30 protein-coding genes are annotated in these 57,671 nt (G+C 62.1%); 12 read left to right on the top strand and 18 right to left on the bottom strand.

The features are described from left to right. Positions 1-117: 117 nt before the first annotated feature. From K8U03_00150 to K8U03_00140, 3 genes are all read right to left on the bottom strand, one after another. On the bottom strand, positions 118-5,421 hold the full coding sequence (locus tag K8U03_00150) for a hypothetical protein (GenBank protein ID MCE9603294.1): 5,304 nt from the start codon (positions 5,419-5,421) through the stop codon (positions 118-120). A gap of 175 nt (positions 5,422-5,596) precedes the next feature. Next, positions 5,597-6,682: a dehydrogenase gene (locus tag K8U03_00145; GenBank protein MCE9603293.1), complete on the bottom strand. Its 1,086-nt coding sequence runs from the start codon at positions 6,680-6,682 to the stop codon at positions 5,597-5,599. A gap of 5 nt (positions 6,683-6,687) precedes the next feature. Further along, the gene (locus K8U03_00140) at positions 6,688-7,530 is read right to left on the bottom strand and encodes a hypothetical protein (protein ID MCE9603292.1); all 843 of its coding nucleotides are present in this window, start codon (positions 7,528-7,530) and stop codon (positions 6,688-6,690) included. A 44-nt stretch (positions 7,531-7,574) separates the two neighbouring features. Here K8U03_00140 and K8U03_00135 point away from each other — a divergent pair, with 44 nt between their 5' ends. From K8U03_00135 to K8U03_00125, 3 genes are read left to right on the top strand one after another with little or no spacing between them, the layout of a single operon-like run. Continuing rightward, positions 7,575-8,354, top strand: coding sequence for an FCD domain-containing protein (locus K8U03_00135; protein MCE9603291.1), 780 nt, complete (start codon positions 7,575-7,577; stop codon positions 8,352-8,354). Positions 8,355-8,365: 11 nt separating this feature from the next. Then, on the top strand, positions 8,366-11,740 hold the full coding sequence (locus K8U03_00130; protein ID MCE9603290.1) for a PSD1 and planctomycete cytochrome C domain-containing protein: 3,375 nt from the start codon (positions 8,366-8,368) through the stop codon (positions 11,738-11,740). 39 nt (positions 11,741-11,779) lie between these two features. Continuing rightward, positions 11,780-13,222, top strand: a complete 1,443-nt coding sequence (locus K8U03_00125) for a DUF1501 domain-containing protein (GenBank protein ID MCE9603289.1) — start codon at positions 11,780-11,782, stop codon at positions 13,220-13,222. A 35-nt stretch (positions 13,223-13,257) separates the two neighbouring features. Here K8U03_00125 and K8U03_00120 read toward each other — a convergent pair whose 3' ends face one another. From K8U03_00120 to K8U03_00085, 8 genes are all read right to left on the bottom strand, one after another. Continuing rightward, entirely contained in the window at positions 13,258-13,686 is a 429-nt protein-coding gene (locus K8U03_00120; protein ID MCE9603288.1) for a hypothetical protein, read from the bottom strand. 162 nt (positions 13,687-13,848) lie between these two features. Next, the gene (locus K8U03_00115) at positions 13,849-16,062 is read right to left on the bottom strand and encodes a DUF1549 and DUF1553 domain-containing protein (protein ID MCE9603287.1); all 2,214 of its coding nucleotides are present in this window, start codon (positions 16,060-16,062) and stop codon (positions 13,849-13,851) included. An 88-nt stretch (positions 16,063-16,150) separates the two neighbouring features. Then, entirely contained in the window at positions 16,151-18,685 is a 2,535-nt protein-coding gene (locus tag K8U03_00110) for a PPC domain-containing protein (GenBank protein ID MCE9603286.1), read from the bottom strand. 60 nt (positions 18,686-18,745) lie between these two features. After that, positions 18,746-20,026, bottom strand: a complete 1,281-nt coding sequence (locus tag K8U03_00105; GenBank protein ID MCE9603285.1) for a DUF1501 domain-containing protein — start codon at positions 20,024-20,026, stop codon at positions 18,746-18,748. Between the two features lie 101 nt (positions 20,027-20,127). Then, the gene (locus K8U03_00100; protein ID MCE9603284.1) at positions 20,128-21,516 is read right to left on the bottom strand and encodes a hypothetical protein; all 1,389 of its coding nucleotides are present in this window, start codon (positions 21,514-21,516) and stop codon (positions 20,128-20,130) included. A gap of 173 nt (positions 21,517-21,689) precedes the next feature. Next, the gene (locus K8U03_00095) at positions 21,690-24,179 is read right to left on the bottom strand and encodes a G8 domain-containing protein (GenBank protein MCE9603283.1); all 2,490 of its coding nucleotides are present in this window, start codon (positions 24,177-24,179) and stop codon (positions 21,690-21,692) included. 288 nt (positions 24,180-24,467) lie between these two features. After that, positions 24,468-25,418, bottom strand: coding sequence for an amidohydrolase (locus tag K8U03_00090; GenBank protein ID MCE9603282.1), 951 nt, complete (start codon positions 25,416-25,418; stop codon positions 24,468-24,470). A 32-nt stretch (positions 25,419-25,450) separates the two neighbouring features. Beyond that, positions 25,451-26,569, bottom strand: a complete 1,119-nt coding sequence (locus K8U03_00085) for a mandelate racemase/muconate lactonizing enzyme family protein (protein ID MCE9603281.1) — start codon at positions 26,567-26,569, stop codon at positions 25,451-25,453. Positions 26,570-26,833: 264 nt separating this feature from the next. Between K8U03_00085 and K8U03_00080 the strand changes: the two genes are divergently transcribed. The 4 genes from K8U03_00080 (at position 26,834) to K8U03_00065 (ending at position 34,878) form a co-directional block, all read left to right on the top strand. Next, positions 26,834-29,332, top strand: a complete 2,499-nt coding sequence (locus tag K8U03_00080) for a PSD1 and planctomycete cytochrome C domain-containing protein (protein MCE9603280.1) — start codon at positions 26,834-26,836, stop codon at positions 29,330-29,332. A gap of 63 nt (positions 29,333-29,395) precedes the next feature. Then, the gene (locus K8U03_00075; GenBank protein ID MCE9603279.1) at positions 29,396-30,826 is read left to right on the top strand and encodes a DUF1501 domain-containing protein; all 1,431 of its coding nucleotides are present in this window, start codon (positions 29,396-29,398) and stop codon (positions 30,824-30,826) included. Positions 30,827-30,929: 103 nt separating this feature from the next. Then, positions 30,930-33,941: a DUF2341 domain-containing protein gene (locus K8U03_00070; GenBank protein ID MCE9603278.1), complete on the top strand. Its 3,012-nt coding sequence runs from the start codon at positions 30,930-30,932 to the stop codon at positions 33,939-33,941. A gap of 34 nt (positions 33,942-33,975) precedes the next feature. After that, positions 33,976-34,878, top strand: coding sequence for a metallophosphoesterase (locus K8U03_00065; GenBank protein MCE9603277.1), 903 nt, complete (start codon positions 33,976-33,978; stop codon positions 34,876-34,878). Positions 34,879-34,896: 18 nt separating this feature from the next. Here the strand turns inward: K8U03_00065 and K8U03_00060 are convergent, their stop codons facing one another. Beyond that, entirely contained in the window at positions 34,897-36,168 is a 1,272-nt protein-coding gene (locus K8U03_00060; protein ID MCE9603276.1) for a DUF1552 domain-containing protein, read from the bottom strand. A gap of 76 nt (positions 36,169-36,244) precedes the next feature. Next, positions 36,245-38,743 carry a DUF1592 domain-containing protein gene (locus K8U03_00055; protein MCE9603275.1) on the bottom strand — a complete coding sequence of 833 codons (2,499 nt, stop codon included), beginning with the start codon at positions 38,741-38,743 and terminating at the stop codon, positions 36,245-36,247. 171 nt (positions 38,744-38,914) lie between these two features. On the opposite strand from K8U03_00055, the gene K8U03_00050 reads away from it, so the two are divergent. After that, on the top strand, positions 38,915-39,727 hold the full coding sequence (locus tag K8U03_00050) for a DUF1028 domain-containing protein (GenBank protein MCE9603274.1): 813 nt from the start codon (positions 38,915-38,917) through the stop codon (positions 39,725-39,727). Between the two features lie 48 nt (positions 39,728-39,775). Here the strand turns inward: K8U03_00050 and K8U03_00045 are convergent, their stop codons facing one another. The 3 genes from K8U03_00045 to K8U03_00035 all read right to left on the bottom strand — a co-directional run bounded on the left by K8U03_00045 (position 39,776) and on the right by K8U03_00035 (position 46,049). Next, positions 39,776-42,217: a PPC domain-containing protein gene (locus K8U03_00045; protein ID MCE9603273.1), complete on the bottom strand. Its 2,442-nt coding sequence runs from the start codon at positions 42,215-42,217 to the stop codon at positions 39,776-39,778. A 67-nt stretch (positions 42,218-42,284) separates the two neighbouring features. Next, on the bottom strand, positions 42,285-43,610 hold the full coding sequence (locus tag K8U03_00040; protein MCE9603272.1) for a DUF1501 domain-containing protein: 1,326 nt from the start codon (positions 43,608-43,610) through the stop codon (positions 42,285-42,287). Positions 43,611-43,619: 9 nt separating this feature from the next. Beyond that, positions 43,620-46,049: a DUF1549 domain-containing protein gene (locus K8U03_00035; protein ID MCE9603271.1), complete on the bottom strand. Its 2,430-nt coding sequence runs from the start codon at positions 46,047-46,049 to the stop codon at positions 43,620-43,622. 276 nt (positions 46,050-46,325) lie between these two features. Here K8U03_00035 and K8U03_00030 point away from each other — a divergent pair, with 276 nt between their 5' ends. After that, complete coding sequence (locus K8U03_00030) at positions 46,326-48,332, top strand: hypothetical protein (protein ID MCE9603270.1); 2,007 nt, start codon at positions 46,326-46,328, stop codon at positions 48,330-48,332. 161 nt (positions 48,333-48,493) lie between these two features. On the opposite strand, the gene K8U03_00025 is transcribed toward K8U03_00030, so the two are convergent. Beyond that, on the bottom strand, positions 48,494-49,141 hold the full coding sequence (locus K8U03_00025) for a DUF1080 domain-containing protein (GenBank protein MCE9603269.1): 648 nt from the start codon (positions 49,139-49,141) through the stop codon (positions 48,494-48,496). Positions 49,142-49,201: 60 nt separating this feature from the next. Next, positions 49,202-50,638, bottom strand: a complete 1,437-nt coding sequence (locus K8U03_00020; protein ID MCE9603268.1) for a hypothetical protein — start codon at positions 50,636-50,638, stop codon at positions 49,202-49,204. A gap of 337 nt (positions 50,639-50,975) precedes the next feature. Here K8U03_00020 and K8U03_00015 point away from each other — a divergent pair, with 337 nt between their 5' ends. The 3 genes from K8U03_00015 to K8U03_00005 all read left to right on the top strand — a co-directional run. Then, positions 50,976-51,740: a lysophospholipid acyltransferase family protein gene (locus K8U03_00015; protein ID MCE9603267.1), complete on the top strand. Its 765-nt coding sequence runs from the start codon at positions 50,976-50,978 to the stop codon at positions 51,738-51,740. 144 nt (positions 51,741-51,884) lie between these two features. Further along, positions 51,885-53,150: a hypothetical protein gene (locus tag K8U03_00010; protein ID MCE9603266.1), complete on the top strand. Its 1,266-nt coding sequence runs from the start codon at positions 51,885-51,887 to the stop codon at positions 53,148-53,150. Between the two features lie 530 nt (positions 53,151-53,680). Next, on the top strand, positions 53,681-57,671 hold a 3,991-nt coding region (locus K8U03_00005; GenBank protein ID MCE9603265.1), incomplete at its 3' end, for a HAMP domain-containing protein.

The following is a 57,671-nucleotide window of genomic DNA, read 5'->3' as shown; positions in this document are numbered from 1 at the left end:
CTTTACGATCGCTGAAGACTCGCGGTTGATGGAAAGCCTAAATCGAACAGGCAGGTTTTCCGCTTTCGTTTAAGCGATGACGATCGGAGCTCGGATCGCTTCCATCTCCGCCGGAAATTACTTCTTTCCCGGCTTGATGTCGTTGAGCAAGTCATCGACGGAGTTCTTTTTTGCCTTCTTGTCGCCGGCGAGAGTTTCTAGTTGCTCTTCCGCCGTGGGGCGTAAGTCTTGGAAGCGAACGTGCCCCCAAAGGTGCGGCTGCAAGCGTGCTTCGCTAGGTGCGTCGGCGACGATCTGCGTCGCCTTGTTCGACCAATAGATTCGCCGCATCACTTCATTGCCGTCGGGCCCGCTGACGAGCACCCCCCAATCCAGCTTCAATCGCAAGCCGGGCTCCGGCTTGATCCCCAACGCGCTCAGCGGCACCGCCGCTTCGAGCGTGTACTGCTTGTCATCGCCCGAGCGCACGAGTCGCACGTCGTTCAGTTGTTTGATCTCGTCGAACGTCGTTTCGCCGGTCGGCGACGTCACGCGCACGACGTTCTCCGGCTTCGTGCCCGGCACGACCGGACGATAAAGCACCGCCTTCGGCTTATCGCCGACGAAGGTCAACAACAGCCGCAGATCGCCGACTTCCGGAGCCTGTCGATCTGCTGTGGCTTCCAAGCTCGTCGCCAGTTGCAGGTCGACCGAGGCTCCCGTCTTGAACAGCCGTTCCCATTGCTCTCCCGTGTTTTTAAGCGGCCCTAAGCCACGGACGCGCCACGCCAAGTAGAGCGATTCCTTGTCGTAGCCGATGCGGAACTCGGCTCCGGTCGTCGAGCGGTAATCGTCGTCGAGGCCCGAGATCGCGGCATCGGCCGCTCCCCAACCGGTGAGGCGACCGTCGATCGCCGGCGGCTTGCGCAGCCGATAGGCATCGACGACCGCGGCCCGTTGATAGACCTCGACTTGCTCACGGTTCAAGTCCCACTTCTGCGCGCGCTCGAGATCGGCCGGTGTAATATCGAGAGTTCCGCCGATCCGCTGGGCTTGCTCCAACCCGGCGACTTCGAGGACCGAGATGTGGTTGTGCCCGGCGATGGCGTAATACTTCCCGTCTTGCTCGTTGCGACTGAAGTGGCCGCGGAAATGTTCTTGGCCGCTGGTAATGTCTTCGAGCCAACTACCGCGGGCATGCTCCTTCATACTCCAGGGCTTCGCTTGCGGATCACGCAAGTCTCGGAACAGCGGACCGATGAGCAACCCATCATGAGTCCAAATGTTCCAAGCACCGGTGTTGGCGTGAATGATCACGAACTCACCGGGTCCTTGCGCTCCGGTCGATTCATGGCCGACGATGCCGAACTGCGACGTAATCTGATCGCGCCGCCAGGGCTTCGTGGTATTAAACGGCTGCACGCCCATCCCGTCGACCGGATACGTCCAGCGCGTCATGCCGTCGGCGGCCAGTCCGACTTCGTGGATCTGATTGCCTACCTTGTGATAGCCGCCGCCGTCGAGTCGATAAATGATTCCTGCGAGCTTCGGATTCGTCGTGATCTCGTAAATAGGCACTCCCGACGGCAAGAACTGCTTCACCGTATATCGCGTGGGACCCCCTTGAATACCCAAGTCGCGATTGAAGAGCGTGAGTCCTTGGCGAGATTTCGCATCGAACAGCTTCACCTCGATCGCTTGCACTTCGGCGTCGTCGTTCAGGTCGCTCCACAAGAACGAGCTTTGAGCCAAAGGTTTGTTTCCGAGTTCGTTCCAGAGCTTCGTCTCTTTAAGCGGCTCGAACATATCGGCTTGTCCCATCGCCGCGGCGAGTCGAGCCTTCCCTTGTTCATAGCGATAGACGACGCCGACCTGTTGCTCGGCGAAGCCCGCCCGCGTGACGAGATAACTTCTGCCGTCGATTTCGTGTAGCACTTCGCCCGGAGGCGTCTTGCCGAGCCAATTCAGATACTTGATCCGCGACAGTCCGGTTTTCCAATCGAGTTCGAATTCCATCGGGCCGTAGAATAGCCGGCTCTTGTCCTTGCGATCGAGCACGCCGCCGCCGCCGTACGATGTGTTGCCGAGATGCTCGCGAATCAGTTCGCCGTTCGTACTCCAAACGGTGATGCGCTTCGGGTGGTATTGATTCTCGACGACCCACAGCTGATTTTGCGCATCGACCGCCAAAGCCGTGACGTCGCCGAGTCGCTCGGCATCCCAAGCTCCGGCGACGAATCCGCCCGGCTTGCCGATCGAACGCAAGAGAGTGCCCGACGGATCGTAAATGCGCACTTGCTTGTGAGCCGATCCGTTTTCATAGACGTAGATATTTCCCTGCCGGTCCAAGGCGAGTGCCGTGGGCTGCTCCAATCCGTCGATCAGCTTCGCGTGCTTCCCTTGTTTGAGATCGACGCGCACGATCGACGTGCCGGAGACCGCAAGCAATTCCCCTTTCGCGTCGACCGCGATCTGCCCCGGCAGTGCGAGCGGCACTTCGCCGACGGGGGCTCCCGAACGGGCATCGTAAATTTCGATCCGTTGGAACGCCGCGGCATCGATCGCGGGCTCGCCGCCGAGATACTTGAGTGCCGCTACGCCGAAGATGCGGCAACGGGTAGCATCGAGCTTCACCCCGCCTAAGTCGGCGCGGATGCCGCGCGAGTCGGGCAGGTTATCGGTCCATTGCTTGACCACTCGCAGCCTCACGGCGCGGGTCGACACATCGCGCCCGAAATCGACATAGCCGTCGACATAGCGCGCCGTGCCGTTGGCGCTAGGGAAACCGGTATGATGGTCGCGTCGTTCCTGACGATACTCGGCGATCGTCTCCCAGCCTTCGTCGCCGCGCAACTCGACGGCTTGCGTGCCGGTATCTTTTAGGACGTCGATCTTGGTGAGCTCACCGTCGATCTCTTTGATCGCCAAACCGCGCAGGGATTGCGGTTGCGACCATTGCATCAGATAGATGCCGGGATCTTTTTCCGTCAGCGGGCTCGTCCGCTCGGCATCCCACACACCATCGGTTCCGACCTTGCCGGAGCTCACGCTAATTTTCGCGTCTCCGGCCACGTTCGCCAAGCGACGTCGCAACAGCTTCATCCCTTCGAGCCCGTATTCCGGATTTCCTTCGGAACTGCCGCCGAAGTTCAGCATGTCGTCGCGCTTTGCGGTCTTCGGTTTGTCGAGGCCGTCGAAACCTTCTTTCTTTGCTTTCGGTTTCTCGAGCAGGCCGGCCAACGGATCCCCTTCGCCCGCGGCGCCGCGCAAGAAGCTGATCCGCACAGCGCGCGTCTCCGTATTCGGCGGCAACGGAACGACGTCCCACGCTTGCTTCGCTTGATCGGGCAAGCGTGTCCAAGAGTCTTCCCGCTCGGCGTCGGGCGGGTACGAAGCAGTCCCCTTCAGCACGCTGACGACGACGCGCGCCCCCTTCAACTGCGGCAGGGGAAACGCAAGGCTGCCGATCGCGACCGGTCGCTGAAATGCCACGACGACATGCTGCTGATCGGCTTCAATGCCGAGCGGTCGTAGGCGTTCGAGTGTGTACTGCGTCGCTCCTCCCGGCGGCGTTCCTTGGAGACGAAACAGCCGGAGAAAGTCGTTGCGCCGGTCGGGCACGATCTCGTACTGCACGCGAGGCGGTCGGGCCGGAGGATAAAACGGCACGCACTTCGCCACGTCGACATCGTCGGCCGAAGCGGCATTCGTCAGATAACTTTCCACCCCTTGGCAGGCGATGTAGATTTTGCCGTCGTGAACGGCCAAGCCGCGCATGCCGCGCGGGCGCGTCGACGTCGGCACCAACGACAACGGGCGGCGAACTTCCTTCGTGGTCATATCGACCGCCCAAACCGATTCGTTACTCGTATCCAAGATATTCGCGCCGACGAACACTTCCTTGCCATCGGAGGCGAGAAATTGCGGGCCAGTCCAAGCGGCGAACGAATGATGCCCCCAGAGCTTCTGCCCCTTGAGATCGCATTCGATGAGCGATACTCCGCTTTCGGCGACATACGAACCGAGATACACACGGTCGCCCGCCGCACAACCACTGACCGGCGGCGAATGGTCGGCCATCCAGCCGCCGCTGCCGTTCAAGGCGTTGAGCCAAGGAGAATTCTCCGGCGCGTAGCGCGAGACGTTCGGATACACCGTCATCTCGTAGCGCGTGCGCAAATCGGGATAGGTGATCGCCGTCCAAGGATATTTGCCCGGCGCGACGAAATTGCCGTCGCCGTCTTTAAGATCCCAACCGATCGCTTGCTCTCCCGCCGCGCGCGGTTCGCGCACGACAAGATTTTTAATACGCCGACCATCGGGCGTGTTCACTCCGAGCGTAACGTTCATTGCTTCGGCCAGCGGTAGCTTGATCGTGATCGGCGCCGACGACTCGCGGACCGAGCGCGTCGGCACCGGACGAGTCCCGAGATCGATCAGCGTGTGGAGCGCCGAGATTTCCGCGAGCGGCCCTTCGGCGGTCTTGGCGGCGGTTAATCGCAGGCCCCGCGTCGCGACCGGCGGGAAGCTCAAATAGCGCCACGTTTGTTTTGCTTCGCTCGGAATCGCCGGGCCGCCGGTCACATCGAGCGCGCGCCATTCCGCCGCAGTTCCCGCCTTCGGATGGACATCGGCCGGACCGTCGAAAACTTCGACGCTGAACTTCTCGAAATTGGAATTCAAGACCAAGCCGGCAAGTTGTTGCGGCTCATTCCAACTCACCAAAAACACGCACGGAAAGAGATCGTTGATCGGCGCTCGCGGCACACGGCCCGATTGATCTTTACCGGCGTTCTTCCAGGCCCCTTGTCCGGTGATCAGGTTCGAGGCGGGATGCGTAGGATGGTCCGTATTCGGCGGCGTATATTCTTCGGCGGCATAAGGCTGCGAGTCGGGCGTCACGTTATGCAGCCGCGGCGTATAAAGTCGCACGCCTTGCAGGTGCGAGCGTCCGTTGCCGATCGTTTCGCGGAACAACAGAGCGCGGCACTCCGTTTCACTCGCCAAAGCGAACGTCGAGCCGCCGGCTTGAGCCGGCGCATGAAGTTGCACCCAGTGCGTCTCATTCTTCGGATCGCCGGGATACGGCGCGTCGGCCTTCAAAAGCCGAGCTTCATAGTTCCGCGGAATGTAAAGCGCGCCAAGCTTAATAGGACGCGTGAGAGCGATTCGATAAAGAAACGTCTCCGCTTCTCCCGGTTTCGCTACGATGCCTGCGGCCCAGCCGGGATACTTCGGAACCATCAACCCCAACGCTCCCGACACGTCGTCGAGCGAGGCTGCTTTCGTCGCCGCGCCGGTCCACGACTGGCAAGCGGCGAGATCGAGGTCCCGCTCCTGAACTGCCGACGGAAGCGATTCGCCCGGAGCGGCGTTCGCGACGGAAGCGATGCTCATCAGCAGCGGAAGCAAACGATATCGCAACTGAGCTTGAAATTTCATCGGCAGACTTCCATTACGTTAGGGACAAGCATTCGCTCACGCCGACCTTAGCGCAGCGAATCTTGCAGCGACGACGATTGTAACTCGGAACCCTCGCCATGCGACAGTTTCGCTCGCGGGTACCGACTTATCTCGGCCCCGGTCACATGGGCCGGCGTCGATATTAACGTCGGTATTAACGCTGCGCTTCCACCCGGCCGGCGTCTGCCCGTTGCAACTTGTGCCACTTGGCTTGAAAGGTCGGGCGCTCGAAGACTTCCGGATTCACGACCCCGCGCGGCCGTCGTCCTTCGATAAGCTCGACGACACCGCCGAAAGCCGTTCGGCCGATATCGCGGAACAGCTCATCGGTCCAGGCGATCGCATGCGGTGCGAGCAGCACGTTTTCGAATTCCGCGAACCTCGGCGGCATCGTAAGAGGCTCGCCGTCGAAACAATCAAGAGCCGCGCCGGCAATTCGCTTGGCAACCAACGCCTGATAAAGAGCCTCTTCGTCGACGATCCCGCCGCGCGCCGTGTTGATGAGGTAAGCGTTCGGCTTCATTAGCGCCAGTTCGGCCGAGCCGATGAGCCCGCGCGTCGATTCCGTCAGCGGGCAATGCAACGAAACGAAGTCGGCTTCGGTCAGCATTTGCCGCAAACTCGCAGGTCGCGCACCGAACTCCGAGATCGCTCGCTCGTCGACATGCGGATCGAACACCAGCGGCGGACGCATGCCGAAACCGCGCAATAGCTCAAGCACCTTCCTACCGATTCCGCCGAAGCCGACTATGCCCAACGTCCGATCGCGCAGCTCGGAGCCCATATAGTGCGAGCGCTCGTTCCAACGAGCCTCGCGCACCAGCCGATCTTTGGCTTTGACGTGATGCGTGAGCGCCAACATCCAGGCGATCGTCGCTTCGGCGACCGGCCTATCGACCGCTCCCGTCGTAATCGTCAGAGCGACATCGCGATTCGTGCAGGCGGCGACATCGACCGAGTCGTATCCCACGCCGAACCGCGCCACGACGAGCAACTCATCAGCGAGCATCAAGCTTCGGGCCGTAATACGGGGCGTGAGCACGACGACACCGTGCAGACCTCGCAGCTGCTCCGCTTGCACTTCCGGTTCGTGTCGTTCGAGCCGAGATAACTCGATCCCCGCATAGTGCTCGGCAACGCCGCTCCCCATGTCCCGATAGCGAGGCTCGCCGGAGTCGGTAAAGAAATCCGCGGTTTGCCCGAGCCGAAACCTGGACGTTGCTTGATGACTAGCGGTCATTCGGCTTACTCTCTCGACGGGGACGAAATGTCGGCGCGAATCGAGGCCTCGCGCCCAACCTCGCTGAGCCCTTGGCGAATGCTGCGGATCAACAGCGCGGCATCGGTGCCGAGTCCGATCATGCGGAACCCTTCGTCGCGACGACGATGCAAATCGGCCGTGTCTTTCGCCAGCACACCGCACTGCTTACCGCTTTTGAGAAGCACTTCTTTCGCAGCAGCGATCAGCTTCGCCACGCCGGGCCCTTCCCATTCGCCTCGATAGCCGGCCGAGGCCGAAAGATCCGCAGGCCCGAAGAAAAAGAGCTCGACTTCGGCGAGCGTTGCCAATGCGGACACTTGCTCCACGCCGCGAACCGTTTCCAAGATCGGCACGACCAATACCTGCTCGTTGGCTTCGCTCGTGTGTTCGACGAACGCTTGCCCCCAGGCCGTGGCCCGCTCTGCGCCGATGCCTCGCTTCCCTTCCGGCGGATACTGCGAGAACGCCACCGCTTGTCGAAGTTGCTCGGTCGACTCGACCCATGGGATCACGACGCCGTCGGCTCCGAGATCGAGCGCGCGCTTGATGGCGCCGCCGTTCAACTCAGCCAAGCGCACGAGGGCGACGGTGTCGCTCCGCACCACGGCGCGCAAATGCGCCACGATCTCACTCCAATCGAGATGCCCATGCTCGGCATCGATCACGATCCAATCGAGCCCCAAGCCGACGGCGATCTCCGCGATGCTCGGCGACTCTAACGTAACCCACATTCCATAGACCGGCTCCGAAGCGGCAAGCTTCTTCCGGAATCGACGCAGGGCTTGGAAATTCATCGGGTTGACAGCCGCCGAAGGCGTGATAATCATGTTGATTATCAGATCGTCACTCTTCGCGCCGGGCCTGTCAAGATATGCCGTCCAAACTTTCACGACTCCCCGAAGCGGCGCTCGACGCGACCGGCGTCTGGGAAAGGGTTTTACGAGTCGCTGAGCAAGAAAAGCTCCGCGCCGGAGATCAGTTGCCGAGCGTTCGATCGCTGGCCGAACGATTGCAAGTGAAGGCGACTCAGGTGCGCGATGCCCTCCTGCAAGCGCAAGCGAAGGGGGCGGTAAAGATCGTGCCGCGCATCGGTGCGTTTTTAGAAACGACTTCGCCCGCGGCGCGCACGCTCACCAGTTCGCTGAACGATGCGGCGCATGCGGCGCTCGCACGAACCGTGGTCCGAGAGTCGCACGATTTGCTTCAACTACTGGACGCTCGACGACTGATCGAAGTGGAGCTCGTCGGACGCGCGGCCGAACGCCGTCGCCTGGAGGAAATGCTGCCGGCCCGTCGTGCGCTGGAAACGCTGATGCTGCTTCCGCTCGACGCGCCGCGGGCCGACTATGTCGCATCCGACATCGAATTCCATACGGCCTTGGCTCGGCTCTCGGGCAACGCGATTCTTGCCGGGGTTCAAGAGACCTTGATGCAGCTATTACGTCCGTACTTGCTCGACGTTCCGCCGACGGCCCAACATCGGACTAGCGCCGATCGCTCGCATGCGGCGATCTACGCGGCGGTCGTCGACAGCGATGCCGAACGTGCGCGGCGCGAGATGCGCGACCATCTGAGCATGGCCTACGACAGCCTGCTGCGCGACCTACGGCAACCGCCGCAACATCCGATTCATACCCCTCCGACGACATAAACGAGAATCGGATGTTACGTCGGCAAGTATTCCTATCGATGACGATCGTCGCAGTCTCGGTTGCCGCGCGCCCTGCGTCGGCCGCCGACGACCACGACTTCTTCGAGAAGCGCATTCGTCCGGTGCTGGTCGAGCATTGCTACGAATGCCACTCGGCAAGTGCTCGCAAAATCGGAGGAAACCTACGCTTGGATACGCGCGACGGCACGCGGCGCGGCGGCGATTCCGGCCCGGCGATCGTGCCCGGCGATCCAAGCAAGAGCTTGCTGCTGCAAGCCGTGCGCTACGGCGACGACTCGCTGCAAATGCCTCCTAAGGGAAAATTGTCGAGCGAAGCGATCGCCAATTTGGAGCGCTGGATTAAGACGGGGGCCGCGGATCCACGCATCGCCGACGCCGCGTCACCGGTGAAACCCGAGAACTCCGCCTGGAGCGAAACGCTCCGCGCACGGCGCGCTTGGTGGAGCTTGCAACCGGTGAAGAAGCCGCCGGTGCCCGAAACTTCCGACACGAACGCCGGCACCCATCCGGTCGATCGCTTCCTCGCCGCCCATTTGAAATCGCAATCGCTCGCGCTCGCTCCCCATGCCGAACTCGGCACGCTCGCCCGCAGGCTCAGCTTCGTGTTGACCGGCCTCCCACCGAAGCAGGACGTGATCGATGCCCTCGTAGCCGGCAAAGATCAGCAATCGGCATATGCGGCGATGGTCGATCGCATGCTCGCGTCGCCGCATTTCGGCGAGCGTTGGGCTCGGCATTGGATGGATATCGTCCGCTTCAGCGAGACGCACGGCAACGAATGGAATTACGAAGTGCATTATGCGTGGCGCTATCGCGATTATCTGATTCGCGCCTTCAACGCCGATGTTGCCTACGACCAGCTCGTGCGCGAACATATCGCCGGCGATCTGCTCCCTCGCCCGCGTCTCAACACGGCCGAGCACTTCAACGAGTCGGTGATCGGCACGGGCTTTTATCGCTTCGGCGAAGTGAACCACGACGATTGCATCGGACTGCGGCAAATCGGCTACGACCTCGTCGACAATCAGCTCGACACGTTGACGAAGACGTTTCAAGCAACCACGGTCGCCTGCGCACGCTGCCACGATCACAAGATCGACGCGATCTCGGCCCGCGACTACCATGCACTACTCGGCATCTTGCGCAGCTCGCGGCTCGTCAGTCATACGATCGATACGCCTGAGGTGAATCGGGCTCCCCTCGAGCGATTGAAAGAGGTGAAAGCCGAGATTCGCCCTCTCATCGCAGCCGCTTGGGCTCGCGATGCCGAGGAAGTCGCGAAGTATATGCAGGCCGCCGCGGCGCGCCATCGGAAACAAACGGACGCGGCCCGCTTAGCCGCAGGTTTAGAAGCCGAGCGGCTCGATCTTTGGCAAAAGATACTGACTGCGGAAACATCGACAGTCGACGAGCCGTTCGACGTTTGGAGAACGCTCGTTCGCGAGCCGGCCGACGACGCCGCCATGCTCGCCGCAAAATGGCAATCGCTCGTCGCCGCGCGTCGAAAACTCCAACAAGAAAGACTCGCAGCCGAAAAATCTCATCTTGTTTGGGCCGATTTTCGGCGCGACGGCGATCATGGCTGGGAAGTCGGCGGGCAAGGGTTTCGCGAGCGGCCCACCAAGAGCGGCGAGTTCGTCGTCGCCAGAGCGGGCGAAGCGTTAGTCGGATCCGTCGTGCCGGCCGGATATTACACTCACGCACTGAGCGACAAACTCAACGGCACCTTACGATCGCCGCAGCTTCCCGAGACCGGGAAGCATGTGAGCTTTCAAGTCGTCGGACGGCATAGCAGCGCCGTGCGCCTGGTCTCCAACCATTGCCAATTGAACTACAAGAATTATCGAGCCCTCACTTCCGACGAGCCGACTTGGATCACGTTTCCGATTCCCGACGAGCGCGCGACGCTGCGGAACTACGTCGAGCTGATGACGATGCTCGACAATCCGAAGTTTCCCGATCAACTCTCGTCGCTCGGCGGCGACAAGCAGAACTACCGCCTTCCTTGGGATCAAGCGGCCGGAGACCGCCGCTCTTATTTCGGCGTCACGCAGGTCGTCTTGCACGACGATCCGAAACCGCCAGAAGCATCGCTCGGCCACCTTTCCCGATTGCTCGACGGACCTGTTCCGCAAACGCTCGACGACGTGGCCCGTAACTACGCCGGCGCCGTACGCAGTGCCTTGCGCGCGTGGACGAGCGACGCTTGCACCGATGACGACGTTCGTTGGCTGAGTGCCTTATTGAAGCATGGCTTGTTACGGAACTCGACGCAGGCGCTTCCCGAAGTCGCGCAGCTCTTCGCCGACTATCGACGCATCGAGAACGAGATTCAGTCGCCGCGCGTCGTGCCGGGCATGGGAGACTTCGGCTCGGGCATCGAGCAGCCGATCTTCATTCGCGGCGATTGGCAACGCCCCGGCCCGCCGGCGCCGCGAGGGTATTTAGAAGTCTTCGGCGACGATGCATTTGCTTCGATCCAAGGAAGCGGGCGATTAGAATTGGCCGCGCGAATCTCCTCGGCCGACAACCCACTCACGGCTCGGGTCATGGTGAATCGGATCTGGCATCATTTGTTCGGCGCAGGGCTCGTCCGCACGGTCGACGACTTCGGCCGCATCGGAGACTTGCCGAGCCATCCGGAGCTACTCGATTATCTCGCCGCACGCTTCGTCGAAGAAGGCTGGTCGACGAAGCAGTTGATTCGTCTGATCGTTACGTCGCAAACGTTTCAAGCTGCGGCAACGCCGTCGGCGGCGGCCTTGCAAAGCGATCCGGAAAATCGCCTGCTTTCGCATTTCCCTGCGCGTCGATTGGAAGCGGAAGCGATTCGCGACACGATCCTAACCGCTTCCGGAAGGCTTGATCCGACCCTCTACGGCTCGAGCGTGCAGCCGTTTCGCGAACAAGCAAATGCCGATCGAAGATTATTTCCGGGTCCGCTCGATGGAGCCGGGCGACGGAGCGTTTACATTAAGTTCAATCTGATGGAGTCGCCGAAGTTTCTCGGCGCGTTTAACCTACCCGGAGGAAAAGTCGCGCAGGGTCGTCGCGATGCGACGCAAGTGCCGGCGCAGGCCTTGGCATTGCTGAACGATCCCTTCGTCTTGCAGCAAGCCGAAGTGTGGGCCGAGCGGCTCTGCAAGAGTTCGCACCGTTCGACCGGCGAGCGCATCGACGCGATGTTCCGCACCGCTTACGGACGCCTGCCGGCAAACGAGGAGCGTTCGCAATTCGAAGCGATGGTCGAGACGTTGGCTAAGCTGCACGGCGTCGCCGACGAGCGTGTCTTAACGGCGGTTCCGGTCTGGCGCGATGCGGCCCATGCGTTGTTCATCACCGAAGAATTCATTTACATTCCCTAAGCGACGTCCGACGTCGAGCGACTTTTCAGCGATACCTCCATGTCTTTTACGCGTCGAACGCCTCACGTTTGCCCCGGCCGCCTCGAAGCGCCGACGTCGCGACGTCGGGTCTTGCAAGACTTCGCCGGCGGTTTCGGACTCGTTGCGCTCGCCGGCTTGCTGGACGACGAGCGGCGCGGCGCTCGGGCCGACGAAGCAGCCGCAGTGCGAACGCATTTTCCGGCGAAGGCGAAGAACGTCATTTTCTGTTTCATGGACGGCGGCGTTTCGCACGTCGATTCGTTCGACCCGAAGCCGAAGCTCGACGAACTCGACGGCAAAGCCTACGCCGACTCCAAGAATCCCACGGCCCGCGGCGATCGGCTCTGGTTGAAATCGCCGTGGAAGTTCGCGAAGCACGGCGCGTCGGGCCTGCCGGTAAGCTCGCTGTTTCCGTACCTGGCGACTTGCGCCGACGACCTGGCCGTGATCCGCTCGATGAAAGCGGACTTGCCGCTCCATTCGACCGGCGTGCTGCATCTGCATACCGGTGCGAATTTCGCCGGCCGGCCCAGCCTCGGCTCCTGGGTGTCGTACGGCTTGGGAAGCGAGAATCGAAACCTGCCGAACTTCGTGGTGCTGAGCTTCGGCGTGGTGCCGTGCGGCGGCTTAGAAACGTTTTCGAGTGCGTTTTTGCCGATCACGAATCAAGCTTCGCAGTTTCGCATCGAAGGGGCGCCGGTCGACAACATCCGGCCCGGCAACGACGACCGACGCATCCAAGAAGCCAAGCTGGCGTGGGCCCAGCGGCAGAACAAAGCGTTCGCCGATCGCTCGGGCGACGAACGGGCCATCGAGGCGGCGATCGGCAACTACGAATTGGCGTATCGCATGCAATCGCTAGTGCCGGACATCGTCGACTTGTCGCGCGAGACCCGCGAGACGCAAGCGCTGTACGGGATCGATTCCAAAATCGCTTCACAACGGCAATACGGCATTCAATGCCTCCGAGCGCGGCGCTTGATCGAGTCGGGCGTGCGCTTCGTCGAGATCACCTGCCCGCCCGGCGCCTCGAACGGCACCTGGGACCAACACGGCGGCCTCAAGAAAGGGCACGAAAAGAACGCGCTCGATACCGATCAAGCGATCGCCGCGCTATTGAAAGACCTCAAGCGCCGCGGCCTGCTCGAGGAGACGCTCGTCGTTTGGGCCGGCGAATTCGGACGGACGCCCCACTCCGCCGGGCGAGACGGACGCGATCACCATCCCGAAGGATTCTCGATTTGGATGGCAGGCGGAGGGGTGAAGCCGGGGACCGTCTACGGAGCGACCGACGAGCTTGGCATGCAGGCGGTCGAAAACGTCACGACGATCCACGACCTTCACGCGACCATCTTGCACCTTCTCGGGCTCGATCATTGGAAGCTGACGTTCCGCTTCGGCGGACGCGACATGCGCCTCACCGACGTCCACGGACATGTCGTCACCGAGATTCTCGCTTAGAGACGCTTTCGTTCTCCTGTTCGACCTCGGGCTCCCTAACCTCGCTTCTTCGCGGCGCGCTTGGCGGATTTCGCACCCTTCGCGGCGGCCTTGGGTGCCGAAGCCTTCGCCTTCGTGGCCGGTTTCGCGGCTTTCTTCGTGGCCGACTTCTTGGTCGTCGACTTCTTGGTTGCCGACCCGCTCAGGAGCTTCGTCGGCATCGCCTTCGCCGCCAGCTTTTTGACGGTTTCGGCGGCGGGCAACTCGGCCCGTACTTTCTCGACGGCCTTCTTGATCGGTTTCTTACCTGCGGCCGACGAGTTTCCGACCAGCGCCCCGGCCACGCCGCCGACGATCGCACCGATCGGTCCGGCAACCATTCCACCTAGGACGGCGCCCCCGATGCCGCCGGCCGTTTGTTTCGAGACCTCGGGCAGATTCTTTTCGCTCTTCTCACTCTTCTTGTTCGTCGATTTCGCGGCCATGATGTCGTACTCGCTTGGTTAGAACTAGGTTGCTCGACTTCGCCGTGACCGGTCGCAAACGATCGATCGTTGCGCACGCCTGGCTGCGTCAGCCATCGTGTTTCACGAACCGATCGCGCCGGCCGACTTGCCATCTGCAATCGACGTACCAAGCGATGAAACTTAATGGTTGAACATGAACTCGCTGGAGTTCAGCAAGCTGCTGAAAAGATCTTTGTAGAACTGCGCGTCGGGCTTTTCCGACGGCGCAAGGAGCGCGAGCAAGGCTTTAAGCTCTTCCGGCTTCGGCTTCCGCGTCAGAGCTCGGATGTAAAGCTCTTCGATGATCTCTTCCGGAGTCTTCTTCGTCTTCATCAGGTCCGGAACGACGGTTCCCTTGTCGACGTTCTTCTGCATCGTATCACCGACCAAGAGATGCAGCGTTTGCGAGATCGTCACTTCGTTGCGCGTTTCGCAGGCGCAGATGCTCCCCCGTTTCGAACGACCGAACGTCGAGAGAAACGGGTCGCCGGCGGTCGGCGCGCTGGCGCGAGGATGATATTCCATCGCCATCGTTCCCTGCGGCCAAGAGCGGAACGAGTGCGTGCCGTCGGTCGCCGTGATGATCGAATCGAGCAAGATATCGGCACGAGCACGGCGCAAGCTACGCCGCGAGAATTGCCGCCGATCTTCCTTGTTCGTCTCGTTCGGATGGATCGACAATTGATACACGCGCGACATGCAAATATCGCGGATCAGAGAGCGGAGATTGAAGCCCGAAGCGGCGAACTTCTCGGCCAGCGCGTCGAGCAGCGGCCCGTTCGTCGGAGGATTGCTGATCCGCATATCGTCGATCGGTTCGACGAGCCCGCGAACGAAAAAGTGGGCCCAGATGCGGTTGGCGAAGTTGCGGGAGAAGTGCGGGTTGTCGGGTGCGGTCAGCCATGCGGCTAAGGCCTCGAGTTGGTCGACATCGGGCGGAACCGGAGCTTCGCCGCCGAGCACGGTCGCAGGGACGGGCCGTTGGTCGACGATGTGCTTCGCCGGCGGGGCGGTCGGGTCGTTGTAGATGATGAAGTCGCGGTATTGGACCCCCTGCTTGCGGCGAATTCCGTTGAAGAAGCTGACGTTTCCGTAGTAATCGGTCATCGTCCAACGATCGAACGGATGATTGTGGCACTCGGCGCATTGCATCTGAATGCCGGTCATGAGCTGCGCAAAATTCGCCGCGAAATCCTTCGGGCGGAAGGCGCGATCTTGCACCAGCATCGTGTAGAGGTTCGACGGAGCATCGGTTAGGTTGCTGCCGCGGCCTTTGATCTGATCGGCGACGAACTCGTTGAACGGACGGTTCGTCTTGAACTGCTTGAGAATCCATTGCGCGTAGGTGTTCGCGGCTTTGGCGTCGGTGGCATCGGGAATGTAGCCGCTCGCGATCAAGCGCACCCATTCGCCCCAGATCCCGGCCCAGACGCGCGAGAAAGCCTCGCTTGCCAGCAACTCATCGATGAGCGCTTCGCGCTTGCGTGGGCTCGCATCGGCCATGAACTTGCGATACTCGGCCACGGTCGGCGGGATGCCGCAGAGATCGAGATAGATGCGACGGAGGAACGTCTCGTCGTCGCACAACTCCGACGGCAAGATATAGAGCTTCTGCAAGCGATCGTATACGAGCTGGTCGATGTAGTTGTTCGCCGGCGGATTCGACCACTTGAAGTCCGTCTTTTCCGGCAACACGATAATCTCCGAGCCGATCGTAAAACGATCGAACCGGGCAAAGACATGCGAGTCGCCGCGGCTTACCGGCTTCACCAAGCCATCGGCTTCGATCGCGACCGTCGCCGGATTGTTCGTGAGAAACAGCGACAACTTCGTAACGTCGCGCTGCGAGCCGTCGGAGTAACGGGCCGTCACTTTGCTTTGCACCGGCGTACCGAGCCCTTGAAACACGATCCGCTCCGGCGTGAGCGTGATCTCGACGGGCACGGCCACCGACTCGGCATCGTCGGGAGCGCCGGCTTGAATCCACGCCAGCAACGTACGGTAGTAATCGCTATCAACGGCGAAGCGCTTGCCGCCGGTATGCGTGACGCTCCCCGTCGCCTTGAGCAGCAATAAGCTCGTTTCAGGAGCCGCCACATTCACGCGCCGCCCGACCATCTCCTGCGTGATGCGGAAGTAGTCGCCTTTCGGGTCGTAGCCGAAAAGCGAGAGCATGAAGCCGTCTTTACCGCGCGACGCTCCGTGGCATCCCCCGGCATTGCAACCGGCGCGGAAGAAGACCGGCATCACATCTTGCCGAAAGCTCGGCACGTCGGCCGCGGCTTCGACGAAGGTAGGACAGAGCGCACCCCAAGCGAGCGCGAGCGCCGAGACGACCCTGTGAACCAGCGTCATGCTCAAGCGGCGAATATGCGTAGTCATTTCGTTCTTCATGTTCGACTAACCTGACGTATTTCGTAGTACGGCCGACTTTCGCCGGCGGTTACTTCTGAAGTGCGGGATCGATTCTTAAAACGCCGACGCCCGTGCGCTGGCGAATTTCCTGGCCTTCTTCGCGAAACGTGAGCTCGACGCCGATCTCCTTGTATTGCCCGAGCAACGCTTCGTTATCGGCTCGCAGCTCGAACACCAATTCGTCGGCATTCGGCTTCAACACCGGCAGCGGCTCGGCGACTTGAATTCCTTTCGGCAAGCCGGAAAGCTTCGCCGACGCCACCGCTTTGAACGGATGTTGCGGGCTCACCTTCCAAACGAACTTCGCATTCGCACCACGGCGAATTCCCACAGGCTCGCTCACGAGCCGCACATAGGGCTGCGCAACCGTGAGATTGAAAAACGGCGACGACACCTGCAGCTGTCCGGTTCCGGCGACGTCTTTAGGTTCTCGCGGCAGCGTGCGCGCTTGAATCGCGACTTGCCATGTCGCCGGCGTCGCGTTCGTCGTGGCGGTGAAGCGATAGATCGCTTCCGACACGCCGGCGGGAATTTCCATCGTCGGCTCGGAGCCTACGCCGGCGGGGTTCCAGGCCGATACGATTTGAATCGGCTCGTCGAAGCCCGGCTTTCGATGCAACTTGACCTTCACCGACAACTCGCCGTCTTGAATCAGCGGAATCTTCGGCACTTCGACATCGACGGAGAATGGTGCCGGGTTCGTCACCGCTAGCGCGTATTGATCGACGATCAGCGAATTGGAGCTTTGCCCGAAGTGGTCGCCGACGTAAAGAATGGCCTGTCCGGCGCGGGAATGAAATTCAACTCCCGGCTTCGCGGGCCGAGCCAACACGCGAATCAACGCCGCTTGCGGCTTGGCATCCGGTTTCGCGACGAACTGAATCGGCACGGTCGCCGGATACGAGCCGGCTTCCGTGCGAATCGGCGGCGCAATCATTTCTACGCCCGGCGGCAAACCTTCGGCGACTAGTTGGAGTTCGTCGCGATACGGATTGCCCTGACCTTGGCTCAGGCCCAACTGTAAGGTCCAGCGGTTCCCTTGCGGGATCGCGAGGCCGGAATCGCGCGGCGATTCGCGCGAATAGTTTCGCGTTACCAAGTAAGTGTTGACGCGATTTTCCAGCGGCTCGATTTCGACTCGATAGACGCAGGTCGGCGCTCCTTGATTGCGGATGTCCTTGATGCGGAAGATGTGCGGGCCGTCCCCTTTCGGCTTCCAAACGATCGAGGGATCCATGATGCTGAGGCGGCGAAACGCATTCGGCACGCCCGGCAAGCCGCGCTCTTCGTAGTTGGCGACGTCGTCCGCCGTGACTTCCGCGTCTTCCGCCCCTTCGGGCCGGATGTCGATTTGCGGATCGAGCGGCGTGCCGAGCGAACGGGCATACACGCGAACGAGATATCCCTGATCTTTCTTCGGCCGCAGCCGGAATTCGTCGACTTCGTTGGGTCGACTGATAATGCCGTTCAACGCCACTGGAAGCTCGCCGGCCTCGTTGACTACGGGTGGCGTTTTCTTCTCGGCAGACTCCAGCACGTTCCGATACTTCGAGACGCGCATCGACAGCGGATATGCCGCGCCGAAGTCGTGCTCGAAGTCGCCCGTCTCGGCGGGAAGCGATATTTTCTTAGCACGGTTCCCGAGCGGATCGCCGATCAACGTCACGTCGAGAGGCTGACCCGCCATGCCTCCGGCAGGATAAATCGCTTGCGGCGTCTCGAAGGTTCCGATGTGAGCCAGATAGTGCGTGTAGAACGAGTTGCTCGTATCGGAATACAAGCTCTGCGCAATCTCGATGAAGTAATCGCCGTCGTGCGGCGCCAAGATCGAGACGAGCGGATCTTGCACGAGCATCGCGGTATCATCCGACAAGGCCAGCTCTTTGCCCGATGCGTCGAGGATTTTGACGAGTAGGTCCAGTTCTCCGCGGGCCCACCAGATGTTGGAAAGACGGACCGAATTCACTTCGACCGAGATCCGCTCCCCCTTCTTGCGCGTCACACGATAGATGTCGTGATCCATGATCGGCCCCGGCAGGATGTAGCCGAGGACGGTCACGTTCGGTGCAGACAACACTTCGGCCCGAGCGATCACGCTGTTCGGAGCCAATTCACCGAACGGCTCGGCTTCGGCCTGCACGGGAAACGGCGTGACCCAAAACGTCGACAGCGTCGTGATGTCTTTACCGGTTCGCACGCGCAGCGGGTGCAAGCCGATCGGGCAGTCGGCGTCGATCGTGACCTTCGCTCGGATCCGCTGCTTTACGGTCGCGCCGAAAGCTCGACCGCCGATCCGTTTATCGACCGGATTGAGCTTCCCCTGGGCATCGAGTTGCGAAAGATCCGGCAAGGTTTCGATCGCTACGGCGCGAATGCCGGGCCGATAAAACAGAACCTCTTGCGGGTCTTCGAGAAACAGCCCGTGAATCTCCAGATCAATCGTCGTCCCTCGTTGACCGGCGCGCGGAAATACGGCTTCGATATGCCGCTGATACTGCGCATCGGCGGTCGATGCCGAGATAGAAATCGCGAGTAGAAACAAAACCGACGAACGAAAGCGCATGAATCAACTCTTCACAAGGAACATGTAATCAAGCCGGCGAGACAGGAGCAGGCTGCGATGTTAGCGGAGCAACCCCTTCACAAGCTTTCCGCCTTTCACGATCTCGATCGGCCGCGTGCCGAACGCCAGCAACTCGTCGTCGGCGTCGATGCCGATCTGGTTGTAAACCGTGTATAAGAAGTCGGCCAACACGAGCGGGTTCTGAGCCGGCTCGCTTGCCGTCGCGTCGGAAGCACCGTAGATTTGGCCGCGCGTAATGCCCGCGCCTGCGAGCACCATCGAGTAGGAGCGGGCCCAATGGTCGCGCCCGCTGTCTTTATTGATCTTCGGCGTGCGGCCGAACTCCGTCGTGATCATCACCAGCGTGCTGTCGAGCAGCCCACGTTGATCGAGATCGGTGATCATGCCGGCGATCGCTTGATCGAGTTCCGGGGCTTTCGACTCGAACGACCTTTGAATGCCGATATGGTCGTCCCAGTTGGCGCCGTTGTCCACCGAGATGAAGCGTACGCCGGCTTCGACCAACCTTCGCGCCAACAACAACTTCCCGCCGACCATCGAAGCCGTGGGCCCGACGTATTCGCCGACGCCGTATAGCTTCTTCGTCTCGGCGGATTCCGTGTCCAACGTGAATGCGGCCCGCGCTTCCGGCGACGAGATCAGCGTGTAGGCCTGCTTGTAGAAATCGTCCATCGCGTCGAGCGTCACGAGGTCGCTGTCGTACGCTCGCAATTGTTGCTCGACGATGTTGCGCATCGATTGACGACGGCGAAAGTTCGCTTCCGTCAACGTCCCCGGCAACACCATATCTTGCACCTGGAACTTCCCGGCGCGGTCGGGACTGCCGCCGAGACCGAACGCTCCGTACTTGCCGCTCAGGTAGCCGGTACCCCCGATATCGGCTGCCACGTCGGGAACCGCCACATAGGGAGGCAGGCCGGCGCGCGGGCCGAGTTTGTGCGACACGATCGCTCCCATTTGCGGGTAGTCGATCACCGTCGTCGGCAAATAGCCGGTGTTGAGGTGATAACGAGCCTGGGCGTGATCAGGGATGCTGCAATAGCAAGAGCGGGCGACCGTGATCTTGTCGGCCACTTGAGCGGTTCGCGGAAAGCGATCGCTGAACAAGTCCCCCGTGTTCGTCTTCACGACTCCGAACGCTCCGCGATACTCGACCGACGCTTCGGGCTTCGGATCCCACGACTCTTGCGAGGCGAATCCGCCCGGCAACTGTAAATGGATCACGCTCTTGGCCGGCGCGGCCTTCGCGCCGGCTTTTTCTTCGGCTCGCAACAGGTCTTTCACCGAGAGACCGAGCGCGCTGCAAAACCCGATCTGCATCGCGCTGCGGCGGTTGAATCGGAACGAAGCAGGTTCTTGAAAGGCCATATTCATTCTCACATCGTTTAAGAAATGTGGTGTGGTTTCGAAGCGAGCGCGAACTAGGGTGCCGGCCAAAAATGGATCGCCCCGGCGACATCGCCGGCGATCAAGGTCTTGCCGTCGGACGTGATGCGAGCCGTCAGCGGGATCGCCGGCTCCAACGGAAACGACTTCAATTGATTCCCCGCGGGATCCCAATAGCGGACGAACCGATCGCGGCCGGCGGTGAGCAAATGTCCGTTGGGCCCGAACCCAGCGGAAAGAATTCCGTTTTTCAATTCGCCGTAGGTTCCCTCCGGACGCTTCGGAGGATGCGCGTTCGGCTTCGATACGGCAGGCCAGCCGTCTTTCGTATCCCACCAAATGAGCAAGCCGTCTTCGCCGGCGGTCGCGAGCAGCTTACTATCGCTGCGCCATTGGATCGCGCGAATCGCTCCCTTATGTTCGGCAAGCGTCAAGACGATCCCGCCGCCGGCGGCCTCCCAAAGATGCAAGCCGCCGGTTCGATCGGCCGTCGCGAGTTTCGTACCGTCGGGGCTAAAGCTGACGGAGGTGATCCAATCGGTGTGCTTCGTGAGCTTGTATTTCAATTGACCATCGGCCGTCGAATAGACCTTCACGACCTTGCCCGAACCGCCGAGCGCTACCAACTTTTGGTCGGGGCTCAAGTCGGCGGCGAGGACGGCATCGAGCTCGTCGCCGAAGGCCGCTAGTCGCTTACCGCTATGCACGTCGAACAGCACGACCTTGCCCGACTGCACCGGCTTGCCGCCGGCGACGAGCAGCACTGCGCCGTCGCGGTGGAAACGGATCACATGTGGCACCCCTTCGGGAAACGGCAGTCGACCGATCTCTTTTTGCGTTTCGGTGTTGATGAGTCGCACATACTCCTGCCCGGCGACGGCCACGAGCGGCGCGCGAGGGCTGACGTCCATCGCTAAGGCCGGCAACGGCCGCACGGCAGGCGGCAGCGAAACGGCCGGCAAATCGCTCGGCATCAACATCGCCACGTCGATCTTCTCGCCGGCCGGAGCCGCGGGCTTAAAGGCCAGATCGCGCGTCGCGGTCTTCACCTCGCTCCCTTCCGTCTCGCGCAGCCCTTCGGTGATCCAGGCCCGAATCAACTCGATCTCCTTCTCCGGCAGCGGCGGCGCGTTCGGCGGCATGCGCGCCGATTCGTCGGAGTTGGTGATCGCTTCGAAGAGCAGGCTCGTGCTGGTCCGGCCGGCGACCAACACTTTCCCACCGCTCCCCCCTTTGATGGCCGAGGCGTAGCTTTGCAGATTGAGATCGGCCTTCTGCATATCGTCGCCATGACACTTCAAACAATGGCGGCGGAAGATCGGCTTGATGTCGGTTTCATAATTGATCGGCGCAGCCGTCGTGTCGGCGACTCCGGCAAACAGCGACAACATGCACAACGACATCAAAAGAGCGGAACATTTCATGACCGATAGCGCAATCGTTCGAGGAGTGGAGCAAGGGCCGGCGAGGGTACTATTCTAGCAACGCCACCCCCTGGGCAGCTACCAAGAAGCCCGTGGAAGCCCACTCTGCGCCGGAAATAGAAACATCTACGCATCGCCATGCGTAAGCGAAATCGTCCGAAAGATCGTCGGGGTTAAGGTCGCGCGTCGGTTTGGCGCATGTGCCCCGTCTGCTCGATGTTTCCCGCGCGATCGGTCGCGAGCGCCATGATCTTTCCGTCTGCCGGCAGAGGGAGTTCGAGCGACCAATCGGCCACGCCGATCCGGTTCGATTGGATCACGGCCGCTTGGCCGTTCACCGTGACCGAAGTGATCTCGCCGTTGTCGTGCGAGATTCCCGCGACGCGCAATTTAGCGCCGCTACGAACCGCTTGCGTGATGATCGTCGCCGGGGGCAAATCGTCGACCGGGTCCAACAGCTTCGGCCACTGGACATCGCTCACTTCGGCCACGACCGATTCGTCGCCGGTCAATGGAGGCTCGGCCTTGTACTTGTTGCCGTCCTTCATCAAATCCGCGGCCTTCGTGCTCACGATCTTCGCATGCCGGCCCGGCCCGTAATGATCGTAAACGTAATACGGCACGCCGACCGGCACGAATGGATCGACGCGCGTACTCCCTCCTCGATTGAACACGGGCCGCTTGCCGTCGGAGTTCGCCCAGGTGACGTTACGAAAATAGCTCGCGGCGGTGCCCGAGAGATTGTTGTCGCTCATGTGGACGACCGGATGCATTTGATTGCCGCCGACGAAATTGCCGATCTTCAAGCCGTCGACCGTGATCCGACCGGCTTGCGCGCTGGCGTCGTCCATGCCGCGGTTGAACGGCTCGCCGCCGGCATTCGTCAGATGCAAGTTGCGGAAGACTTGGTTGTCGAACGTCGGCCGATAGATGCCGTACGCCACGCGATCGATCCGAATGTCTTCGATCAGCATCGACGGGCTATGCGGACGAAACGCATAGTGCGCTTCCCAAATCTTGAGCCCGCGAATCACGTGCGGGTGCTTCACATCGGGCCCGGTCCAATCGATCTTGTTGATTTGGTCGAGCATGTTTTGATCGCGGATCGCGGTGTCGGGCTGGCTATCGCCGTTGCAAGCCACGACTAAGCCGTAGACCCCTTCGCTATGCGCTTCGTTTTCTTCGAAGCGCCAAATCGGAATCGTGCGCACATCGATCCGTTTGCTGGTGCCGTCGGGCATCGTAATCGGCAGCGTGCTGCTGAACGAGCTCAGATTCTTCATATCGAAACGGTAGCCGTATTCATCGTTCTCGCACGTCACGTTGCGCACGAGCGTGTTCCGCCCGTTGGCCCACCAGAAGGCCGCGCCATCGTTCGGGTCGAACGGCAACACTTGCTTCGGGAGCCGCTTCGTTTGAAAGGCCTGCACGCCGAGGTTGCGATCGAGCAGGTTATAGATCTCGGTGCCGTCTTCCATGAAAAAGCCGTGCCCGACGCTCCGATAGCCGACGCAATCGCGAACGACGAGATATTCGGTTCCATGAATCGTCACCCAACGGTTCTGCGAATCGACGATCGCCGCCCCCAGCACTTGGCTGCCGCGCATCGTGTCGCCGACGAGATGAAAATGGATCGCGTAGCGCCCCAGCACTCCCTCTTTGCCGAGGTGCGCGAAGCGCGCGTAGCTGATGCCCCCTTGGCTGAAAGCGTGGTACATCGTGTGTCCGCGAACGCCGGCCGGATCGGCGCTTTCGACGATCACGTTGCGCGAGAGATTCGCCGCCTCGCTCCGAAACTCTCCTTCGCCGTAATGCAACAGCTTGAGCGGCTCGTCGAGGTGCAACGTCGTCCCCTCGATCTTCGTAATCCGCCGCTCTTCCGTTCCCATCTTGCTCGCGTCGTCGCGATACGATCCTCGACGTGCCGTCTTCTTCGAGGCGGTGACGATGATTTCATCGCCGACACGCCAGCCCGAGACGGGCTCCGCGAGCGTGATGGTCTTCGCGTCGACCGCAGCATTCGCACCGAGCTTGACCCAAGTGCGGCTCAAGGGCGCGCCGTGAAATTCCATGCGGCCCGAGCAGCAGACGATCGCCGGAGCGTCGACCTTATCGAGCCCTTCGAGATAATGCAGACGAATGCGAGCCGTATATTTCGCAGGAATCGGTTCGGCGAGCGTGCCGACTTCGAGCGTCGGTAGGGCTCGCTGTTGCGCGCCGGGTTGCGGGGCTTGCGGCTCGCCGACTTCATTCACTCCCGGGAAGTCGCACGAGAAGCCACTCTCGCTGCACTCATCGCTGTTTTGCACTTTCAACAACGCCACGTTCAATTCCGTGTCGCAATCGCGAGCAAACGCCAGAGTCCCGACGACTTGAAGCAAGCGGATCGTCGACTTACTCGCCGAGTCGTACGTGACGCGCGTATCGCGGGCCACCAGAACACGGTCTCCTTCTTTAGGGAGCCGGGCCGGTTGCCAGATCGTCGGGTCCGACCAATTGCCGTCGCGCACGCTTCGCAAGTCGAATTGAATCCGGTGCGCGTGGGCATGGTTGTGCGAATGCTTACCATCTGCCGACGGCACGGCCGGGGCCGCCGATGCAGCCGACGAAAGCAAGTGTGCGAAGAACACGGAGGCGCAAACGACCGGCAGCGTGCGAGGCATGACCAAGTCTCCAATCAGAGAGTGCGGCGAGCGAAGAACGGCCGAGAAGAATAGGGCCGGGTGTGCGCGCGCATTGTAGGGCGCCGGCGCAAGGCTGTCGACAATACTTCCCTAGAGACCCAAGTAGCAGGCACGTTCCACGTGCCGTCCGCCACATACGGCTTCGCGCTACGAGTACGGCCGGGTCCCCGGATATGCATCCGGGGCTATTGAACGGAGACTGAACGTGGCGCGCAGGTGGGTCGTGCTCCAAGCTCGCATGTGGTTACGGCACGTGGAACGTGCCTACTACTTTAGCCGGCCCGGCCGCTCCACCCACTTATAGGCCCGCTTCGCATTCAGCGCGCAAAAATTCTTCACGGCGGCATCTCCCTTCGTGGAGGCGTATTCCAGCGCGATCCGCTGGAGCGTGTAATAGTCGGCCGCGTTGTCGGAGACGGGCCAGTTGCTGCCGTAGACGACACGCTCGTCGCCGAACGCATTCCAAACCACATCGATATACGGCCGATAGAAGTCGAGCTCGGTCGGCGCCTTCTTACCGCCCCGGCCGGCCCCTTCGACCAAGGCCGAGATCTTGCAAAACACGTTCGCGTGTTTCGCCGCCGCTTGAATGCCGGCTTGCCACTCGCTCGGCGGCGCATCTTTCGTGATCGCGACGTTGCCGATGTGGTTCTGCACGATCCGGAGTTGCGGCAACTTCGCCGCGAGTTGCGCCACCAGCGCCGGAGTGTCGGGCCCGCCGTTCACATCGAGCGCCAGGTCATGATCGGCGAGCATCTTGAGATCGGCGAAGTCGTTCTTTTCGAGCGCCGTCTTCACCGTCGCCGAGCCGACCCGAATGCCGCGATAGAGCGGATCGGCGGCAAAGCGCTTCACGTGCGACGCGAACTCCGGTTCCCCCGGCTTCAAGTGGCCGACGATTCCGACCACGAACGGGTCAGTCTTGGCGAGCTCCAACAACCACGCATTGTCTTCCAAGCGCGGGCTCGCCTCGACGATCACGGTGCCCGTCACCGGCCGGTATTGCTTCAGCGCGCGGAGGTCTTTCGGCAACACGGTGCGATAGAGCGGCGTCCCCTTGCCCGGCCACGCCACACCCTCGGGCCGCGACGGATCGTAGAAGTGCGTATGGCAATCGATGATGTCGAGCTTCGTCGGCTCGGCTGCCGCGCGCGACGACACCGACTTGAGACTGAGGGAAGCTGCCAGTCCGCCGGCGAGGAAGGTTCTACGCTGCATGGGAGTTCCGAATAAGAAAAAGAAGGCCGAAGTTATGCTACTTGAAACTTCCGCACTTGCTCTTCATTGAGTTCGATGCCTAGGCCCGGCGCGTCCGGAATCGGGAGCATGCCGTCGACTTGGCGGACGTTGTTCGTCGTGAGCATCTCGCGCAGGTCGGTGTTCTCTTGCACGACGAACTCCGCGATCAGGGCATTGGGAATTGCGTTGAGCCAGTGCAAGGCCGCATGCACGTTGATATACGTGCTGAACCCGTGGTTGGCGACCTTCAACCCTCGGTCGGCCGCTAGGCTCGCGATCTTCATCGCCTCGGTGAACCCTCCGCAGCGGGTAAGATCGACCTGCACGATATCGACCCCGCCTTGATCCATGAGATCGATGAACGACTGCCGATTGCTTTCCGATTCGCCCGCTGCGATATGCACCGGACTCGCTTCCGTGAGCTTCTTGTAGCCGATGTAGTCGTCGGGCTGCAGCGGTTCTTCGAGCCAGGCAATGTTGAACTCGGCGAACGCGCGGGCTCTTTGGATCGCCGTCCGTGCGTCCCAGACGAGCCCGGCATCGATCATCACATCGCCGTCGTCGCCGAAGCCGCGCCGAGCTTGGCGCACCAGATCGACGTCGGTCTTCGCATCTTGCCCCATCGGGGCCCAGCCGAACTTCACGGCGCTGAACCCACGGTCGCGAATTCGCTTGGCAAGTTCGCCGGTAGCCGCGGGCGTGGCCCCGAAGAGCGTGCTCGCGTAGCATCGAATCTGCTTTTGAAAACCACCGCCGAGCAATTTCCAAACCGGTAAGCCGAGCGCCTTGCCTTTGATATCCCACAGCGCGAGGTCGATCCCGCTGATCGCATGCAGGCCGATTCCGCGGCGCCCGGAATAGATCGTCCGTTGATACATCGTGTGCCACAGGCGTTCCGTCTCGAACGGATCTTGCCCGATCAACAGATGCTTCAGGCCGGTGCTGATCGTATGCGAGAAGGGTCCGTCGATCACCGCCTTGGCGGCCAGCGGGGCACTATCGACTTCGCCGATTCCCGTGATGCCCGCATCGGTCGTCACGCGGACGATCAGCGCGTCTTGGCCGCTGTCGCACTGTGCGCGAACTTGCTTCTGAGAGACGAAAATCGCTTCGACGTCGGTAATCTTCATGGCGTGCGCAAAATCCCGAGAGACAGAACTAGGGGAAGTAGCCGTTCGATGAAAGTGAGCGGGTGATTATGCGATGCGTCGGGTGCCGAAGGAACCGAAAAAACGGGGAAATCCGCGCCGAGTTCGACGCGCCAGAACCGCGGCTTGTTGTTAGAATGGAAACCGCCTGCCCGTCGGGAGTCCCCACCAAAAATTCGCTCCCTGCCGACATCGATCGCCGTCCCACCGCAAACTCCTGCCGACGAACCCCTTTGGTTGGCGCTTATGAACCGAAGTCTCCCCGCCTGCGACGCGACCGGAGCTCGCACGATCTCGATCGTGCTGCTGTCGATCGTCTGCTCGACTCCTCTATACGCCGCAGAAACCGCTCCCACGAACGCGTCGCCCGCTGGCATCGAATTCTTCGAGCGAAAAATTCGGCCGATCTTCGTCGAGCGCTGCTACGGGTGCCACAGCACCGAAAGCAAGAAAGCCGAGGGTGGGCTGCTGCTCGACTCGCGCGAAGCCATCTTGAAGGGGGGCGACTCGGGACCGGCACTCGTCGCAGGCGATCCTGAGAAGAGCCTGCTCATCATCGCCGTGCGGCAGACCGACAAAGATTTGAAAATGCCGCCGGAAGATAAACTCCCCGCCGTGCAATTGGCCGACCTCGGCGCCTGGGTGAAAATGGGGGCACCCGATCCCCGCCTTGCCTCGACCGCGAAGGGCTCGGCGATCGCATCGCGACCGAAATTCGGCATGAGCCTGGAAGAGGGACGGCAATTCTGGTCGTTCCGACCGGTGCAAGATTCGAAACCGCCGCAAGTAAAAAACACCGCTTGGTCGCAAACCTCGCTCGATCCGTTCATTCTCGCGCGCTTGGAACAAGCGAACGTCGCTCCCGCACCCGACGCCGACAAGCGAACGCTGCTGCGCCGCGTCACGTTCGACCTTACGGGCCTTCCGCCGACTCCGGCGGAGATGGAAGCCTTCCTCGCCGACAACTCTTCCCGCGCGTTCGAAACGGTCGTCGATCGGCTGCTGGCGTCGCCGCGCTACGGCGAGCGCTGGGGACGACACTGGCTCGACGTCGTCCGCTATGCCGACACCTGCGGCAACGCCTCCGATTATCCGGTGCCGCAAGCGCACAAGTATCGCGATTGGGTCATCGAGGCTTTCAACCGCGACCTTCCTTACGATCAATTTCTGCGCGAGCAACTCGCCGGCGACTTGCTTGCGAGCAAGACCGACGCCGAACGGTATCAACGCATCACCGCGACCGGCTATCTTGCTATTGCGCGGCGCTTCGGCGGCGACCGGACCGGCGAACACCATCTGACGCTCGAAGACACGATCGACAATCTCGGTCGAGCGGTTCTCGGGTCGAGCATCGCTTGCGCTCGTTGCCACGATCACAAGTTCGACCCGTTCACGATGAGCGACTATTACGGTCTCTACGGCATTTTCAATAGCACGCGTTATCCCTTCCCGGGAGCCGAAGTAAGCCGGATGCAAGCCGACTTCGTGCCGCTCATGCCGGCGCAGGAAGTCGAGGCGCTGCTCAAGCCGCATCGTGAAAAGCTGGCGAAGGTCGACGCGGAAATCAAGCGTCTGGAAGCCGCCGTCGTCGAAGCGAAAAAAGCTCCCGAGGTCTCCGATAAGGAGAAGGCCGACAAAAAGAAAAGCGTCGCAGCCGCGAACGCCGCCGTTGCCGAGGCGAAGAAGCAACGGACGACCGTGCTGACGGAAACCCCGCTCGTGAACAACGCGTATGCCGTGGCCGAAGGGGAGCCGGCCAACGCCAAGATCCAACTCCGCGGCGATCCCAAACGCTTGGGCGACGAAACTCCGCGGCACTTTCCCGCCGTGCTCGGCAACCAAACGCTGGCGGAAAAAGTTCCGACGAGCGGCCGGCTGCAACTGGCCGAGTGGATCAGCGACCGGACGAATCCGCTGACCGCGCGCGTGATGGTCAATCGCATTTGGCAGCATCATTTCGGCAAGGGAATCGTGCAGACTCCCAACGACTTCGGCAAGCAAGGCAAAGCGCCGACCCATCCGGAGCTGCTCGATTTTCTCGCGGCACGGTTCGTCGAAGGGGGCTGGTCGATCAAGTCGATGCACAAGCTCATTCTGCTTTCCCATGCCTGGCAGCTCTCCAGCGGCGACATCGCCTCGGGCATCAAGCAAGATCCTACGAACGAACTGTTTTGGAAGCAGACGCGGCATCGCATCGATGCCGAGGGGATTCGCGACACGCTGCTGTTCGTCAGCGGCGATCTCGACGAGTCGCGCGGCGGAGCGCATCCGTTTCCGTTGGCGCACACTTGGAACTGGTCGCAACACAAGCCGTTTACGGGCGACTACCCGACCCGCCACCGCAGCGTCTATCTGATGCAACAGCGGCTGCGCAAGAATCGCTATTTGGCGTTGTTCGACGGAGCCGACCCGAGCATCAGCACCGGAGTTCGCCTGCCGAGCACGACGCCGCTGCAAGCGCTCTTCGTCATGAACGACCCTTTAGCGCACACGGCCGCCGAGAAATTCGCCGGCCGGCTGCTCGCCGCAACGCAAGACGAACACGGCCGATTGAGCATGGCGTTTCAAGTCGCGCTCACGCGCGATCCGACGAGCGACGAAGAACGCGAATGCCGCGACTTCTTGCAGCAATACCGCGAGAAACTGACGGCGCTCAAAACTCCGCCGGCGCAATTGGAACAACAAACTTGGTCGGCGTTCGCCCGCGCGTTTCTCAGCAGCAACGAGCTGATCTTCGTCGATTGATTTCACCGGCTCGAGTTTGCGATGCTTGGTCGTTCAAGGAATTTCGCTCGTAGGACCTGCCCCATGCCGCACGACAACCCCTGCTACTCCCGTCGCTCGCTGATCGGCTCGCTCGTGGGCGGGTCGATGCTGCTCCCCGGCATCGTCTCCGAATTGCTGGCGAATAGCAGCTCGCCGGCTTCCTCGCCTGCCGATCCGCTTGCTCCGAAGTCGCCGCACTTCGTGCCGCGCGCCAAGCGAGTCATCTTCCTCAACATGAGCGGCGGCGTCTCGCATGTCGATTCGTTCGACTACAAGCCCCGCCTCATCGCCGACCACAACCAAGCGTTTCAAGTCCCGGCGAAGATGCTCGAAGCGTTCGCGCCGAACAACCGCGTAGTCGAGAAATTCTTCAAGCGGCCGCAGTGGGAATTCAAGCAACGCGGCAAGTCGGGCCTGTGGATCAGCGAGCTGTTTCCGCACATCGCCGCCTGCGCCGACGATCTCTGCCTCGTCCGCTCGATGCGCAACGACCATGCCGATCACTTTCAAGCGACCCTCGGCATCCACACCGGTTCCGTGACGTTCGCCCGTCCGAGCATCGGCTCTTGGGTCAGCCACGGGCTCGGCACCGTCAACCAGAACTTGCCGTCGTTCGTCGTGCTTGCGCCGTTCCTGCCGTACGCCGGCGGACAAGTGTGGGCCTCCGACTTTCTTCCCGGCTGCCATCAAGGAACTCCCGTCACGCCCGGCCCGGAGCCGATCGCCAACATCCAGCGCCGCCAATCGAGCGCGGAACTGCAAACCCTGGAGCTCGGCCTCGCTGCGACATTCAATCGCCGCCATCTGGCCCAGCGCGTCGGCGACGCCGATCTCACGGCCCGCATTCAATCGTTCGAGACCGCTTTCGGGATGCAAGCGGAAGCGCCCGAAGCCTTCGACCTGACGAAAGAAACCGAAGCGACTCACCAACTGTACGGCCTGCCGCGCGGCAGCACGAAAGGCTTCGCTTGGCAGTGCCTCGTGGCCCGACGCTTGGCCGAGCGCGGCGTGCGCTTCATCGAGCTCATCGATACCGGCGCCTCGAACAACTGGGACTCGCATAGCGACATGGCCGCGCACGGACCGCTGGCGAAAAACGTCGACCAACCGATCGCCGGTCTGCTGAAAGATCTCAAAGCTCGCGGGATGCTCGAAGACACGCTCGTCGTCTGGACCACGGAGTTCGGCCGCACGCCGTTCAACACCGGCAAAGATGCCAAAGGCCGTGAGCATCATGCCGAAGTGTTTACGTCGTGGCTCGCCGGAGGGGGAGTCAAAGGTGGTTTCAGCTACGGCGCGAGCGACGAGCACGGTTGCGCCGTCGCCGAAGACGAAGTCCATCTCCACGACTTCCACGCCACGATTCTGCATCTCCTCGGCTTGAACCACGAGAAGCTCACCTATCGCCACGCCGGCCGCGACTACCGCCTAACCGATGTCGCCGGCCGCGTCGTGAAAGACCTCTTCGCCTAAGCCCGGCGGTCTGAGCAAACGCACAAGCTCGTCAAACAAGCTCGCAGTCGCAGACACGTCTCCTCGCCGCACCCCAACTCGGATTCGCACCTTTATGCCTCGCATGCCCCAGGCGGTCGTCGTTTCGTTTTCGGTTCTCTTGCTGGTTCTTTTAGGCGCGACGCGCGCTCCGGCTCAATACGACGGCTGGCAGCGGTCGGCTTCGTTCTACATTCTCACGACGCCCGAGGGAGCGAATCTTCCGGCTTCGGCCGTCGTGGAAGATTTTCCGCTGCTCGTCCGTCTACAGCGCGACTCCTTCGATTTCGCCCAAGCGCAACCGCACGGCGAAGACCTCCGCTTCGCCACGGCCGCGGGCCTCGCGCTGCCGTATCAAATCGAAAACTGGGACGCCGAGCGCGGCGAGGCTGCCGTGTGGGTTCGCGTGCCGAAGATCGTCGGCAACGCTCAGCAAGAGCTGCGCATGTTCTACGGCAAAGCCGATGCGAAGAGCGAATCGAACGGCAAAGCAGTCTTCAACGACGCGAACGGCTATGTGAGCACCTGGCATCTCGGAGCTACCGTGGTCGATGAAGTCGGCACGCTCCCGTCGAAAGACGTCGACACGACGATCGTGCCCGGCATGATCGGCAGCGGACGCCATTTCGCGGGGAAGCAAGGGATCTTTTGCGGCGATAAGATTCCGAACTATCCCAGCGGCGGAAGCAACCACAGCACCGAGGCTTGGTTTCGCGCCGAGCGCCCCAACGCGACGATCATCGGTTGGGGGAACGAAGGGGGAAACCGCGGCAGCAAAATCCGCATGCTGTTGCGCAGCCCGCCGCATCTCCATATCGATAGCGACTTCTCCGACGTCGACGCCCCTGAGATCCTTCCGCTCAACGAATGGGTTCACGTCGTTCACACCTACTCCGGAGGCGAAGGCCGAATCTATCTCAACGGCGCGCTCGCCGGCTCGGGCAACCCGAAGCTCGACATCAAGACCCCTGCACGGCTCTGGCTCGGCGGCTGGTACCACAACTACGACTTCCTCGGCGACTTGGACGAAGTCCGCGTTTCGAGCGTCGCTCGCTCCGCCGATTGGATCAAGCTCCAGTACGAGAACCAAAAGACGCAGCACACGGCGGTCGGCCCACCGGTGCGGCCGGGCAACGAACTCGCAGTCTCTGCTACGCAGCTCAAGGTCGCCGAAGGAGGGAAGGCGACGATCACGGCGCAAGCCGGCGGCGCGCGAAAGCTCTCTTGGGTTCTTAAGCGCAACGGCCGCGAAACCGTCGTCGCCACGGATCGCTTCTCGTACACGTTCGCTGCCGACCGCACGACCGCTACGGAATCGCTGACGCTCGAGCTCCGAGCGGTCTACGAACGAGAAGTGAAGACCAAGCAGATCATGATCACGGTCGGCAACGAGATCCCGGAGCCCCGCTTCACCCTCGGCGCTCCGACCGCTTGGGACGGCCGACAAGCGATCGAAGTCGTGCCGCAGATCGCGAACCTCGCCGAGATGCAAGCCGCCGGCGCCGACAAGTTGAACTACGTTTGGACCGTCGACGGCATCGCGGTGTTGAAGCAAGAGGAGCCCGGCAAGCTGCTTCTCACGCGGGCTCAAAACAGCGGCGCAATGCGAGTCTCGCTGGCGATCGACAACGGCGGCGCCAAGATCACGGCAGCGACGGTGGTCGCCGTCCAAGAGCCCCCGCTCGGCAGCGACCCTTGGATTCCGCGGCAACCATCGGCCGACGAGCGGCCGGAAGACAACCAATTCTTCGCCCGCGATGATGTCTCGAGCAGCGTCTCGAACGGCGCAACCAACACGCCCGGCGAAGCGACGCTGCATTACGCCGGCACCCTCGCGGCCGAGGCCGACTCCGTTTTTCTGCGCGTCTTCGCCGACGACCAGCCGTATCGCTCGGTAAGCGGCAAGCTCTCGGCCGAGAAGCGGTACGCGCTGTCCGTGAAGTTGAAGCCGGGCCTAATCAAGTATCGCACCGAGTTCGGCTCGAAGTCGGGCGATCGAGAGACCGTCTTGCATACGGCCGGCAACTTGGTTTGCGGCGACGCGTTTCTCATCATCGGCCAGTCGAACGCCGTGGCCACCGACTTCGGCAAGGAGAATCCCCTCTCGCCGAGTGAATGGATCCGGACGTTCGGCGCGACCGACGGCAGCCCTCAAGGCTCGCGGCTCAAGCTCTGGGCCGCGGCGCAAGCCCGTAGCCCCGGCGGCAAGTCAGAGATCGGCTATTGGGGAATGGAGCTCGCGCGGCGGTTGGTCGAAAGCCGGAAGGTGCCGATCTGCATCCTCAACGGCGCAGTCGGCGGGACGCGCATCGATCAGCATCAACGCAACCCGGCCGACCCGACCGACGTCGCCACGATCTACGGCCGGCTGTTGTGGCGCGTGCGCGAAGCGAAGCTGACGCACGGCATTCGCGCCGTCTTTTGGCACCAAGGAGAGAACGACCAAAACGCCGACGGGCCGACCGGCAAGTTCGGTTGGGAGACTTACCGCCGCTATTTCATCGACCTCGCCGCGGCTTGGAAGGGCGACTATCCCAACGTCGGTAATTACTACACGTTCCAGATTTGGCCGAAGTCTTGTTCGATGGGGACCAAGGGCTCGGACAATCGGCTGCGCGAAGTCCAGCGGACGCTTCCCGACGCGTTCTCCAACTTAAGCGTCATGTCGACGCTCGGTATCAAGCCTCCGGGCACTTGCCACTTTCCGAAAGAAGGCTACGCCGAGTTCGCGCGCTTGCTCTACCCGCTAGTGCAGCGGCACACGTATCGCGAACAGATCGAGGGCTCCCTCACCCCGGCCAACTTAAAACGCGCCTACTTCGCCGCCGGCAAGCCCGAGGAACTCGTTTTGGAATTCGATCAAGAGGTCGTCTGGAACGACGCTTTAACCGGTCAGTTCTATCTCGACGGCGTCGCCAAGCAGGTAACGTCGGGCAAGGCCGCCGGCAACCGGATCACGCTCCGCCTCGCCGGCCCTTCGCGCGCCGCGAAGGTCACGTATCTCGACAGTGCCGCCTGGAGCCCCGACAATTTACTGTACGGCGCCAACGGCATCGCCGCGCTGACCTTCTGCGAAGTTCCCATCTCCGCCGAATAGCTTCCAGCGTTTCTCAGCACTTTCGAGCGTTATCATGAATACGATTTCTTACACTCGTCGCCGGTTTCTCGGCACCGTCGGCGCAACGGCAACGACGCTGGTGCTGCGACCTTCGTCCTTGCGTGCGGCCGGTGAGAAGCGAAGCGATCTCGCGTTCGTCGTCGTCACGGATACGCATCTCGGCTACAACGACAAAGACTCCGCCGAGCAGCAGTGGCTCAAGACCGCAGCGGCGATCGACGCCGCCCCCGGCGCTTTCGTCTTGCATCTGGGAGACATCGTCGACGGCGGCCGCGAGGCGCAGTATCCCAAGTATGTCGCCGGCCGAAAGCTGATTCGGAAGCCGGTTCATGAAGTCCCCGGCAACCATGACCCCGCGGAGCTCTTTCGGAAATACGTCCGCCCGGATATCGACATGGCGTTCGACCACGACTGGCTGCGGGTCGTGCTGCTCGGCAACGCTCATCGCGACTCGCACGACGGCTTCATCACCGCCGATCAAATCTCTTGGCTCACGGACCAATGCGCCGGCGCCGCCAAGCAAGACAAGCTGCTCCTCTTCGCGATGCACGTTCCGGTGCATGAGAACAAGCACCCGGATCGAGGCTGGTTCGTGAAGCCGGCTTCCGGCCAGAAAGAGTTCTACGCGCTGCTGGGAAGCCACGCCGAGCGAACCGTTGCCGTGCTACACGGGCACTTCCACAACGGGCTGCGCGGCTGGAGCGATCATGGTCCGGTACATGAAATCGTCTTCCCTTCGGCGCTCTACAACCAAGACCGCGGCCTCGAAAAGCAAAACGCGCCGGGCTACAACCTGCCCGAATTCCGCGCCGGCTTTACGCGCGTGAACATTCGCGACGGCGCAATCGAGCTCAGCTACCAACCGCTCGGCGCAGAGCAACCGGCGACGAAAACGCTCGCGCGCAAGCCCGCATAGCTTCAGGCGAGCGGCTCGTTAGCCCAGCTCGCTCAACACGCCCGTGTTGCTGCCGAAGCGATCGGTCTCGACGCCGATTTGCTGCAACATGCGCACGAACAGATTCGACAGCGGGTAGTTGTTCTTCTGGTCGAACGCCACGTGCCCTTGATGCTTGAAGCCGCCGCCGGCCAGAAACACGGGCAAGTTGTCGGAAGCGTGCGCCGAGGCGTCGCCCAAGCTGCTGGCGATCATGACTTGCGTCCGATCGAGTAGCGTGCCGCCGGCTTCCGGCGTGGCGACGAGCTTATCGAGGAACGTCGAGAAGACGCCGTATTCCTTTTCTTCGTAACGTGCGAATTGCTCGATCTTCGCCGGATCTTTGCCGTGGTGCGAGGCGTCGTGATGGCCGATCAACAGGTCCGGAATGTTCTGCTGCCCCTGCTCGCCGAGCCCGAGCACGATGGTGCGGGTCGAGTCGGTTTGCAGCGCGAGATGCACGAGTGCGTACCATTGCTTTTGCGCGGCCACCCAATGCTCGGCCTGCTCGAACTCCTTCACCTTCGCATCGACGACCGGCTTCGGCTTCGCCGCCCAGGCTTCGTCTTGCCGCAGCATGACTTCGGCTTCGCGGATCGAGCCGGTCAACACTTCCAAACGCTGCCGATCGCCCGCGCCGAGCTCGGAGCTTAGGAGTTTGAGTTGGTCGCGCGTGCCGTCGAGAATGCTGCGCCCATGCTCAAGCCGCTTCACTTCGCGGGCCACTTCCGCCGGCGTGCCGTCGATGAAGAGCCGACGAAACAGGTTCGCGCGGCTGCGCTCCCACGGCACCGGCACCCCCTTGCGGTTCCACGACAGCGAAGCGCAGTTCGCAGTGTTCAACGTTAGACTGGCGACGCGCGTCCGCCCGCCGATTTGTTCAGCGACGATTTGATCGAGCGAAACCGTGTTGTGAATATCATCGGCCCGAGCCAGCCCTTCCGGCGCAACGCCGGTAAACAACGCCGATTCCGTATGGTGCGAGTTCGGATACCCGCGGTGCCCGATTCCGGAGAACAGCGTGAGGTGCTTGCGATGGGCTTCGAGCTGCTTGAGGTAGCGCGGGGCGACGTAATCGGGGCCGGCTTTCTCGGGCACCAGATAAGGATGATACGTTCCGAGCGGCCGGTGGATGAGCACCATTCGCTTCGGCGTCTCGGCGGCGGCGCGGGTGTCGGCCCTGAGCCCGCGCGGCAGCATGGCGTCGAGAAACGGCAGCGCGATTGAGACGGCCCCGGCGCGGAGCAACGAGCGGCGAGAGAGACGTGTCATTCGAGCGCACCTGAGATGGTCGTAAACCGTAAATGGTCGTTCTATTATTCTACTCGCCGGCTGCCGCGCGCCGACCTCACTTCGTCTGAAACACGCGACTTCGCACGACCGCATGGATCAGCGAGCGAAAGCCGTGCTTCTGCGCACGCGCCTCGGCGACGATCTGCTCCACCGCCTCGCGATCGCTGAACTGCAGGACGGCTCCCGTCCCGTAAATCAGCAGCTTTTCTGCGAGATTCCGCGTCAATTGATCGGGATCGCGCAGCAGAAGCTGCTTGTAAGCGTCGATATCGCGGAAGGACTCGCCCGCGGCCGTCTCGCCGGACGCTTCGACCGGCTTCGCCAGCCAAACCTTTCGCTCGGGATAGTTCACGAGAGCGACGTATTGATTCGAGCCCCCGCCTTCCTTCGAGCGATAACGGTCGCGCCAGCCTCCCACGACGTCGAAGTTTTCCAAGGCGAAACCCGGCGGATCGATCTGCACATGGCACGCCGCGCAGCTCGCGACCGACTTATGCAGCGCCAGCTGCTCGCGAATCGTCACCGCGCCGCGAATGTCGGGCTCGATCGCCGCGACGTTCGGCGGCGGAGGCGAAGGGGGCAGACCGAGGATCCGCTCGAGGATCCAAGCTCCGCGTTTGACGGGCGATGTATAAGTCGCGTTCGTCGTCAGCTTGAGGATGCCCGCCTGCGTAACGATGCCGCCACGATGCGAATCTTTCGGCAGCGCAACTTTCCGGAAATCCATGCCGTCGATGTTCGGGATGCCGTAGTGCTTCGCGATGCGCTCGTTGAGCATCAACCAATCGGAGTGCAAGAACGACGATGTCGGCAAGTCGTGCCGCAGGACTTCTTTGAAGAACGAGCGCGTCTCTTCCGGCATCGACCATGCCAGCTTTTCGTCGTACTCGACGTACATCGCATCGGGCTTCATGTCGTGAATCTTGCGCAGCTCGAGCCACTGGCCGGTAAAGTTGGCGACGAAACGCTCCGCTTTGCGGTCGTTCAAAAGCCGCTCCGTTTGCGTCTTCAGCACGTCGGGCTTGCGCAGCTCTCCGCGCGCGGCGATGGCGAGCAACTCGTCGTCGGGTTGCGAGCTCCACAGAAAATACGAGAGCCGTGAGGCGAGCGCGAAGTCGTCGAGCGCGCCGGGCTTTTCGACGAGCATCAGAAAGCGCGGCGAACAGAGCGCCGCCTTGTAGCCCGCGATCATCGCATCGCCGAAGATTTCTCCTTGGGCAAGTTGGTCGGTGCAAACCTGGATGAAGTATTCGGCCGTCGCGTCGGAGACCGGTCGGCGAAACGCGCGGGGCAGAAACGCGCGCATCAAGCGCGCGGCGTCGGCTTGCGGATCGCGGGAGACCGGAGTGAGCGGGTACTTCGAATACTCGCCCGGGTACGGCCACTTCTTCCAACTGCCGTCCACCGGCTTGCCGGCGAGCGTATCTGCGAGATAGCGCGAAGGGACTTGCGGCAACGCGTCGAAGAGCCGCCGATATCCGACGCCCGCATCGAGCGGGCCTTCCATTTCGATCCAATCGACCGCGAGGCCGGGCCCTGCATAAGCATCGCCGACCGGTTTGCCGTCGAGCTTCTTTTTCAAGTCGTTGAAGAACGTGAGCCCTTGGCCTTCGATATAGATTTGCTCGCCGCGAGGGAGATCGGCTTCGACTTCCACGACGCGCGCCTTACCGGCCGGCGCGTCTTGAATCGAAAGAATGTGTTCGAGCCGCTCATGCGCGAACCGATCGGAGCTGATCTTGCCGATCAGCACGGGGATCGGCTTTCCCTCGTTGTTCACGGCGCGCACCGAGGCCCGAATGCGGTATCGCCCGTCGATCGGCGCCGCGCGCGTCGTCACGCTGCCGTGCTTATAGAGCAACGCACAGAGGACGAGCGTGTCTCCCTCGAAGCGCACGAACGGAGCCGTTCCTTCGCGGTTCGGCTTCGGCCGGCTGTCGAGAAACTGCCGACCGGTCCAACGGTGCGCTTCGTTCAAGATCGGCCCGACGGGCAACGCCTCGGCCAGCGCCTTATCGGCCGCCGCTTGATAGCGCACGAGATGCACGGCCGACGTTTCCAAGCCGGTGCTGATGTTGTCGAACCCGGCGACCGTGTTGTCGTCGGGCAGGAGCGACTTCAGATCGGTCGTGATGCCGAGCAGATCGTGCAGCGTGTTTTGATATTCGTTGCGATTGAGTCTGCGAACCAAGACGCGCCCCTCGCGCAGTTGCCGTTCGAGCGAGGCGGCATGGAGCTTCGTCTCCAACTGTTTCAAATACGCTTCGCGCTCGGCGGCGGTCGGTTGCGGCTGATCCTTCGGCGGCATCTCTTGCTTACGCACACGATCGAAGAGGCGCACCCATTTCGCGAAGCTCGCCGGATCGGCGGCGTCGAAGCGTAGGTCTTCGACGGACAATCCGCCGTCGGGAGTGGCGCCGCCGTGGCACTCGGCGCAGTAGAACTTGAGAAACGGGGAAGCTTCTTCGGCCGCAGCGCGACCGGGAACAACGCACGCCGCGGCGCAGCAGACGACGACCGTAAAGAACGATGATTGAAGACCCAATGCACGCACGCTTCGACTCCTCGCGATTTCCGACTTCGACGAACATTCAGTTTACCACCCGCCGCTCGCAAGTTCGTCGTTCGCGATGTGGATTTTCGCGGTTTTCTCGACTACGATGCCGATTCCCGCACCTCCGGCCGCCGTCTTCGCCACCTCGATTTCTCTTAGGAACACACGATCATGACTTGCTTGAATCGGAAAGCTTTCGCCGCGGCTCTGTTCTTCGGTGCCGTAGCGCTTTGCGCAGGCCGGGCCGCTGCCGCCCCGCCCGAGAATGCCGGCGAGAGGAAGCCGCTCGCTGAATTGCCGAAGATCATCGCTACGTTCTCGATCGTCGCGATCGACAAGGAGAACAACGTCTGCGGTGCCGCCGTGGCGAGCATGTATCCGGCCGTGGGGAAGGTCGTGCCGTATGCGCGCGCCGACGTCGGCGCGTTTTGCACGCAGCATCACGGCAACGCGAAGTGGGGCGTGCCGGCGCTCGATCTGCTGCAAACCGGAATGCCTCCGGAGCAAGTCCTCGCGAACCTGCTGAAAGACGACACGAAGCCCGAGCAACGGCAACTGGCGATCATCGACATGCGCGGACGGACGGCGATCCACAACCCATCGGAAGCGGGTGAGAAGAGTTTGTACTGGGGTGCGATGGCCGGCCGTTTCTACACCGTCCAAGGCAACACGCTCGCCGGCCGCGAGGTGCTCGTGCAGATGTCGAAGGCGTATGAAGAAACGAAGGGGAGCCTCGCCGATCGCTTGATGGCCGCGCTCGTCGCCGGCGACTGCGCAGGGGGCGATCATCGCGGACGCTTGGCCGCCGGCATTCGGGTCGCCAAGAAAGGGGTCGAAGGAGACTGGCTCGCGCTCGACGTCGACGACAGCAAAGACGCCGTCATGGATCTCGCCAAACGTTATGCCGAGTTGAAGCACGACGCCAAAGGAGACTGGGCCGGAGGCAAGGCACCGTTCGTGGTTCCCTGCCCGAACAAGCCGTAGTTCAAGTCATAGCTATCGACGACTCGCTTCTTCGCCGACGTTAGAATGCTACGGCGTTTTCGCCGTTTGCTGTGCTGCCACGGCGGGCGTGGTTTCGATCGTTACCGGCACGCTCGTCTCCGAGATCGCCGGCCAGAGGCCGTCTTGCATCACCGTGGCGCGAATCTTCACCGCGCGACGGCCGAGCGCCTTCGTCTCGTTCGCCACGCGCACCTTCACGACGACGGTCGAGATATTCTTCGGCGCCGTGAGCGTTTCGGCGGTGAAGAGCGACGGGAAATCTTCGTCGGCGATCACTTCGATCTTGGCGTCCTGCGGCAATTTCGGCAAGCGTGAGACCTTCACCGGAATGTCGATCGTGCCGCCGAGGGCAACGACTCGCTCTTGCGGTTCGTGCAAGATCTTGAGCAACGCTCCTTCGTACGACATGACGATCTGCCCGTCCATCGCGCCCGTGACTTGCCGCTTGTTTCCCTTCGGATCGGCCACTTCCGTCACGCCGATCACGTTGATGCGCGCGGTGAGGTTCGTCTCCAGCCACTCGGGCATGTACACGGGATACCGAATCTGCTCGACGCCGGCGGGCACCTCGACCGTCTCGCCGCGCAGTCCGCGTCGCTGCCGCGATTGCGTAGCCGCCATCCGAAGCGTAACCGGTCCGGTATAGCCTTCGAGCCGTTCGACGATCACATCGGCCGGATACGTCGTACCGCGACTAACCGTCCGCCCGCCGTCTTGCACGGCGGACTTAATGCAACAGCGGGGCTTCATCGTCGCAACGAGAATAATCGGCCGCGAACGCTTCTCGATCACGCGATCTCCGAGCGTCGTCGTCGCCACGATGACGACCGGCGCAGCCGTAGCGGCGGCGTTTTCCGCAACGGTGAGCGACAAGCGCTGATCGGCGAGCGCGCCTTTTTTCTTCACGACCGGCTTCGCGTCTTTCGCCGGAGCGGCGGCCGGCGCGGGAACGACTTCTTCCACGATCGACATGCCCGCCGGCAAGTTTTCGAGCTTCAATTCGATGAACTCTTTCCAGCCCCCGCGGCGCACGATCTTCGCGGTCAAGTCGGCCTTGGCGCCGATCGCGACGGTGAACTGATCGGGCAACGTCAACTCGAACTCGGCAAGGTCGGCCGCGTTGTCGACGACGAGGCGATAGACGTGCGCTCGAGACGGCGGCGCGCCGGAGAAGTCGGAGATCAGCACGTCGTAGTCGCCATCGGCAGGAGCCGTGAAGTCGACGGCGGCATCGGTCGAGTCGGCACCGACATCGTCGTTGCGCACGATCTCTTTTCCCGCGGCATCGACGACGACGATCGAAGGATCGACGGGCGAACCGAAGCGAGCGGCCTCGACCGCGAGCCGCACTACATCTGCCTTCTTCGCCGTGAAGCGATACCGATCGACGGCCATGCCCGACGCCGCGTCGGGGACGTCGAGCGCACCGGACGTTCGCGAAGGGACGACCAGCCGGCGCGAACCGGCGTCCGCCGATTTCGGTTCCAAAGCATCGGCCGCATCGGCCAGGAAGAGCGAGCCTTTCGCCGGTCCCGCCGGGGTCGTAAAGGCTTGTCGCACGACGTCGGTTTTCGAGTTCGGAGCGGCGACGGATTGCACGCTCGATTCCAGCTTCAACGCTCCCGTCGCCACGCCCCAGCCGACGACTTCTAAGCTCGTCGCCTTGCCGCGGGCAGCCAGGAGCGGCAACGTCGTCAAAACGCGCGGGCCCGGCACGATCGAGAGACGATAGACGAAGCCCCGATCGCCGGCATGGTCCGCGTCGTAGACTTCGGCGATGTACTTCGCACCGGCGCGAGCGGTAAACATCGCGATCGCGCCGGTTCCGATCGTGTCGGCCGCGTCGACGACGAGCGTGCCCGATGCCGCATCGGGCGCGTCTTCGCGAACGGCGATGACGCCGTTGAACGGCCGGCCGAGATCGTCGGAAAGATTACATGTCACAATGCCGGCCGCGGCTGCCGTGAAGCGATAGCGATCGATCTCGGTGATCCGTGAGATGCGCCCTGAGACTACGACCGGAAGCGACGGCAGCACCGGCGGCTCCAACGTCTTTTCAGGCTCGACGAACTCGGCCGAGTCGCCGACGAGGAACGTGCCGGAATCGGAGGCGCCGTTGGCATTGGCGACTTGCCAGCGAATGGGGCCCGGAGGGGCATCGGCGGCGATCGTAATTCTGGCTGGAACTTCTCGCGGCAAAGGAGCCTGCGCCACGCCGGCTTTGGCACCGAACCAATACGGCGGCGGCGTGAGAATCGGCTCGCCCGCCGGACCGGTAATCTCGATCTTCACGCGCGGATCGTGAACGAACAGCTGCATGTCCGAGGTCCAATCGTACGTTCCGAGACGTACTTCGATCGTCGTCCCTGCGCGGCCGCCGGGAGGATAGACATAACCGATCTGCGGACGAACGTTCGCCACGACGGACGCTTCGCCGAGAACCGCGAACACCAAGAGTTGCGCAAGCATGAGCGGTCGATCCGAATAAACGTGGTTCGAGTTGGCGATGAAATCGGCGAGCGATTCGGGAGGGCGATTACGCCATCAGCCCGGGAATGACGCGACCGCCGCTGACGATCGGCACCGGCCGGCCGAGCGGCGTGTTGTAGACTTTCGTCGTGTCGACCCCCAGCTGGCGAAGCAGCGTGCAGATGACGTCTTCGACTCCGTACGGTTCGGTCGTCGGAGCGGCGCCGCGAGCGTCGGTCGCACCGATGACTTGTCCCGGCTTCACGCCGCCGCCGGCCCAGAGCACGCTTTGCGCCATCGACCAGTGGTCGCGCCCGGCGCGGGCATTGATCTGCGGCGTGCGGCCCATTTCGCCCATCATAATGACGAGCGTCGAGTCGAGCAGGCCGCGCTCTTCGAGATCGGTCACCAGGGCGCTGAACGCGCGATCGGCGGCCGGAATAAGGTCTTCCTTCAAGCTCGGGAACTGCGAAAAGTGCGTGTCCCACGAGCCGTTGTCGATGCCGATGAACCGCGAGCCCGCCTCGACCAAGCGCCGCGCCAGCAAGGCGCATTGCCCGAGCGAGGTGTAGCCGTAGCGTTCGCGCATCTTGTCGCTTTCGGCCGTGATGTCGAAGGCCTTCCGCGCGTCGGGCGCGGTGATCATCTTGTACGCTTTTTCGTAATACGTCGACATCACGCCGCGCCGATCGGCAGGGGGAGTCGCAGCGACGCGATCGATAGCGCTTAGGATGCCACGGCGATCGTCGAGCCGGCTGCCGGTGACTCCCGGCGCCAGACGCAAATCGCGCACTTCGAAGTCGGGCTGCATCGGATCGGTCTCGAGCACGAACGGAGCGTACTCCGGTCCGTAGAAGCCGGGACCGCCGGCATCCATCGGGTCGGCCAAGTTGATGTACGACGGAATGTTGCCCCGCGGGCCGAGCTCGCGCGCGACGATCGAGCCGAGCGACGGGAAGAGCAAGTTGCTCGGCGTGCCTCCCGACTGGCCGTCGGCGAAGGCGGCCTTATAGCCGGTCATGCAATAGTGGTAGCCGGTGTTGTGGCCGTTGTCCGTGTGGCTGTGCGAGCGGAGGATCGTGAACTTGTCGCAGATCTTCGCCGTGAGCGGGCAATGCTCGCCGACGAACGTGCCGGTGACGTTCGTCGAGATCTGCGTCCAAGGGCCGCGAATCTCGGTCGGCGCGTCGGGCTTCATGTCCCACATGTCAATCGTGCTCGGGCCCCCTTCCATGAAGAGGAAGATCACCGACTTGGCTCGCGCAGGCTTGCCCGTTCCGGCGACCGCTTCCAACTCCAAGAGTCGCGGAAGCGACAGGCCGCCGATGAGTCCGACGGAGCCGACTCGGAGCGCATCGCGCCGATGCATGCGATCGGAAAATAGACGAGCCATCGCGCACCTCTAACGGTTGTAGAGAAACTCTTTACTATTCAGCAGGGCCCATAAGACATCTTCGGCACCCCGACGGCGATCGCCGGAAAACGCCGAACGCGAGGCGGTGAGCTCTTCGGCGCGCGGCAGGCGGGCCAGCGCCGTCAGAAACAACTCCTCGATCACGACATCGACCGCCAGAGTCGAAGCGGCGAGCTTCGCCGCACGGCCGCTTCGGTCTTGAATTTTGGCACCCATCTCGGGCGAGTTCATCAGATGCAGGGCCTGCGCGATGCTCGGCTCGTTGCTCCGCTCGCATTCGCACACCGTCACGCGCACCGGCCGGCCGAAGATGCGGAAGAAGTACAGCGGCAGGCGGTTGTCCCAAATTTGAATCGCCCGGGTTCCCAACGGCCAGCCTTGAAACTCTTCGGCTACGCCCGTCGTTTCGCAGAATGCATCCAGCAGCACCTCGGCCGAGAGGGCCTTATGCGCGGCGTGCGAGAAGTTCTGCGAGTCGCCGATGTTGCTCGGCGTCGGCTCGGAGCTGAGTTGATAAAGGCGCGAGTTGAGCAAGGTACGCGTGAACGCCTTGAGATCGTACTTCGAGGCGCGCATGTGCTTCGCTAGCTCGTTCAACAGCGGCTCGTTCGTGGCCGGGTTCGTCGCGCGCAGGTCGTCGATCTGCTCGACCAAGCCCCGGCCGAAGTAGTGCGACCAGAGCCGATTGGCGATCATCGTCGAGAAATACGGATTCGAGTCGGCGACCATCCAGCGCAGCAGGTGCGCGCGGCGATCTTCATACGGCGCGAACTCGACCGGCTCGCCTCCCAACGTGCGCGGCGCGATCACTGCGTTCGTGCGCGGATGTTTCACTTCCTTCGCTAAGCCGGGCACGACCGCTTCGCCCCCGCCGGCCAGCTTCTTGTTCGTCACGCCGCTGAAGAGCGCGGCCATCGCGTAGTAGTCGTCTTGGCCCCATTTGTCCGACGGGTGGTGATGACACTGCGCACATTCCAAGCGCACGCCGAGGAACGTCTGACTTACGCCGCGCGCCAGCAATTCCGGAGTATCCAGCGCTTTGTAATACGCCGCCGGGCCTTCCGCTTTCACGTTCCCCTTCGCGGTCAAAAGCTCGCGCACCATCGAATCGTACGTCCGATTCTCGGAGAACTGCTTATGCAACCAACGGGTAATCGCCACGGAGCCGGCCGGCGTGATCTTGAATTGATCGACGCGCAGCACATCGCTGAAGCGCATCGTCCAATAGTCGGCATACTCGGGCCGAGCGAGAAGTTGATCGATCAGCTTCGCCCGTTTGTCGGCCGCTTTGTCCGCCAGGAACGATCGTGCTTCGGCGGCGGTCGGGAGCGTGCCGATGACGTCGAGATAGACGCGACGCACGAAGCCGGCGTCGTCGCTCAAAGGGCTCGGCTCAATGCCGAGGCGTTCGAGCTTGTCCCACGCTAAGCGATCGATGAAGTTCACTTCCGGCGGGCGGGTGAACTTCACGCCCGGCCGCGGAATCGTAACGCGGCAAGCGGTGACGTGCCCCAGGTAGCGGGCCAAGATCGCGGCTTCGCCCGGAATGTCGGCGGCTTGCACGAGTCCGCGGTCGTCGACTCCGGCAATGGTCGTCGCATTCGATTCGTATTCGGCTTCGGTCGTCACGCAGTGTCGGGCCCCCTTGTCGTCGATGGCCCACACGCGCACTTGCCGGCTCTCGCGCGCCAGTAAGACCTGCTCCGCCGGTTCGACTTCGATCCGCACGACCTGCGGCGCACCTTCGATAACGTACCCGGCCCCTTCCGAAATCCACCGCTTCATTCGGCGATAGCGGAGGCTATCGACTTCCATCCGCTGGCCGCCGCCGTGCGGTTCTTCGGCCGTCGCTTTGCGGAGCAGCAAGCTCTCGTCGGGTGCCGATGGAAACACGCGTCGGCCGCGCCCTTCCATCGTGAGCGCCGCATGGTCTCCTTGCGGATCGAAGCCGAAGACACTGAGCTTGAACCCGTTTTGGCCTTCGGCTTTGCCGTGGCAGCCGCCGGTGTTGCAGCCGGTCTTCGTAAGAATCGGCAGGATGTCGTGAGGAAAGGAGATAGGCACCGGATGGTCGACCGTGGCGACCGTGACGGGAATGCGAACCGCACGGCCGGCATGTTCGACGACGACCGTGGTCTTGCCGTCGCGCACCGGTTCGACGAGCCCCAAGGCGTCGACCTTCGCCGGTCCCGGACCTTCGATCCGATACTTCGCCGCGCGCGTCACATCGACGGCCCGACCATCGGCCGCTCGGATCGTAGCGAGCAACTGCAGCGTGCTCTCCGGCCGATCGAGCGTCACCGTCGCAGGAGTTACTTCCAGCGGTTCGGCGGCGTCGGCCTGAGACAACGAACAGGCCCAGACCCAAAAGCAGATCGGGAATGCGGCTAGGCGTAGGCAGCCGAGTAGGTGCGGCATGCGGGAAGTTCGCAACAGGTGGGAGGATGCGAGCAGACGGAAGTCGGAAAATGAACACACTTATTATGCAACGTCGGCACCGGAAGGTAAAGATCGGAGTCGCGAAAACGGACAAACGGCCGTAGCGGTTATTCCGTCGTCGAGCGAGTCGAGCGACGACGGAGATTTGATAGAACCCGCAGTCGCGTTTCGCGCCCCCTGGCTCCCAACTTGCCGCGCTCGGGGCGGACGATGATAATCGCCCCGCTCAGCCCACACCCCGCCTCGGTGATCCGCATGTCGCAACCGTTGTTGATCGTCCGGCTTTTCTTCGTCGTCACCGCCGCAGTCACCGCCGTGGCGACCTCGGCATTCGCTCAATCGCTCGATCCCCTCACGACGCGGCGCTGGACCGCCGCGCAGCTCTTCGCCGAGGGAGTCAGCACTAATCTGCGGCTCTCGGCCGACGGCACGGCGATCGAGCTCATCGACGGCGAATTGATCGAAGACGACGGCCCGGCCGCCGGCTTCTCTTACTTACCCAACGAAGAGAAGCTTGGGCCCGACGTGCGGATCAAAAAGACGCTCCTCGTCGACGACCCTCGCACGCACGAAGCGATTCTGCTCGTCGGTACCGGCGGCAAGATCGAAGCCGTGATCAACGGCGACGAAGCCTCGCTCGAACCACTCGGCAAGGAAGGAAACTACTGGCAGAAGTTTCGCTTCGCGCCGACGCACTTGAAGAAGGGTCCGAATGAGATCGTGCTGCGCGGCACCGGCAGCGTGTTCATCGCGCGCGACGAAGACTTCGCTAAGGGTTCGACTACCCGCACGAAGCATCCGAACCGCAGCGCGAAGAGCAGCGACGGCGGCAAGACCTGGACCGACACCGAGTTGGGGACGAAGGGGGACGTCGACGGCGAATACTATGTGCGGCTGTTTCTGAAGCGGCATCCACGGATGGGCATATTGACGTTGCCCCCCATCGATCTGGGCAACCTCGCCGGCCTTGAGATTCCGCCCCCTTCGGAAAGAGTTTCGCGGATCGACATCCGGCCGAAGGTCGATGTCAACACGGCGCGATTCGGCGGCTCCACTCAGTACCTCAACACGCCCCTCTCCGAGAATTTCGTCGAAAACGGCAATCGTTCCGGTCGCTACCTGCAACTTCGCTACGAAATCGGAGCCACTCCGCTCGCGACGGCGCGACTGACGAGCTTGGAAATCTCCGCATCGTCGCGGCTGATCTACGATTGGACGAAGTCGCTCAAGCTCGTCGGGAAGCACAACCCCGAGCTCCGCCGCTCCTCGATTCCGTTCGCCTACGAAAAGTTCGACCATCCCGAATTGAAGCGGTTTCGCGAGGAGCACAAGCTCGACGAGCTCACGGCCGGCGCCAAGAGCGAGTGGGAGCTCATCGAGCGGCTTGCCGCGTGGGCGACGAAGCGTTGGGAGAAGGGACATCTCAACAAAATCTATCCGGCGTGGAACGCCCGCGAGATTCTTAAACCTGCCGACGACGGCACGCCGATCGGCGGCTTTTGTCAGCAGTACAACCTCGTGTTGTTGCAGGCCTGCGAAAGCTTCGGGCTCGTCGGACGGATCGTCTCGCTCGGCTCCGGAAACATGACCGACAAGATTCGCTCCGGCCATGAGACCTGCGAAATTTGGTCGAACGACTTCGACAAATGGGTCTATATCGACGGCAACACCGGCTGGTACCTGGTCGACCTCGCAACGAAGATTCCGCTCTCGCACCTGGAGCTGCGCGAGCGACAGTTGGCGTTCTTTGCGGAACGGGATTTCAAGCCGGTCGAGGTGCGCACCGTCGCCGAGACGAAGTACAAATGGGACGGGCTCAAAAGCTTCCCGCCGTTCGTCGAGCTGCGGATGATTCCACGCAGCAACTTCCTCGAAACGCAAGTGCCGCTCCCGCTGAATCAAGGGATGCGCGGCTGGTTCTGGACCGGCCATCACGTTTGGAGCGACGACACGCTGCCGGCCGCGATGCTCTACGGCCTGCGCGAACATCGCCGCGAAAACTGGGATTGGTCGGTCAACCAAGTTCACATCACCCTCGAGCCGACCCAGTCTAACGGCGAGTTTCGAGTCCATTGCGACACGGTCACGCCGGGCTTCGAGACCTTCACGGCCAAGATCGACGACGGCGAAGCGCAACCGGTGAAGTCGGGCTTTACCTGGGCACTCCATCCGGGGAAGAACCGCGTCGAAGTCCGCTCGCGCAACATCACAGGCCGCGCAGGGGCCGCGAGTTGGATCGAAATCGATCGGCCGTCGCCGTGACGAAGCACGTTCGATGAAGCGACACTCTCCGGGCGAGCGGCCGGTGTAAGCCGGCCGGTCACGACGCAGCTTGTTAAAGCATCGCGTTCCGCCAAGGAAACGAAGCGTGATGCGTCGACAGCTTCGTTGCGGAAGTGGTTACGGTACGTGGAACGTGCCTACTACTTTAATTCCTTAATTCGGATGTTGCGCACGTCGATCCGGTCGCCGTGGCCGAGGAAGCCGAGATGGCCTTTCGGGCGGGCTAGGCCCGGATGCACGACGCCGTCGAGCGTGGTGGGCGTGCTCGCTTTGTCGAGATCGGCGTCGACGATCACCGTGCCGTTGAGCGTGATCTTGATGTGGCGTCCTTCGACGTGGACCTCTTGCGAGTTCCACTCGCCGACCGGCTTCAAGCCTGCTTGCTTCGCCGCGACGATGCCGTAGACGGAGCCGTTGTATTGATACGGCTTGATCGTTTTGTATTTCTCGGCCGAGTTGTCGAGGATTTGGAGCTCGATCCCTTCGACATGCAAGTTGCCCGTCTGCTTCAGCGGCGAGCGAATGGCAAGGCCGTTGTTCGCGCCGGGCGAAAGTTTGAAGTCGAAGCGGATCACGAAATCGGCGTACTCGCGCTCGCTCAGCAAGTTCCCCTTGCTCCCGGCCACGCAGACGATCGCGCCGTCTTCGACCGCGTAAGCTCCCGGCGCCGTCGTCCATCCGGCGAGCGACTTGCCGTCGAAGAGCGAGACAAACCCCGCCTCGGGCTCAGCAGCAACGGCCACCGAAACGAACAAACTCAACAACAAAATCCCAACCAGAATTCGCATCACAGTAACTCCAACAAACTGACCACTGACCACTGACCACCGAACACCGACCACTGCCCCCTACGGCTTCCTCTCACTCGCCGGAATATGCACCACCGTCAGCGCACAGCAGTCCCACGGCGTCGTCTCGCGGCTCGCGTTCCAGGTGATGAAAAGTTTCTCTCCCTTGGGGTCCAAGGCCGTGCTGTAGGTTCCCTTCAGCGAGACACCGTACTTCCCTTGGAACACGGGATTCAGGAAGGCGATCACTTTCTTGCGCCGCGTCTCGGTGTCGAACTGCACGACCGCCGAGCCGTCTTGCTCGCTGCCCCCATGCGCACCCGGCACGTAGTAGACGTAACGGCCCGTCGGGTCGGCATCCATCGACGCGATGTAGGCTTGCGAGCCGACCGCGCCGTTGCCGAGTTGCTCGACCTTTTCGGTCTTTACGTCGAACGACCAGAGCATCGCATCCCCTTTGCCTTGGCCGGTCGAAGCGGTGTAGATCTTCCCTTGCGGGGTCTCTTGGGTCGCGGCACGGACGCCCAACACGGCGTCGATCGCCACCGGAGCGCCGCCGACTTTCGGATCGAAGCGCACCAGCCGGCCGGCGTCGTTCGACGCGGGAACGTAGTACACGCAGCCGGTCGACTTAGCGAACAGCAAATAGCGCGGCGGACCGTCGCCGTTCGTTTGCAGCAGCTTGTTATTCTTGCAATCGTAGGCGACGAACTGGATCCCTTTCGCCGGCGCATCGACGCCGTGCGCCGTGCCGCCGTAGAAAATCAAACGCTCGGGATCCAGCACGCTCGTCGGAATCGAATGCTTCGCGACGGCCCCTTCGACGACGATCTCGGTCGTGCCGGTTTTCGGATCGGTGCGGAAGATGCAATCGCCGCGGTAGTCGTAGGCGTCGGCGGCGGTCTTCGGCGAGCCGCGGTGCGTCGAGAAGTAAATCTTGCCGTCGCTCCCGAGATCGAGCCGGCTATGAATCTTGCCGGGCGCATACTTCCCCTCCGGCACCTTGAGCGTCTCCTTCACTTCGAAGATTTTGCGAAAGGTCTTCGCCGCCGGATCGTATTCGTAGATGAAGGCGTTGCCGGTCGGCGAAGCATGGTCGCCGATCGAGGCATAGTATTTGTCGCCGACCGCGATGCTGTCGCCCCAGTTCGACCACGGATCGCCGAGGTAGTTCTGGCCCGGGTAGTAAGCGAAGTCGACCGTCGGCGGAGTGGTTGCCGTTTCGACTTCACTCGACATCGACTCCGGCCGCTTCAGAAAATCGGCCGACGTCTCGGTAACGCTCGAGACGCCGCCGGGAAGCGTCGGCGGATAGGGAACGTCTTTCATTTGCTTCAGCTTCGAAGCTGCCACTTTCGAGGCGGCTGGCTTCGAAGCCGCCGCTTTCACGACCGGTTTCTTTTCAGCCTGTTGAGCGTGTGCGACGACGCTCGCCAAGAGCAAGCAACCGGAAGCGGCGAGCCAAAGACGGCGAAGCGTAGAGTTCGACGAAAGCATTCTCAGATCCTTAAGCGGTCCATTTACGTGGGGCGTAGTTTACGTGAGGCCAAGCGGGGCGAAAGTCCGCCGAGGATGAATCGGCTGCAACTGATGCGACGATCATAACTCGCGTAAGTCTCGACCGCCAATTCCCCGAGAAATCTAATTTTGCCCCTGCGCCGGGCGGCCGAGAATGCCGCGGGCGGCGCGATTCGACATAGACGCCGCGCGCAGAACCGGGTACATCGTCGTCCGGAAAAAGACTACAGGCGTGGCGGCGCTCGCGATCTCTTTCCGCCCACACACAACATCGCACTTGCTCCTCTGCATTCGCCACTCTGCGCATCGGCCTCTTATGAAAATCCACAGCCCGCGGGTCAATCGCATCATGGCCCGCTGCGCGGTCGCTGTTTGTCGCACATTGTTTCGTACGCTGCGCATGCACTTCCTCGAAGCCGATCCGAGCGTCAATCCCTATCACGGCGACGGCCCGGCCGTGATCTACAGCGTGTGGCACGATGTCGCTGCATATCCGATCTTCGCCGGCCGACATAAGCGAACCGTCGCGCTCGTCAGCAAACACCAAGACGGCTCGCTCTTGGCTTCAGGACTGAGCATGTGCGACATCGGTCTGGTGCGCGGCTCGAGCAGCCGGGCCGGGGCGTCGGCGATGCGCGAGATGATCGACTTGCCCGACGATCGCAACATCGTGATGACCCCCGACGGCCCGCGCGGCCCGCGACGACGCACGAAAGCCGGCATGGTGTTTTTAGCATCACATACCGGTCGGCCGATCGTCCCTTGCGGTTTCGCCGCCACGCGCGACTGGAAGATCCCGGGAAGTTGGACGAACCTTTCGATCCCGAAGCCGTTCTCGACCGTTTATCTGATTACCGGCGAGCCGATTCCGGTTCCGCGCGGCGCGTCGCGCGAAGAAATGGCGGCGATCGAAGAACACGTGCAACGCGAAATGGACCGACTCACCGAAGCGGCCGAGCAACTCGCGCACCCCAACGTCGCTACGACGGCCTATCAAGAAAGCCGGCCGCAAGCTCCTCTCGCACGCCCTAGCCGCACGAAAATCGATCGTGCCGATCTCGATCGGTCGGCTGCCGCCTGATTTTCTCTTAGCCGGATGCCGTTCGGGTAGTGCATGTGATTTTCGTCCTGTTACGATAACGGCGAAGATCCTCGAAACGTCGCAGCCTCTTCCTCGTGTGAAGATGCGCCGCAGACTTCGTTCACTTAGCCCGAAGTGTTCATCGTGACGAAAACTTGCATCCTTTCCGTCGTGCTTTGCGCCGCTCTGCAAACTGCCTTTCCACTTACGGCACGCGCAGCCGAAGCGCTCGTCGGCTACCACGCGCAAGTGAAAGTCGCGGCACCGACGCGGCTCGACTGGATTTTCGCCGTCGCGAACCAGAGCCCCGCGCAACCGCCGGCGGCTTGGCTTGCGGGCTACGATTCGACGGAGCAGCGATACGAACTCTTCGTTCCGGAAAACCTCGATCGTCGCAAACCGGCGCCGGTGGTGCTGTTCATTTCCGCCGGCGACACGCCCGCGGGTTGGAGCCAATGGCAAACGGTCTGCCGGAAGGCAGGGGTCATTTTCGCGAGCCCGTTCGGCGCGGGAAACAATTGCCCGGCGCCGCGCCGCGCGCGCATCGTGCTAGACGTGATCGACGACATAGCGCGCCGCCAGAAGATCGATCCCGACCGAACTTACCTCGGCGGCTTCTCGGGCGGTTCGCGGATCGCCTGCGGCATCGTGTTCGGGCTCCCCGAATACTTCGGCGGCGTGATCCCGGTATGCGGGGCCGAGAAGTTGCGCGAAGAGTCGTGGCTACGGCAGCGCGCCTCCGATCGCATCAGTGTCGCATTGGTGACGGGCGAGCAAGACTTCAACCGCGCCGAGCTCGAACGCTTGCGCGAGCCGATGTTCACCGACGTCGGAGTGCGCACCAAGCGTTGGACGGTAGCCGGCCTCGGGCACGGCATCCCCGACGGACAAACCCTCGCACCGGTCTTCGCGTGGCTCGAAGAAGGAGCCGTCGACCGCAAGCGCAAGGCTACGCAATGGCCGGCGATGCGCATCGGCGGCAGCGATGTTCCGAGCCGGAGCGAATGGGCCGACGCGCTTCTCAAGGAAGCCAAGCTCCGATTGCAGAAGCCGGCAACCGTCTACTCGGGTCTGATGCAACTTCAAGGGATCGCGACCCGTTGGCCCGACGTCGCCGCGGCCGATGCGGCGCTCACCGTGCTCGGCGAATACGAAGCGCGCGCCGAACGTCCTTGGGAAGCCGACGACATCGCCGAGCAGCGCCGCTACTTAGCGGCCGAAGCGCGCTCGATCGATGGCTACGGCTCAGGCGCGCTGCCGGCTCAGTATGAAGCGCAGCGGGGCGGCATGCTCCGCAAAGCGATCGAGCTCTGGCAGCAAGTTCAGGACGACAGTCCCGACTCCGCAGCCGGGAAGGAAGCGGGAGTCAGGATTCCGAAACTCCAAGCGCTCCTCGAGAAGTCGCAATAGCCCCCGATTCCGGATCCGATCGCGTACGGTTTCTACCTCCGATCAGGCCGTGGCGTAAGTTCGCCACCGAGTGTAATCGCCCTAAGCCGAACGACCGGATTCGACGCCGGATTTCCAGCGAAAATCCGGAACCCGTCGCGAGCAATTCTACCGCTGAATGTCGTGCAATCGGACCACGGCAATCGGCTCAAAGTGCTTCCTCTTCGTGCGTCTTCCCACATAGGAAGATCGACACTCGACGCGCGCCGCTAGCTGCATCCGACGCCGTACGACGGACTTGAATTCACCGGAGAGATTTGAATTCTTCTGGCGCTTGCGGCTATATTCCGGAAATGAAGGTTGCCGGAAACAGGGATCCTGCCGGCTACGACATTTAAAGCGAATGGAGAAGGTTTCCAGCCGGGTCTAAGGTCTGGGCAAATTGCATACGAATCATTCGAGATGATGTGCTGTACCGAGTCGCTTGATCCGACGTCGACACCAGGTGTGACATTATGACCGAAGAGACGAAATCCGGTTACCGCGCCGGCATGGCTCCGAGCGTGACGCTCGACAACGATTCTTCGGAACACACGGACAAAGCGTCCGCCTTGCACGACTCCGCCGAACAGCGTTCGCGGCAAGTTCTTACGGCGATCATGGCCTTTCGCGACGGCAACTTCTCCGTCCGCCTGCCCGGCAATTGGCTCGGCATCGACGGGCGCATCGCCGAAGCATTCAACCAAACGATCGACCACGAAGAACAGATCTCGAACGAGATCAAGCGCTTAAGCGTTTCCGTCGGCAAGGAAGGACGGCTCAAGCAGCGCATGACGCTGCCGGGAGCGATCGGCGGTTGGGCTGCGAAAACCGAATCGATCAACACGCTGCTCGACGACTTGGTGCGCCCGACTTCCGACGTGGCCCGCGCGATCGGCGCCGTGGCGAAAGGGGATCTGAGTCAGTCGATGGAATTGGAAGTCGACGGTCGCGCGCTGAAGGGAGAATTCTTGCGCTCGGCGAAGCTCGTCAATACGATGATCGAGCAGCTCTCGGTGTTCACGTCGGAAGTGACGCGCGTGGCGCGCGAAGTCGGCACCGAAGGAAAGCTCGGCGGACAAGCGCAAGTGCGCGGCGTGTCGGGCGTGTGGAAAGACCTCACCGAGTCGGTCAACCAGATGGCCGGCAACCTCACGGCCCAAGTGCGCAACATCGCCGACGTGACGATCGCGGTGGCGAACGGCGACTTGTCGAAGAAGATCACGGTCGACGTGCGCGGGGAAATTTTGCAACTGAAAGAGGCCATCAATACGATGGTCGATCAATTGCGCTCGTTCGCGTCGGAAGTAACGCGCGTGGCGCGCGAAGTCGGCACCGAAGGTCGCCTCGGCGGACAAGCCGTGGTGCCGGGAGTCGGCGGTACGTGGAAAGATCTGACCGACTCCGTGAACGCAATGGCCTCGAACCTCACGGCCCAGGTGCGCAATATCGCGGCCGTGACGACGGCCGTGGCGCGCGGCGACTTGTCGCGCAAGATCACGGTCGACGTGAAGGGTGAAATCCTCGAATTGAAAGAGACCATCAATACGATGGTCGACCAGCTCAACGGCTTCTCCTCGGAAGTGACGCGCGTGGCGCGCGAAGTCGGCACCGAAGGAAAACTCGGCGGACAAGCGGCCGTGCCGGGCGTGGCAGGCACCTGGAAAGATCTCACCGACTCGGTGAACTCGATGGCCTCGAACCTCACGGCCCAGGTGCGCAATATCGCCGAAGTGACGACGGCCGTGGCGAAGGGAGATCTTTCGCGCAAGATCACGGTCGACGTGAAGGGTGAAATCCTGGCGCTGAAGAACACGATCAATACGATGCTCGATCAGCTCAACGGGTTTGCGTCGGAAGTGACGCGCGTGGCGCGCGAAGTCGGCACCGAAGGAAAGCTCGGCGGGCAGGCGCAGGTGCCGGGCGTCGCCGGTACGTGGAAAGATCTCACGGACAACGTCAATTTCATGGCGTCGAACCTGACGGGCCAGGTGCGCAACATCGCCGAAGTGACGACGGCCGTCGCCAACGGAGACTTGTCGAAGAAGATCACGGTCGACGTGCGCGGAGAAATCCTCGAGTTGAAGAATACGATCAACACGATGGTCGATCAGCTCAACGGATTTGCGTCGGAAGTGACGCGCGTGGCGCGCGAAGTCGGCACCGAAGGAGAACTCGGCGGGCAGGCCGAAGTGCGCGGCGTCGCCGGAACCTGGAAAGATCTGACCGACTCCGTGAACGCGATGGCGACGAACCTGACGTCGCAAGTCCGTAACATCGCCGAAGTGACGACTGCCGTGGCGAACGGCAACCTGTCGAAGAAGATCACGGTCGCGGTGCGCGGCGAGATTCTCGAGTTGAAGAACACGATCAACACGATGGTCGATCAGCTCAACGCCTTCGCCGGCGAAGTGAGCCGCGTGGCGCGCGAAGTCGGCACCGAAGGAAAACTCGGAGTCGCCGGTACGTGGAAAGACTTGACCGACAACGTCAACTCGATGGCGTCGAACCTCACCGGTCAGGTCCGCAACATCTCCGACGTCGCCACGGCGGTCGCCAACGGCGACTTGTCGAAGAAGATCACGGTCGACGTGAAGGGTGAAATCCTCGAACTGAAGAACACGCTCAATACGATGGTCGATCAGCTCAACTCGTTCGCCGGCGAAGTGACGCGCGTGGCGCGCGAAGTCGGCACCGACGGCAAGCTCGGCGGACAAGCGCAAGTGCCGGGCGTGGCCGGTACCTGGAAAGATCTCACCGACAACGTCAACTCGATGGCGAACAACCTGACGGGCCAGGTGCGCAACATCGCCGAAGTGACGACGGCCGTGGCGAAGGGAGATCTTTCGCGCAAGATCACGGTCGACGTAAAGGGAGAAATCCTCGCGCTGAAGAACACGATCAACACGATGGTCGATCAGCTCAACGCCTTCGCCGGCGAAGTAAGCCGCGTGGCGCGCGAAGTCGGCACCGAAGGAAAGCTCGGCGGGCAGGCGCAGGTGCCGGGCGTCGCCGGTACGTGGAAAGATCTCACGGACAACGTCAACTTCATGGCGTCGAACCTGACGGGCCAGGTGCGCAACATCGCCGAAGTGACGACCGCCGTCGCCAACGGAGACTTGTCGAAGAAGATCACGGTCGGCGTGCGCGGCGAAATTCTGCAACTCAAAGAGACCATCAATACGATGGTCGATCAGCTCAACGGGTTTGCGTCCGAAGTGAGCCGTGTGGCGCGCGAAGTCGGCACCGAAGGGAAGCTCGGCGGGCAGGCGGCGGTCGAAGGGGTCGCCGGCACCTGGAAGGACTTGACCGAAAACGTCAATTCGATGGCCTCGAACCTCACGTCGCAAGTGCGCAACATCGCCGAAGTGACGATCGCGGTGGCGAACGGAGACTTGTCGAAGAAGATCACGGTCGACGTGCGCGGGGAAATCCTCGAACTCAAAGAGACCATGAACACGATGGTCGAGCAGTTGCGGGCGTTCGCGTCGGAAGTGACGCGCGTGGCGCGCGAAGTCGGCACCGACGGCAAGCTCGGCGGACAGGCGCAAGTGCCGGGAGTCGCCGGTACCTGGAAAGACTTGACCGACAACGTCAACTCGATGGCCTCGAACTTGACCGGGCAGGTCCGCAACATCGCCGACGTCGCCACGGCTATCGCGCGCGGCGATTTGTCGCGCAAGATCACGGTCGACGTGAAGGGAGAGATTCTCCAGCTCAAAGAGACCATGAACACGATGGTCGAGCAGCTCGGTGCGTTCGCGTCGGAAGTGACGCGCGTGGCGCGCGAAGTCGGCACCGACGGCAAGCTCGGCGGACAGGCGGCCGTGCCGGGCGTGGCAGGGACCTGGAAGGATCTCACCGACAACGTCAACTCGATGGCGAACAACCTCACGAGCCAGGTGCGCAACATCGCCGACGTGACGATCGCGGTGGCGAACGGCGACTTGTCGAAGAAGATCACGGTCGACGTGCGCGGGGAAATTCTGCAACTCAAGGAAACCATCAATACGATGGTCGAGCAGTTGCGCTCGTTCGCCTCCGAAGTAACGCGCGTGGCGCGCGAAGTCGGCACCGAAGGCCGGCTCGGCGTGCAAGCCGTGGTGCCGGGCGTGGCCGGTACGTGGAAAGATCTGACCGACTCCGTCAATACGATGGGCTCGAACCTCACGGCCCAGGTGCGCAATATCGCCGAAGTAACCACGGCCGTGGCGCGCGGCGACTTGTCGCGCAAGATTACGGTCGACGTGAAGGGTGAAATCCTCGAGCTGAAGAATACGATCAACACGATGGTCGATCAGCTCAATGCGTTCGCTTCGGAAGTAACGCGAGTGGCGCGCGAAGTGGGCACCGAAGGGAAACTCGGCGGGCAGGCGCAGGTGTCCGGCGTCGGTGGCACCTGGAAAGATCTCACCGATAACGTCAACTTCATGGCGTCGAACCTCACCGATCAGGTGCGCGGAATCGTGAAAGTGGTCACCGCGGTCGCCGACGGCAACTTGC

This window comes from Planctomycetia bacterium (assembly GCA_021413845.1).
Lineage (GTDB): Bacteria > Planctomycetota > Planctomycetia > Pirellulales > PNKZ01 > PNKZ01.
Note: the sequence above shows the minus strand (reverse complement) of the source record. Positions and strands in the feature narration are given on the sequence as shown.

Coding starts and splice junctions, on each gene's coding strand:
- K8U03_00145 (MCE9603293.1), bottom strand. CDS start 6,682: ATGACCGCTAGTCATCAAGCAACGTCCAGGTTTCGGCTCGGGCAAACC.
- K8U03_00150 (MCE9603294.1), bottom strand. CDS start 5,421: ATGAAATTTCAAGCTCAGTTGCGATATCGTTTGCTTCCGCTGCTGATG.
- K8U03_00085 (MCE9603281.1), bottom strand. CDS start 26,569: ATGAAGATTACCGACGTCGAAGCGATTTTCGTCTCTCAGAAGCAAGTT.
- K8U03_00040 (MCE9603272.1), bottom strand. CDS start 43,610: ATGGCTCGTCTATTTTCCGATCGCATGCATCGGCGCGATGCGCTCCGA.
- K8U03_00060 (MCE9603276.1), bottom strand. CDS start 36,168: ATGACACGTCTCTCTCGCCGCTCGTTGCTCCGCGCCGGGGCCGTCTCA.
- K8U03_00020 (MCE9603268.1), bottom strand. CDS start 50,638: ATGCTTTCGTCGAACTCTACGCTTCGCCGTCTTTGGCTCGCCGCTTCC.
- K8U03_00130 (MCE9603290.1), top strand. CDS start 8,366: ATGTTACGTCGGCAAGTATTCCTATCGATGACGATCGTCGCAGTCTCG.
- K8U03_00140 (MCE9603292.1), bottom strand. CDS start 7,530: ATGATTATCACGCCTTCGGCGGCTGTCAACCCGATGAATTTCCAAGCC.
- K8U03_00015 (MCE9603267.1), top strand. CDS start 50,976: ATGAAAATCCACAGCCCGCGGGTCAATCGCATCATGGCCCGCTGCGCG.
- K8U03_00080 (MCE9603280.1), top strand. CDS start 26,834: ATGAACCGAAGTCTCCCCGCCTGCGACGCGACCGGAGCTCGCACGATC.
- K8U03_00090 (MCE9603282.1), bottom strand. CDS start 25,418: ATGCAGCGTAGAACCTTCCTCGCCGGCGGACTGGCAGCTTCCCTCAGT.
- K8U03_00045 (MCE9603273.1), bottom strand. CDS start 42,217: ATGCTTGCGCAACTCTTGGTGTTCGCGGTTCTCGGCGAAGCGTCCGTC.
- K8U03_00075 (MCE9603279.1), top strand. CDS start 29,396: ATGCCGCACGACAACCCCTGCTACTCCCGTCGCTCGCTGATCGGCTCG.
- K8U03_00105 (MCE9603285.1), bottom strand. CDS start 20,026: ATGCAGATCGGGTTTTGCAGCGCGCTCGGTCTCTCGGTGAAAGACCTG.
- K8U03_00135 (MCE9603291.1), top strand. CDS start 7,575: ATGCCGTCCAAACTTTCACGACTCCCCGAAGCGGCGCTCGACGCGACC.
- K8U03_00035 (MCE9603271.1), bottom strand. CDS start 46,049: ATGCCGCACCTACTCGGCTGCCTACGCCTAGCCGCATTCCCGATCTGC.
- K8U03_00095 (MCE9603283.1), bottom strand. CDS start 24,179: ATGCCTCGCACGCTGCCGGTCGTTTGCGCCTCCGTGTTCTTCGCACAC.
- K8U03_00065 (MCE9603277.1), top strand. CDS start 33,976: ATGAATACGATTTCTTACACTCGTCGCCGGTTTCTCGGCACCGTCGGC.
- K8U03_00100 (MCE9603284.1), bottom strand. CDS start 21,516: ATGAAATGTTCCGCTCTTTTGATGTCGTTGTGCATGTTGTCGCTGTTT.
- K8U03_00125 (MCE9603289.1), top strand. CDS start 11,780: ATGTCTTTTACGCGTCGAACGCCTCACGTTTGCCCCGGCCGCCTCGAA.
- K8U03_00120 (MCE9603288.1), bottom strand. CDS start 13,686: ATGGCCGCGAAATCGACGAACAAGAAGAGTGAGAAGAGCGAAAAGAAT.
- K8U03_00030 (MCE9603270.1), top strand. CDS start 46,326: ATGTCGCAACCGTTGTTGATCGTCCGGCTTTTCTTCGTCGTCACCGCC.
- K8U03_00115 (MCE9603287.1), bottom strand. CDS start 16,062: ATGACGCTGGTTCACAGGGTCGTCTCGGCGCTCGCGCTCGCTTGGGGT.
- K8U03_00110 (MCE9603286.1), bottom strand. CDS start 18,685: ATGCGCTTTCGTTCGTCGGTTTTGTTTCTACTCGCGATTTCTATCTCG.
- K8U03_00070 (MCE9603278.1), top strand. CDS start 30,930: ATGCCCCAGGCGGTCGTCGTTTCGTTTTCGGTTCTCTTGCTGGTTCTT.
- K8U03_00025 (MCE9603269.1), bottom strand. CDS start 49,141: ATGCGAATTCTGGTTGGGATTTTGTTGTTGAGTTTGTTCGTTTCGGTG.
- K8U03_00050 (MCE9603274.1), top strand. CDS start 38,915: ATGACTTGCTTGAATCGGAAAGCTTTCGCCGCGGCTCTGTTCTTCGGT.